Source organism: Streptomyces sp. B6B3, assembly GCF_039871525.1.
Classification (GTDB): domain Bacteria; phylum Actinomycetota; class Actinomycetes; order Streptomycetales; family Streptomycetaceae; genus Streptomyces.
Genome location: NZ_JBDPLU010000035.1, coordinates 1 through 46,075, shown reverse-complemented (window position 1 = coordinate 46,075; position 46,075 = coordinate 1). Strand labels below are relative to the sequence as shown.

The following is a 46,075-nucleotide window of genomic DNA, read 5'->3' as shown; positions in this document are numbered from 1 at the left end:
CCCGACCGGGTCGGCCCCGACCGTCCCGGCCCCCCCCCCGGCGGGGGGCCCTCGGCCCCGCCGGCGGCACCGCTTCACCCACCGTGGCCAGATAACGACGAAACGGGATCGCGCCACCCCCACGCGCGCCCCCGTGCTACGCGAGTTGCACCCCTAGAAATCAGGACATTAGCCCCGCACCACGGGCCCAGAATCACCTCGGACCCGGCCAACCAGTGGGGCTATGCTGCTCCCGAGGGGCCGTTAGCTCAATTGGCAGAGCAGAGGACTTTTAATCCTTTGGTTCCGGGTTCGAGTCCCGGACGGCCTACCGTTCCGCCCCGGTTCCGACGCCCCGTGGACCGGGGCTTTCGGCGTTCCGGCGTCCCCGTGCGACCCCCGCCGCTTGAGGGAAGCGGGCATCACGGCGGGGGCCGCCGGTGGGGGTGTATGAACGATACGCCCGGAACGGGCGAAAAGCGCCGGTCGTGCGACGACGGCGCACATGTGGTCCGGTCGCGCCGGTTCGTCTCGTCGAAGCTCTTATTCAACCGATCGGTTGACAACGCCTCTGCGGCGGTCTAGGTTCTTATTCAACCGAAGAGTTGAGGAAGGCGATGGGCGGAAGCACGGAGCAGCTCAACCGGGCGTTCGCGGCGCTGGCCGACCCGACCCGGCGGGATCTGGTGGCCCGGTTGGCCGGCGCCGACGCGACCGTGGGGGAGCTGGCGGAGCCGTACGACATGAGCCTCCAGGCGATCTCCAAGCACGTGAAGGTGCTCGAGGAGGCCGGGCTGGTGACCCGCAGCAGGGACGCCCAGCGCCGGCCGGTCCACCTGGACGCGGAGGTGCTCGACCTGATGACGACGTGGATCGAGCGGTATCGCAGGGAGGCCGAGGAGCGCTATCGACGCCTCGACGCCCTGCTGGGCCGGATGGCCGACGACAAGGATCAGCAGCAGAACAGCACGAAGGACGCATCATGAACACGACCAGCCACGAGACCGAGATCAGGGCCGACGAGAAGGTCCCGACGATCGAGATCGTCCGGGAGTTCGACGCGCCCCCCGCGCGGGTCTTCCGCGCGCACGTCGACCCCGAGCTGTACGCCCAGTGGGTCGGGCCGCGCTCGGTGACCACGCGGGTCACCAGGTGGGAGGCCCGCACGGGCGGCGCGTGGGCCTTCGCCAACGACCGGGACGGCGAGGAGATCGCCGCTTTCTACGGCAGCTTCCACGAGGTGCGGCCGGACGAGCGGATCGTCTGGACCTTCACCTACGAGGGCGTGCCCGACGGGGTCGCGCTGGAGACGCTGACGCTCACGGAGCTCGAGGGCGGGCGCACCCGGCTGACGGTGTTGAGCGTGGTGCAGGACTTCGAGACCCGCGACGGCATGCTGGCCAGCGGGATGGACGTCGGGGTCAACGAGGGCTACGAGAAGCTCGACGAGCTGCTCGCGAAGGATGCCTGAGATGACGCCCGAGCCCCTGTCCCCGGCCCGGCAGCACGCGTACGACGCGGCCCGGTTCACCGAGCTGGTCGAGTCCGCGTCGGCCGGGGACTGGGCTCGGCCCAGCCCGGTCGCGGAGTGGACGGCCCTCGACGTCGTGCGGCATCTGGTCGAGTGGTCCCGCGGCTTCCTGAAGGGCGCCGGGATCGACCTCCCGGCGTTGGACGTCGAGGCCGATCCGGTGGCCGCCTGGAAGCGGCACGTCGCCGACATCCAGGCCATCCTCGACGACCCCGCGGGCCGGATGCTCAGCAACCCGCACACCGGCGACCGGCCGGTGGACGAGGCGATCGACCAGTTCTACACGGCCGACGTCTGGATGCACTCCTGGGACCTCGCCAGGGCGCTCGGCCGCGAGCCCGACCTGGACCAGGAGCGCTGCGCCCGCGCGCTGGAGGCCATGCGGCCGATGGAGCGGCTGCTGCGTGACAGCGGCCAGTTCGGCGCCGCCGTGCCGGTGGCCGGGGAAGCCTCCGCGCAGGACCGGCTGATGGCCTTCATCGGCCGCGACCCGGCCTGGCGGCCCGCCCCACCGGCCTGATCCGGCCCAGGCCGCGGCCCTGGGCACCGGCCCGTTCGGACCGGGCGGCGAGGAGGAGCAGGCCGGCGAGGGGCAGGGCGGCGGCGGTGAGGGTGAGGACGGGGAAGCCGGCGGCGGGGAGCAGCAGTCCTCCCAGGGAGGAGCCGGCGGCGATCCCGGTGTTGAAGACGGAGATGTTGGTCGCGGCCGGGAGGTCGGCGCCCGGGGCCCGTTCGGAGACGGCGACCTGGGCGGCGGTGCTGAACGCGCTGAACGCCGCGTGCCACACCAGGATGGCCGGCCAGGCCAGCGCCGGCAGGGACATGACGGCGCTGAGGACGGCGAGCCCACCGGCCGTTCCGGCCGCCGCGCCGACGACGGCGCGGCGGGTGTCGCGGTCGGCCGCCGCGCCGCCGAGGAACGTGCCGGCCGCGCTCGCCACGCCGGTCGTGACGAGGAGGGCGGTGACCGCGGCCGGGCCGATTCCCGTCTCCTCGGTCAGCAGCGCGACGAGGTAGGTGGCGGCGGCGTAATGACCCGCGGTCACCACCGCGTTGACCGCGAACGGCACCCGCAGCCGGGACCAGGGCAGATCGGCCAGCCGGCCCGGGGCGTCGGCCGGGGCGTCGGCGGGGGCGGGCGACGCCGACCCGCGAACGGCCAGCGGCGCGCATCCCAGGACCACCGCGGTCGCCACGGTCAGCGTCCCGTACACCACCCGCCAGCCCAGCAGTTCCCCCAACGCCGTGCCCGCCGGCACGCCCACCACCGTGGCGAGGGTGATGCTGCCGAAGACCAGGGACACCGCCCGGCCCCGCCGGTCCGGGCCGACCAGTGCCGTGGCGAGGGAGATGGCGGTCACCGCGTAGAGGGCGGCGCCGGCGCCGGTGAGCGCCCGCGCCGCGAACAGCACGGGCAGGTCGGTGGCGACGGCGGTGATCCCGTTGCCGACGAGTTGCGCGCCGAGCGCCGCGAGCAGCCGGTGGCGCCGCGACACCCCGCGCAGGATCGCGGCCAGCGGCGGGCCGAGCAGCGCCACCGCGGCGGCGTAGGCGGTGACGAGGCCGCCGGCCGTGCCCGTGGTGACGCCCAGATCGGCGCTGATCCACGGCAGCAGGCCGGCGACGGCGAGTTCGCTGGTGCCGAGCACGAACGCGCCCAGCGCGAGCACCAGCAGCGGGAAGGACGAGCGGAAACGAGCGGACACGGGCACCCCTGGGCGTCGCGACGGGAGACGGGCACGTGGGATCGCGCGGGGGGAGGCTGGAGCGAACGCACGGTACGAGGGCGCGCGTGAACGGGGGAGAGCTCCCTGACCAGGGCAAACGGGAGGGAGCGGGAGGGAGAGGAACGGCGGGGACCGAGCCCGGCCCGGGACGTGGACACCGGGCGGCGCGTCGCCGTGAGGCCATCCTACGTCGGCGGTCGTGGCCACCGGTCTTCGCGGGACGGTTTCCTTTGCTCCACGCAGATGGCCGGTGTGTGGAGGGAGTTGCCGGTGCCGTGGCCGCCACGGGCGGCGCGGCGCGGCTCCGTTCCCGTGGCGAGCCAGCCGCGGCGGAAGCGGTGCCTCGGCCAGCCTGATCTTCCGGAAATTTACCGGAAACTATCGGTGATCCCGTGCCCATCCCGGCGGAAGGAGCGGGCTTCCGCTGATCCGATTGACCCGGATAACGGGTGATTCATTTCGTCGAACTGGCGCCCCGAGGTGCGCAATACCATCTCGAAATCTTCCGGAAACATCCGTTGACGATGAGCCCGAGCGCGGCGAATACTCCTCAGCGATCGTTGCCGAATCGTCACGGAAACGTGTCACGCGACAGCCGCGCGTGACGGCGCTTCCTCGAGCCGCGGCACCCATCACCTCCGGACGGGGCACCCCGCCCCGTCTGCCTCATCGGAAGCAAGGGGTAGCGATGATCAGCACGTCCCCCCACCGTCGCGGGCGCGTCCGGGCGGCCGTCGCCTGCGGTGTGACCGGCGCCGTCGCCGCCGTCGGCGTCATCACGCTGGCCGGCACCGCCTACGCCGCCGACACGCTCGGCGCGGCGGCGGCCGAGAACGGCAGGTACTTCGGCACCGCCGTCGCCGGCAGCCACCTCGGGGAGCAGGACTACACCTCCACGTTGAACCGGGAGTTCAACAGCATCACCGCCGAGAACGAGATGAAGTGGGACGCCACCGAGCCCAACCAGGGGCAGTTCAACTTCAGCGCCGGCGACCAGATCGCCCAGCACGCGGCCAGCCAGGGCATGCAACTGCGCGGCCACACCCTGGTCTGGCACTCCCAGCTGCCCGGCTGGGTGAACAGCGGCAACGCCGCGCAGGCCATGGAGAGTCACATCAACGCCGTGATGGAGCACTACGCGGGCCAGGCCGCCATCTGGGACGTGGTCAACGAGGCGTTCGAGGAGGACGGTTCGCTCCGCCAGTCGCCGTTCTACCAGGCCATGGGCGCGGACTTCATCGCGGAGGCCTTCCGCCTCGCCGACGCCGCCGACCCCAGCGCCAAGCTCTGCTACAACGACTACAACCTGGAGAACCCGGGGGCCAAGCAGGACGCCGCCTACAACCTGGTGCGGGACCTGCTGGCCGACGGGGTGCCGATCGACTGCATCGGATTCCAGGGGCACTTCAACAGCGGCAACCCGGTGCCCAGCAACTTCCACGAGACGCTGCAGCGCTTCGCCGACCTCGGCGTGGACGTGGAGATCACCGAACTGGACATCGCCGGCTCCGGATCCTCCCAGGCCCAGCAGTACCAGGGCGTCACCCAGGCCTGCCTGGCCGTGGACCGCTGCACCGGCATCACCGTGTGGGGCGTGACCGACAAGTACTCCTGGCGCTCGCAGGACACGCCGCTGCTGTTCGACGGCAACTACAACAAGAAGGAGGCGTACGACGCCGTCCTGAACATCCTCAACGGCGGTGACCCGATGGGCGCCGACGGTTCGGGCACGGCCGCGGCGGTGTACCAGGAGAGCGCCCGCCGGGAGAGCGCCTTCGGCGACCGGGCGGCGGCCAGCGCGGCGAGCACCACCGCGTACGGCGGCACCACCGTCGTCACCAGCGGCCAGACGCTCGTCTGACGCCGCCTCGTCCGGTCGTCTCCAGTGGCGCGGCGCCCTGCCCCGGGGCGCCGCGCCCACATCCGCAACCGGTGGATATCGATCGGGTGTTGATTGAGATAGCTCGGTAACAGGACGGCGCCGCTCCGGCATGTGATCGTTAACCTGCCCGAACCCAGTTCGGATCTATCTCGGGAACGAATGCATGCGTACCACACTGAAGTTGGCCCTCCCGGCGGTCGCGGCCGCCGCACTGCTGCTCGCCGGGTGCGGCGACGACGGTGACGACGACGGCGGTACCGGCTCGGGTGGCGAGCAGGAACAGCAGGAACAGGACGAGTCGACGGGGGACTCCGCCGCCTCCGGCGACCTGGAGGGCAACTGGGCCACCGGCCTCGACGGTTCGGACAGCGTGCTGACGTTCATCGGCACGAACGTCACCTTCACCGAGTCCATCGCCGGCGGCCTGGACTCCGCGATCTGCTTCGGCACCGTGGCGGACGACGCCATGACGCTGGAGTGCGACACCAGCGACGCCGCCGACTGGACCGAGGCCACCCTCGCGCGGGACGGCGAGACGCTCACCGTCGAATGGGGGTCCGGCACCTCGCAGACTTACGAGCCGATCAGCGAGGACCAGCTCTCCGACCTCTGAGCGGGCGGCCCGGCAGGCCGGAACACGGGGTTCGGGCGGCGGGCTCACGGGCCACGCCGCCGTACCCCGCGAGGTCGGAGTCCCCCAGGCCGCCGGCGGCGACGGCCCCGTCATGCCAGCGGGCATGGCTGCGCGCAGGCGCGGCTCCGACGGCCGGGTCCTCAGTCCAACGCCGTTTATAGAACCGAAAGTTGGAGTGTCCGTCAGTTCGTCGGCCAGAAGAGCGCCTCCGCCTGGGCCGACTGGATGGTGACCGGCCCGTCCCCGTGGTGCAGCACCTCGGCGCGCACCCGCCCCCGGTCGGCGCCGGGCACGTAGCCGTTCCAGGTGACGACGAACTTCCCGGAGCCGCTCTGGTGCACCGTGGATCGGGTGGGCATGCCGACCGTGCGCGCGAAGCGGCCGTCGTTCGTCTCGGCGTAGTTGGCCAGCCGGATCTGGAACTCCTGGCCGGCGGTCAGCCCGGTCAGCTCGACGCCGACCGACGCCGCGTAGTGGCACGGGCCGTAGATGAAGCTGGTGTGCGTGTCCACCTCGACCCAACCGTCGTCCTCGTAGTGGCGGTTGAACGTCACCGTGGTCCAGGTGTCCGGCTGCACGGTCCGGGTGAGCCCGCTCGTGCCGAATAAGGATCGCTTGGGCATCTCGTCCTCCTCCGCGCCGCCCTCCCCGCGTGCCCACGCCCGCATGTCCCCGCGGCTGTCGAACTGGGCGACGTTGGTGTCGATCGGATCCGAGGTGTACTGGTGGATCAGCCAGTCGTGTTCGATGTCCGGGTTGCCGGGATCGCCGTTGTACTGCGCGATCCACAGGCCGTCGCCGGCGAACGACGACGTGTCGCGGTTGAGCCAGAAGTCGACGTTGCAGTACAGCAGCACCTTGCGGCCGCCGGCCTTGGACTGCAGGTGCCGGATGGCGGTGTCCTTCTCGCTCGACGAGACGCCGGTGTCCTCCCAGTCCACGGCGAGGATCTCGTCCTCCCCGACCGCTATGTGGTCCAGGAAGTAGTCCATCTGTGCCGTCATGCCGCTGCTCGGGCTGAGGAAGTGGTAGTGGCCGACGACGCGGTCGTTGTTCCGCGCGCGCGTGACCTGCGCGGAGTGCTTGGGGTTGCGGTAGCTGGTGCCTTCGGTCGCCTTGACGATCACGAAGTCGAAGCCGTCCAGCGGGTAGTCCTCGGACTGGTAGCCCGAGACGTCGATGCCCTTGATGGTCACGAAGACTCCTTCGGGGCGGGAGCACGGGATGAGACGTGTCGAATGTCTAGCTGTATGTCTATCTGCATACTTCGTCGCCGATTCATGCCTGACGGGCGAGGGAACCAGCCGTTCGTGTACCCAGCGGGGAGCCGACCACGCGTCCCGGACGGGGCGTCATGCCTGCGTCGGCTGACCGGAGACGAGCACCGTGCCCTGCGCGACGGCGACGAGCGTGCCGTCGTCGGGCGCCGGATCCTCCGCGACGACCAGCAGGTCGCACCGGCAGACGGCCTGACGCCGGCCGGCGTGCACGACGCTGGCCCGGGCGCGGAGCAGCCGGCCCCAGGCGGGCCGCAGGTAGCTGATGGTCACGCCGCCGGTGAGCACGGCCGGGCCGAGCACCGAACCGGCGGCGAACGTCACGGCGTTGTCGGCGGCGTAGCAGAGCACGCCGCCGTGCAGGTGGCCGTGCTGCTGCCGGAAGTCGTCCCGGAGCGGGAGTTCCAGGGTGGCGCTGCCGGGCTCGAACGCGGCCAGGCGCGTGCCGAGCAGCCGGCTGAACGGCTGCGCGGCCAGGGCCTGCCGTGCGACGTCGAGGGACAACCGCGGGTCTCCCGCCGAACCGGTCATGACCGCCGTCCTCTCCTTCTCGTGCCCACTCCACCGCCGGCGCCACCGCCGGACTCGTCGCCGGCGCCTCCACCGGACTCGTTGCCGGGCTCGTCGCCGGACCTGGCCGTGGCCGGCGCGCCGGATGGTTCCGCCGCCCGCGCCGGAGGCACCGGATGCGCCGCCGGCGTCACGCGGGAGCGGGCCGCGGCGAACGCCGCCGCGCAGGCCAGCAGGCAGGCCGCGGCGGCGAGCGCGCCCTGCCCGCCGAGGGCGAGGGCCGGCGTCGACACCAGGCTGGCCGCCGCGGCCAGGCCCCAGACCGCCGCGTCCACGCTGCCCTCCATCCGGGCACGGTGACCGGCCGGCAACTCCCGGGCCAGCCGCCCGCTGCCGCCGACGAAGCAGAGGTTCCAGGCGTAGCCGAGCAGGAACAGCGCGACCGGCTGCACCAGCGCCGGGCCGTGCGCGAAGACCGCGGCGAGGCCGGACGACGCCGCGAGCAGCAGCAGCCCGGCCAGCATCACCGGGCGGGCGCCGAGCCGGTCGCACAGCCGACCGGTCAGCGGCGACAGCGCGAACATGCCGAGGGTGTGGGCGGCCAGCGTCATGCCCACCGAGCCCAGACCGTGGCCGTGTCGGTGCAGGTCCAACGGCGCCGCGGTCATGACCGCGACCATAACGACCTGGGCGGTCGCCATCACCACCAGGGCGGATCTGGCGACCGGCGAGCGGCCGAGTTCCCGGAGCGGCACCCGACCGCCGGACACCGCGCCGCCGCCCGTGCTGCCCGTGCTGCCCGTGCCGTCCGCGTCTCCCGCCCCGCCCGCGGGCGCTCCGCCCGCCGCGGCACCCGGCGACCGCCCGTCCGGCGCCCCCGCGCCGGTCGCCGTCGCGGCCAGGCAGACGACGGCGGCGAGCAGGAACGGGCCGGCCAGTTCGGGCCAGCCGAGGCCGCGCGCCAGACTTCCCGCCGGCTCCATCAGCAGCGGCCCGCCGACCGCGCCGAGGGTCGCCGCCCACACCGCGAGGCCGATGGCCCGCCCGCTCCGCTCCGCCGGGTACAGCTCCGCCGCGACATAACGCGACAGCATCGCCGCGGAGTTGCCGAGGCCGAGCAGCAGCATGCCGGCGCACAGGCCGAGCACCGAGCCGTCGGCCCCGGCCACCGACAGCAGCGCCAGGCAGGCGCCGAGCGCCGCCGCGGCATGCGAGCCCAGCAGCACCGTGCGGCGCGACCACCGGCTCATGCCCCGGCTGAGCACCAGCGACCCGAGCCCGGTGCCGACGATGCCCGCGGTGCTCGGCACGGCCGCCCAACCGGTGCCGAGTTCGTCGCCGACGACGAGGGTGGCGGACGAACTGCCCACCGCCATCGCCGCGTTGATCAGCGCGATGCTCGCGCACAGCGCCACCATCGGGCCCCTGGTCTTCGCCATGCGTCAACGCTAGAAAGGTCGGGAGCGCGGATGAAGGGGCAACGGAAGGCATCCGGCCGCACCCGCCTGCGGAACGAAAGGGCTTCGACCGGAAGGGCCTCACGGATGGGAGCACGGATGTCAGCGCGGAGGTCAGAGCCCAGGGACGGAAGGCATGACCGGGCGCTGGACCGGGCGCTGGACCGGACGGACTGGCGGATCATCGCCGAACTCCAGCGTGACGGGCGGCTGTCCTTCAACCGGCTCGCCCAACTTGTCAGCCTCTCCCCGCCGGCGGTGGCCGAGCGGGTGCGCCGACTGGAGGAGTCGGGGGTGATCGCCGGCTACCGGGCGCGGATCGACCCGGCCAGGGTGGGGCTGGAACTGACGGCGTTCGTGCAGATGCGCTGCGCGCTGAGCCGTTGCCTGCTGAAGACCACGACCGCCGAGGACCTGCCCGAGGTGACCGAGGTGCACAAGCTCAGCGGCAACTGGTGCACGATGCTGAAGGTCCGGGTCGCCTCGATGCAGCATCTGGAGGGCCTGCTGGAACGCCTCGGCGAGCACGGCGAGATGAACTCGCACGTGGTGCTGTCCAGCCCGTTCCAGGACCGCCCCGTCGAGCCGCCGGGCGACCGCGCGCGCACGGTCACCACGTCGGCGGGCTGGACCGTGCCCGATGCCGGGCGGCCCAGGACCCCATGACCTGTGACCCGTGACCCGTATCCTGCCGGGCCGGCGCCACGCGGCTCGCTCAGCCGGGCAGGTACTCCCAGCGGCGGCACATGTCCGTCAGGGTCGCCGGCACCTCGTCGGGCTCCGGCAGCGGCCGACCCGGCTGGATGGTTCCGGTGCGGATCTTGTCCCGCCAGTCGCCCTGGCCCTTGCGGTACTCGCCGTGTTCGTGCTGCCCGTAGGAGATCATCCCGGGCTCCCACGGCAGGTCGAGGAAATCGCAGATCCGGCGGGTCTCGGCCGTCGGGTCGGTGGTCAGGTCCTCGTACCTGACGGTCAGCCCGGGCAGCAGCCGCCGCATCCGCTCCACCGCCACCATGTACTTCAGGGTGTGCTGCACCGCCCGGTTCATCGGGCGCCGGGACGGGTCGGCCTCGTGCCACGAGCGGGCGACGGACAGCGGGTGGCGCAGCAGGAAGAGGAAACGGGCGTCGGGCCAGCAGGCGGCGAACCGCTCGGCCGCGAAGACGTTGCTCGGCGTCTTCTCCACGATCGTCCGCTTACCGCTGCGCAGCAGTTCGCGGTGCAGCAGCCGGTCCCACAGCAGATGGTCGATGTCGGCCAGGTTGTGCCCGAGGGTGTTCATGGCCGAGCCGGCCAGTCGGGTGGTGCACTGCACGGTCAGCCGGCGGACGTGCGTCTCGATCGGGGCGTGCAGGGCGGAGTGGCTGTCCAGCACCACCCGCAGCAGCGTGGACCCGGAGCGCGGCGCGGAGAGCACGAAGACCGGCGCGACCAGCAGCCGGTCGGCCACCCGGTCGACTGGCGGCCGGATCGAGGCGGCGGCCCGCCCGCCGGTCGCGCCGGGCCTCGGCCGCGTGCCCGTGGTCACCGCCGCGCCGATCCCGCCGGGTTCGTCCGCGGTGAGCGTGGCGCCGTGTCCGCTCCGGGCCGCCCCGCCCCGCGTCCCGAGGCCGAGGCCGGGACCGGCCGGCGTGCCCTCGACGAGCACGGGCTGCCTGGCCCGGGTGATCTTCAGCCCGGCGTGCCGCTCCACGGCCGCCGCGAGCCCGTAGACCCACGGCCGGGACATCTCCCGGAGCGCCAGCGTCGGGCGCTCGCTCAGCCTTCTGACCAGCCACAACATCGCAAGCGGCCTCCGATCACACGGTGCTGCACGGGGGTGCTCCTCAGCTTGGCGTCACCTTGGCATCACCTTGGCACGAGTCAGCCGCCCCCGCCCGTCGGGCCCTCGTCCGCCGGATCCGCGGCGGTCTCCGTCACCAGCCAGGCGAGATAGTCCGCGCTGCCGCCCACGATGGGGGTGGCGATGATCTCGGGGGTGGCGTAGCCGTGGGTCGCCTTGATGTGCTCCTCCAGCGCCGGATAGCGGGCCGCGGTCGTCTTGTACTGCACCCGCCACTCCTGCTCCGTCTCGACCACGCCCTGCCACCGGTAGACGCTGGTGATCGGGCCGTCGATCTGCGCACAGGCGGCGAGCCTGCCCGCCACCGCCGTCCGGGCGAGCCGCTCGGCAAGCTCGCGACTGTCCGCCGTGGTCAGCACGGCCAGATGTGCGACATCGGTCATGCGCGCCTCCGCTCCTCGGGACCGAGCGGACGAGCCTAGAGCACCAACGGGACGGGAACGCACCGCTGTTGAGTTGACACGTGGCGTACACCACAATGGAGGGTTCACGCGCGCCCGTCGGCGGGACGGGTGGGGAGTATCAGGGGGAGCATCGCCATGTCCGCAACGCCGGAGCCGCGCACATCCGACACGCCGATGGAGCGCACACTCAGGTTGCGTGTCCGTGGGGAGCATGTGGACGGGAGGGAACCGCACCTGGTTGCCCGCTGGTTTGAAGCGGATCCCAGGCTGCAGGAAGTGTCCGTGCGCGCGGAGGTGCGCCCCGGCGTACCCGGCGACGGGATGGGTCTGGCCGACGACCTGCTCCTCTTCTTCGGCCAGCTGATCGGCCAGAAGCTCGCCGATGCCGTCTTCGAGTCGCTCAAGTCCCTGTACAACCATCTCCGAAACCGTGGCGACGGCCCGATCGAGGTCGAACTGGTGGTCCGGGAGAGGGTTGAGGTCACGCTCACGTCGCGCCACTACAACCGCGAGGACCTCAGGAAGCTGGCAGAGAAGGTGGCGGAGGCCATCGAGCGCGAGATCGGTCCGGAGTGACGGCCCGGTGCTCTACCAGCGGTTACCGCGGGGTGCCAAGGCACTCCTGATCGGCGTCGCCGAGTACGACGACTACTTCGGACGAATCGACTCCTCACAGGCCAATCTCGACCAACTGCGCCAGCTCCTGACCGACGAACGTCTGGGTGGACTGCCCGACCAGGACGTCACCGTCCTGAGGTCGCCCACCCAGGAGCGGATGGTCGACGAGATCAACCAGGCCGCGAAGGAGCACACGGGCGTGCTGTTGTGCTACTTCGCCGGGCACGGCCACGCGCATCCGGAACGGGACGGCTTCCGGCTGCGTCTGCTGGCGAAGGACGCCACGAAGGAGGACCAGACCCTGGGGAGCGTCCGCTATGCCTGGCTGCGCGACAAACTGCTTGGCAGCAAAGCCGAACGCGTCGTGCTCATCCTGGACTGCTGCTTCTCGGGCAACGCCATTGAGGCTGACAACGTCCCGGCGAGTGCGCGGAGTGGGAAGCCCTTCGCGCTGATCACCTCCTCCCAGCCGCAGCACCGCCACGGAAAGGGCGATGGCCTGAACCCGACGCCGTTCACCGGCGCGCTGCTGACCGTGCTGCGTGGCACCGCAGGTCGGACCGACCCGATCACGGTCGGCTCCCTGGAAACGCCACTTCGCGCCTTGGCGGGCCTGGACAAGAAGAAGGCCGAAGAGGCCCCGGCGGACAGCCATCCGGGTGACTGGTGGCCCAACGTACGCGCGTTCAACGAGGTCAACGACACGATCTTGTCGCTCCCGCCGGGCCCGGCCGGTGGTCGGCTGCCGGACCGGCGCGGTCGTCAGCTTCGCCCCCGCCCCGCCGTGAGTCCGGGCCGGAAGCGCACTCGCGACGCCAGTGACTCCGACGACTCCGGGAACGTCCCTGAGAAACCGGACCGTCGGCGGGGGTGGCTGGTTATCGGTGCCGGCGTGCTGGGGCTGGTGCTGATCGGCGGGATCGTGCTGGTGAGGCAGTGGCCGTCTCCGCCGTCCGGCTGCCCCATCCCGCTCCAGCTGTCGCTCCTCACCTCGCCCGAGTACGAGCAGCCGATGACCGAGGTGATCGAGGCCTTCGAGGACTCGGACACGGCGAAGAAGCAACTCGGTGACCGTCCCGAGGACTGCCGCCAACTCGACGTACACGTGTACTCGGCGAGCGGGGAGACCGCCACGGAGGCGTTCCAGAACTCCGCCGCCTGGGCCGAGCCACAGCGCGCCTGCCGGCCGGATGAGGACGCCGAGGACTGCGAGCACCCGCTCCGTGACTACGGCCCGCGTCCCGACGTGTGGCTGGCCGCGTCCCCGATCTCCGTCGACCGGGTCAGGGAAGCGACAGAGGAGCCCGAAAGCGCCCTGTCGCTCGGGGTCGGTGTGCCGGTGGCGAGCTCGCCCGCGGTGGTGGCCGTGCCCGGTGGGCTGTCCGGAGTCGACGATGAGGATGTCAACGCGTACACGCTCGACCAGTTGCTCGGCGAGGTGACGAACGAGGGCATGGAGGCGCTTCGTTCCGCACCGGCCTCTTCGGACGCCTCGCTCGCCCACGGCCTCCGGGCCGACGACGGCCAACTCGACGACGAAGGGCTGCTCCTGCGCGACGACAGCGAGCTGCTGTGCTCCCTCGCCGACGTCGCCTCCGACACGGGCGAGCGGCTGCCGGCCCTGTTGCTGGCCGAACGCTCGATGGTGCCGCTGGTCAGGACCGAGTACGCGCCCGCGTGTCTGACTTCCTCCGACAGCGGCTTCGTCCCGGACGAGCAGGACGACCGCTACACCGCGTACTACCCGACCGACGTGGCCCCGCTCGACCTCTCCTTCGTGCCCGTTCGCTGGGAGCGGGCGTTGGGGGACACCGGCGAACGAGCGCTCGCGGTCCAGCGGCTGGAGACCTGGCTGCTGGGAGAGGCGGGCAGCGCCGCGCTCATCAGCCAGGGATTCCGCGGCCCGAAGGCGGGAAGCCTGCGGGACGACGTCGTCACACCGCTGCGGGACACGGTGTTCGGCGGTGACGACATCGAAGTGGGCGACCGGGTATCCGCCGGTGCCGCGGCCGAGTACCTGGCTCAGGAGGCCGAGGACCAACCGGCGCGCGACGTGGTCTTCGTCGTCGACGTCTCCTCCGGTTCCTACATCGGCGACCGGATGGCCACCACACAGGCGGTCCTCCGTGGTGCCCTGCGGACGCTCGACTCCGAGGACCGGTACGCCATCCTCACCACACCGGGGGACCCCGAGGGCGGGGTGAGCTACGAGTTGTCCCTCGACTTCCACGACGCCGCCGACGCCGAGGAGGTGATCGGCGACTTCGAGGGCGTCTCCACCAACGCGGACATTGACGAGGCGCTGGAGGAAGGGCTGGGCGTGCTCTCCGGCAGCGTGTCGGGAGGCAGGGCTCCGCTGCTCGTGCTCGTCACGGACGACGAGGACAGCGGGGACCTTCCGGACCGGTCGGACACCCCTGAGGTGCCCGTCGCCGTGGTGTCGTTGGACCTGGGCTGCGAGAAGTCGTTCAACCAGGAGCTGACGTCACACCAGGACCGGTGCATCGAGGTGGGGAACAGCGGCGAGGAGATGGCTCTGGTCCAGACGTTGGACAACCTGCACCTTCCGGACGCCGAATCGGAGGAGTCGGAGTGATCAGGCACTCGAGGAACTGCTTTCGGACGCTGGCCCTGGGCCTCGTGGTCCTCGCCGCCGTGTCGGGCGCGGCCTGCTCCGGGCCCGACGCGCCGGTGGAGGCCGCGTGGGACGACAACGAGCCGTTGGTGGTGGTCAGCGGAGCCGACCTCACCAGCCAGGAGGGCGTTGGCACGCGTCAGCAGCTGATCGACGACTGGAACGAGCTCCACCCCAAGCGGGAAGTCTCACTCGTGGAGCTGCCGCTGGCCGAGGACGGGCAGCTCAGCGACCTTATCGCCTCGCTCCAGTCGGGCACCGCGGACTACGACGTGCTCAACCTGGACACCACCTGGATACCGGCGTTCGCGGAGGCGGACCTGATCAGGCCGCTCGACGACGCCCTGGTGGAGGGCGTCAACTTCCTGCCCGAGGCCGTGGAGGCGGGCCGGTGGGAGGACGGGACGTACGCGGTGCCGTTCAACACCGATGTCGGGCTGCTCTACTACCGTGAGGACCTGTTGACCGCGCAGGACCACACGCGCGAGGACCTGACCGAGGCCGTCAGCATGGCCGAACTGATCGGCGGCTGGGAGACCGGACAGGACCACTCGGCCCTGGTCACCCAGTTGCGTCCCTACGAAGGGCTGGCCGTCAACATCCTGGAGACGTTCTGGAGCGCTGAGGGAGGGGGCGTCGACGTGGTGGACGACGACGGGGACTACACCGGCAGCATCGAAGAACTAACGGTCGGTCTGGACGCGTTGAGGAGCATAGCCGACTCCGGTGTCCTCAGCCCGGTGTCCTACGAGGCCGACGAGTCGACTGCGCTCGCCGAGTTCATCGACGAGGACGGTGGCACCGCGCTGATGCGTGGCTGGCCCTACGCCCTCAACCGCCTGCCCACGAACGGGGAGTACGGGGTCGCCACCCTGCCCGGGGAGGCGGTCCTGGGCGGGCAGAGCCTCGCTGTCTCCGCGGACAGTGACCGGCAGGCCGACGCCGAGGAACTGATCCGCTTCCTGACGAGGGACGTGGACAACCAGCGCAGGCTGTTCGACGGAGGCTTCGCCCCGGCGCTGCGTGACGCCTACGACCTGTCCGATCCGGATGACCCGGGGTGTGCCTCGACCGCGGTGCGCATCCCGGCACGGAACGAGGACGAGGTGGCGGCGCGGTCGGAGGGTCCCACCGAGTTCGAGCGGGACTACCACGAACTGCTGTGGTGTGCCCTGCGGGACGCCGAACCGCGCCCGGCCACGGAGTACTACCCGGTGTTCTCCGAGACGCTCCGGGACGAGGTGTCCCGCATGCTCGACGAGCCCGGGGAGCAGTCGGTGGAAGACACGGCCGAGGAACTGCACCGGCGGCTCCCCGACGCGTTGGAGGGCCGGCTCTCGCCGGACGACACCGAGTGAGAATTCACGCTGGGTGAGCGGCACGCACCACAGCGCATAACAATTGACGCACCGTCAGATGAGTCGTGGACCACATCGGCGAGAAGTTATGCCCGATTTAACAGCCTTGGTTCCCTAAAGTCCCGCGCCTCGCACGGGTTTTATTTCCCGCAGACACTTGGAATTCCGTGAGGGCGTCTATTAACGTTCGATAACGCAGCGCGGTCGTCACCGCCGTCGCAAGGACGGCGCCGTGCTTCGTCGCCGAATCCGGCGTGTGCGTCACAACTGCACCAAGGAACCGGGGAACCACCATATGGGGTGAATCGGGCAGAGGCTGGGTAACCGCCTCAACCCGTAGGAGACCTTCCTGCTCCGAACCCGTCAGCTAACCCGGTAGGCGAAGGAAGGAAAGGAGAGCGCCTCCGTGGCGTCGAACCGGTATGCCGCCCTGGCTGACACCTATGCGGATCCGCGCGACATCGCGCACGACGACCCCTACGCCCACGCCTACGGCACTCCTGCTTACTACCCACAACAGGCCCCGGAATCACCGGCGATGACCGCCGAGTTCGCGGGTCTCGGACCGAACCTGGCGGACACCTCGTTCGGCGGCGACGCCGGCCTGACGCCGCCCTTCGGCGAGCACGGCCTCCGCCACGCCGAGTACCCCGAGTACTCCCAGCCCACGTATCCGGGCGGTCCCCAGGGCGTCGCCCCGATCTCACCGATCTCGCCGATCACCCCCGTCCACCCGGCGGCGCCCGCCGAGGCGTTCGCGGCCGCCGAGGACTACGGGCCGGTCGAGGCGTTCGGCCCCGTGGGCCCCGACGGCCCGGGCGCGGGCGACACCGGCGAGTGGAACCCGAGCGAGGACAGCATCCGCCCGCTCCGCGGCCGGCACCGGGTCGCCCGCCAGCGCGGCGGCACCATGGCCCGCAGCCGGGCCGTGCTCGGCGTCGGCGTGATCGCCGCGGTCGGCGCGGGCGGCATGGCCACCGCCCACGAGGACGGCGCGGGCTCCGTGCCGGGCCTGGACGGTGCCGCCGACAAGGTCCGCTCGATACCCCAGAGCCTGCCGCTGATCGGCGACCTGGTGCCCGGCGGCGCGGAGGACGGCTCCGAGTCCGGCACCTCCGACTCCGTCACCGAGATGGTGGCCCAGGCGCCGTTCACCACGGCCGGCATCACCGAGGCCGACATGGAGGCCGGCCGGTCCGACGCCGGCGAGGCGCTGCGCGCCCGCATCCTCCAGCAGGCCGACCAGCAGGAGACCAACGCCGCCGACGAGGCCCTGCGGACCGCGCTCGCCGAGGCCGAGGCCAGCGCCGCCGACGAGGCCGCCGCCCAGGCGGAGGCCGAGCGCGAGGCCGCCGAGCAGGAGCGGAGGGAGCGCGAGGAGGCCGAGCGGCTGGCCGAGCTGCGCGCCAGCTACACCCTCCCGCTCTCCGACTACAGCCTCTCCTCCTACTTCGGCGAGAGCGGCTCGCTGTGGGCCGCCGACCACACGGGGCAGGACTTCTCGGCCCCCACCGGCACCCCCGTGAAGAACGTGCACACCGGCGTCATCGCCGAGGCCGCGTGGGCCGGTTCCTACGGGTACCGGATCATCGTGGAGCTGGAGGACGGCACCGAGGTCTGGTACTGCCACCTGTCCTCGATGAACGTCGGCGTGGGCCAGGAGGTCACCACCGGCGACACCATCGGCCTGGTCGGCTCCACCGGCAACTCCACCGGACCGCACCTGCACCTGGAGGTGCGCCCCGGCGGCGGCGACCCCGTAGACCCGCTGGCCTGGCTGCGCGACAAGGGCCTGACCGTCTGAGCCGAGCGGCTCCCCCAGACGCCGGCGGTCCTGGTGGCTCCCCCCGACGCCAGGGCCGTCGGCCTTCGCCTGCGCTCGGACCGGAGCGAGGGCGGAGCGAGGGCGGACCGAGGGCGGACCGAGGGCGGACCAGAGTGGGATCCGGCCGCCGGACGTAGACTTCCGGCCATGGTCGATGATCTCCACTCCCCTCGGCACGCTCCGCGGTCGTCCGTCGGCTCCCTCCGGGTCTCCCCGCTCTGCCTGGGCGGCAACGTCTTCGGCTGGACCGCCGACCAGTCCGAGTCGTTCGCGGTGCTCGACGCGTTCGCCGCGGCCGGCGGCACCTTCGTGGACACCGCCGACTCGTACAGCGCCTGGGTTGCCGGCAACGAGGGGGGTGAGTCCGAGACGATCATCGGCCGCTGGCTGTCCCGTCGCGGCCGGCGCCGCGAGGACGCGGTCATCGCCACCAAGGTCGGCGCCCATCCCGACTTCCGCGGCCTCGCCCCGGCCACCATCAAGCGTGCCGCCGAGGAGTCGCTGCGTCGGCTGAACACCGATCACATCGACCTGTACTACACGCACTTCGACGACGAGAGCGTGCCGGTCGAGGACATCGTCACCGCGCTCGACGAGCTGGTCCGGGCCGGCAAGGTGCGGGAGACAGGCGCCTCCAACCTCTCCGCCGCCCGGCTCGCCGCCTCCCTGGACTTCTCCGCCCGCGAGTCCAAGGCCGCCTACGTCGCCCTCCAGCCGCGCTACAACCTCGTCTCCCGCGACAGCTACGAGGGCGCGCTCGCCGACGTCGCCGCCCGCCACGACCTGGCCGTGGTGCCCTACCCCGCCCTCGCCTCCGGCTTCCTGACCGGCAAGTACCGCCCGGACACGGAGGTCAGCAGCGCGCGTTCCGGGCGGGCCGCGGAACTCCTGGCCAGCGAGCACGGCCGGCGGGTGCTCGCCGCGCTGGACGAGGTGGCCGGCACCCGCGGCGTCGAACCGGCCACCGTCGCGGTGGCCTGGGTCGCCGCCCAGCCCACCGTCGTGGCGCCCATCGCCAGCGCCCGCACCCCCGAACAGCTGCCGCCCCTGCTGGCCGCGGCCGACCTCACACTGACCCAGGCCGAGCTCGACACCCTCAACGCGGCCAGCGACCCCGCCCAGTCCGCCTGACTCCCTCCGGTCCGCGCCCCGTCCGCACTAGTGTTGCGGGACCACAGGCACGGAAGACTCGGGAAGAAGCCCGGAAGAACCCGGAAGAATCCCGGAAAGACCCGGAAGGGAGCTGACGCCGATGGCACTGCCCGCGGAGGACCGCACGGCCATCACCGAACTCGTCTACCTGCACGGTCACCTGATCGACGGCGGCGAGCTGAACCGGCTGGACGAGCTGTTCACCCCGGACGTCGTCTACGACGTCACCGACCTCGGCCAGGAGCCGCTGCGCGGAATCGACGAGCTCCGTCAGGCGGCGCTCGCGCTCGGCGACCTGAACCCGGTCGGCCACCACGTCACGAACCTCGTGCTGACCGAGGTCGGCGCGGACCGGGTTCGGGCCCGCTCCAAGGGAATCGGCATCAACGCGGACGGCACCTGCGGCAGCGTGACCTACGACGACGACATCGTGCGCACCCGCGACGGCTGGCGCATCGCCTACCGCAGGGTCGCCGCCCGCCGCACCCCCCTCGGCCGCCAGCCCTGACCGGGAGCGGGACGCGCGCGGCCCGGCCGGGTCAGCTCGGCGGCTCCGCCGGCCGGCCGCGCCGGAGCTCGTAGAACGCGGGCTCCTGGACCAGCAGCAGCGCGCCGTCCCACAGCCGGCCCGCCGCCTCGCCACGCGGCGCCGGCGCCACCACCGGGCCGAAGATGGCCGCGCGCCCTCTGCCGGGACGGCTGACCGCGAGGACCGGGGTGCCCACGTCCGTGCCGACCAGCCCGATGCCCTCCCGGTGCGAGGCGCGCACCGCCGCGTCGTACGCCGTCGAGTCGGCCGCCTCCGCCAGCCCGGCGGGCAGGCCCGCCTCCGCCAGCGCCCCGGGTATGGCATCCCACTCACCCCGCTGGTGCATCCGAACGCCCAACTCGGTGAACAGCCGCCCCAGCGCCGCCTGTCCGTGCTCCCGGGCGACGGCGGCGCACACCCGCACCGGGCGCCACAGGTAGTCGCCCCATTCGGCGTACTCGCCCTCCGGGTCCTCCGGATCGATATCCAGGCCCTCGTTCAGCACGGCCAGGCTCATCACGTGCCAGCGCACCACCACCGGTCGCACCCGTGTCACCTCGACCAGCCACCGCGAGCTCACCCAGGTGTAGGGGCAGGAGGGGTCGAACCAGAAGTCCGCGATCCGTCGCCCGTCGGTCATCGCGCTCCTCCTGTGACCCGTTGTCGGTCCTCGTGACTACACTCGCGGCGTGCTGTCCTCCTGGGAACCCACCGACCCCGGCGTGCTGCGCCTGCCCTCCGGCCGGCTGGTCCGCGGGCGCGGCCTGCGCCGGCCCATGCCCGAGGGCGGGCCGCCGACGTTCGCCCTGTACCTGCTCGGCCACCAGCCGCCGCCCGTCGACTGGGAGGCCCGATGGCTGCGCTGGCGCGACTTCTGGTTGCCGGCCGACCGTGAGGAGGCCGGGCTGGCGCTGCGCGAGGCCTGGACCCGCGCCGCCACCGAGCGCGTGGAGGTCGCCTGCGGCGGCGGCCAGGGCCGCACCGGCACGGCGCTGGCCTGCATAGCCGTGCTGGACGGCGTCCCCGCCGACCAGGCCGTCGGGTACGTCCGCCAGCACTACGCGCCCCGCGCCGTCGAGACCCCGTGGCAGCGCCGTTACGTCGCGCGGTTCCCCCACGACGTCGGCGCCGCGCCCGAGCCCGACTAGCCTCCGAAGCTCTCCCCGAAACCGGTCCCCTCGGGACTGAAACCCGTGCTGCCGTCCGACCCCTCGGTCGGCGCGCCCAGGTCGCCCGGGCCGAAGGCGGTCACCTCCAGTTCCTCCGATCCCGCCGCCGGATCGCCGAGCACCCAGACCGCGCCGGCCACGACCTGTCCGTCGCGTTGGCCGGGGGCGCCCACGGCCAGCTCCGGACGGTCGTCGCCGTTCATGTCCGCCAGCCACAGCGCCGTGCCGAAGCGGTCGCCCGGCTCGTCCTCGCCCGGCACATCAGGAAGGCCCTGCCCGAACGTCGGCGCGTCCGTGCCGGTGAGGCCGTCCTCGCCACCCATCAGCAGCGTGACCGCGCCCGCTTCCCCCTCCTCGCCCGGGGTGCCGACCGCGACGTCCGCGAAGCCGTCGCCGTTCACGTCGCCCGCGGCGAGCGCGGCGCCGAACTCGTCGCCCTCCGCGCCCTCCAGACCGACCGTCTCCTGGGTGATCGGCTCGCCGCTCTTCTTCGGCCCGGACGGCGAGCCGAGGAGCACGCGCACCTCGCCCTCCTGGGTGTCGCTCACCTCCGACACCATGGTCACGTCCCGGACCACGAGGTCCCCGCAGCCGTCCCCGTTGACGTCGGCGACGACGCCGTTCGCGCTGTACGTGTCCAGGTCGCGGTAGTCCTGGCTGAGGCCCTCCGCGCCGCCCGGGTAGAACCGGCCGTGCTCCTGCATCTCCTCGAACGCCTGGCTGGTGACCAGATCGTCCCGGCCGTCGCCGTTCAGGTCGCCGACGATCGTCTCCTGCGGCACGTAGTCCGCACCGAAGTTCATGCCGCCGCCGAACGAGTCCCGCCGGGCCGTCCCGCCGTCGCGGTCGAGCGGGCCGTAGAGGACGGTCAGGCCGTCGCCGTCCTGCGCGCCGGTGTCGTAGGCGTTGCCGAGCAGCAGGTCGGCCTGCCCGTCCCCGTCGAAGTCGCCGCCGTCCAGACCGTCGCCGCCGTTCAGCTCCGTGCCGCTCGTCAGGCCCTCCTCCGAGCCCCACAACACGACCGTCGTCGATCGGTCCTGGAACAGGGTGACGGCCAGGTCGGAGAACCCGTCGCCGTCCAGATCCCGAGCGACGGTGTCATCCCCGAAGCCCGTGCCGCGTGCCGCGAGCTCACCCAGCTCGCCCTCCGTCGCCCGGCTGATGACCTGCGGGTTCTCCGTGTCGGGCCCGTTCTCCGAGCCGTAGACCACGGACACCGCGCCGGCCCGCTCCATCCCGTCCACGGTGCTGAGCCGCGCCGGCACGGCCAGGTCCGCGTGGCCGTCCCCGTTGAAGTCGGGGAAGCGCTGGTGCGCCGCCTCCTCGGGCGACGCGCCGCGACATCCCTCCTCCGGGGCCGGAGCCGGCTCCTCGGAGGCGTCGTTCGATGCGCCTTCCGACTCAGAGCCACAGGCCGCGAGGGACCCGGTGACCATGGCCGTCACGGCGACGGAGAGCAGTGCTTTCCTGAGGGGTTCGTGCAGCATGGTGTTCACCCTAGGAGGTGAACTCCGCCCCCACACTCAGTCGTTGGCAACCCGTGACGCGAGCCGCGGAAAGAGCCGCAGCGCGTTGTCGCGGTTGACGCGTCGCCGCGCCCGGTCGTCGAGCGACGGATCGGCGTCCAACGCCTCGGTGATCGTGCCGACCTCGTCCGCGGGCCTGGCCGGCCAGTCGCTGCCGTACAGGATGTGCCCGCTACCGGCCGCGGCGAGCAGGGTGGGCGTGGCGTAGGGGGACATGGGCAGCGCGGTGTCGTAGTAGAAGCGGCGCACCGCGCGGGCGACCGCCGCCGGATCCGGGCCCTCACCCTGCCGCCCCGCGGACTCGGCGCGGCCGGCCGCGTACGGCAGGAAGCCGCCGGCGTGGGAGAGGATGATCGACAGGTCAGGGAAACGGTCCAGGGCGCCGGAGGCCACCAGGTTCAGCGCGGCCCGGGTGGTGTCGAGCGGATAGTCCCCGATGAAGTCGGGCACCTTCGGGTGCAGTTCGGTGGTGCCCTCGGGCAACGCGCCGGGGTGGACGAAGACGACGGCGCCGCGGTCGTTCAACGCGGCGAGCAGCGGGTCGAACCGCGGGTCGCCGAGGTACCAGTCGCCGGTGGTCGTCATCAGCAACACGCCGTCCGCGTGCAGCTCATCCAGTGCGTGTGTCGCCTGCTCGATCGCCAACTCGACGTGGAACGTGGCGACGTTGGCGAAGAAGCCGAACCGGGTGGGGTGGCCCGCGACGAGCGCGGCCAGCGACTCGTTGCACACGGCGACGCCCTCCTCGGCCATCGCCCGGTCCCGGAACGCCTCGGACGGCACCGGCGCCGACGCGATGCCGACGGCGATGCCGTTGTCGTCCATCGTCCGCAGCGTGCTCTCCAGGGTCCACTGCGCCCAGGTCGGCCCGCCCTCCTCGGGCAGTAAGCCCATCTCGACGGCCCACTCCCGCATCTCCTCGGGAACGGCGTGGTGATGCACGTCCACCCGCCCGCCGCGCGTTTCTCGCGAGGAAGTGGCGTACGCCGCCCCACCGGCCGCGACCACGGCTCCCACCCCGGTCGCCGCCAGAACACCCCGCCGGCTCGGCCCCGTCTGCCCCATCGGCCCTCTCCCATCCGTCGTGACGCCTTGACCTGTCAGCTACACCTAACAGGAGTCAGCGTCGACTATCACCACCCCCCACCTGGGATCGGGGATATCTCCGGGCCCGCCCCTAGGAGCCTGCGGACATGACCTCGGAGGTAATCGCGCCGCCTCGTCGCGCCCGCGAGACTGTGACCATGGAAACGCCGAAGACCACCCGCGACACCGTCATGGACCTGCTCAGCCGGATCGGCACGGGCGACACCGACCGCATCGCCGAACTGTTCGCCGAGACCGTGGACTGGCGGCTGGACTGGCCCGAGTCCGAACACGGCCGGGCCGGCAGCCCCACCCCGTGGATCCGCCACCGCACCACCCGCTCCGAGGCGGCGGCCAACTTCCGCGAGATCGCCGAGCACCACGTGCCGGAATCGGTGGACACCCAGGTCGAGCGCATCCTGGTGGACGACACCGACGCGGTCGTCCTCGGCGAGATCCGCCAGACCGCCCGCCCCACCGGCCGCGCCTACACCGCCTGGTTCGCCCTCCACGTCACGGTCGAGGACGGCCGCATCACCCGGTTCCACATCTACGAGGACAGCCTCTCCGTCGCCCAGGCCTTCACCCCGGCCGACTAGCCACCCACCCACCGGCCTTGATCGCGAACAGCAGAGCCGCCACCCGCCCCGCCCGCGTACCCAACACGACCCCGGGCTCCTCACTCTCCCGCAACAACAACCCCTCCGGGGAGGCCGCCACTTCGAGGCACCCACCATTGCCCCCCGAACCGCTGAAGCTCGACTTCTGCCACGCGGGCCGGGACATGGGCGTGCCTCTCAAAGGTCGTACAGCAGATGCTGGATCAGTCCGAGTGAGTCTCTCCGTGTGGGGATACTACTTCCGGCCTCGACATCAACGGGAGGCAGCGCGAGGGCACTCAACTTGGTGAACGCATCCGAGAACTGCGCAAGGTTGGATTGGTCCGTCACGAACGGCGACTGCGCGGGATGCTCGACGTAGATGGTGCTGAGCTCGGACACGGCGGAGTCGTAGCAGTCGAACGAACAGGTGAAGCGCACCTGGTTGACGTTCGCGCGGAACGGCAGCAACTGCACCTGGATGTTCGGCTTGCGCGTCATCTCGATGAGATGTTCGATCTGCCGCTCCATCACTCCCCGCTGCGCGAACTCCATGCGTAGCGCCGCCTCGTGAATCACCGCATGGAACTCGGGCGGCCTCGCCTCTGTGAGGACACGCTGCCGTCGCAGCCGGAAGTCGATGAACGCCTCCTGGTCCTCGGGGGACGCGTCCGGCTCACCACTCTCGAAGAGCGCCCGCATGTACTCGGCGGTCTGGAGCATGCCCGGCACCAGCACCCACTGAAAGGCGCGGTGCCTGACCGACATGCTCTCCAACTCCGCGAGGTCGCGGGCATCGTCGTTGTGAGGCGGATGGTTGTACTCGGACCACCAGCCACGTCCGTTCGACTGACTTATGGCGATAAGAGCATCGATAAGGCGTTCGTCCTTGCAACCACAGACGTCCGCCAGGGCGCGGAGCTTGACGGGTTGAATCGCCGTCCGGCCTGCCTCGATGTGGTTCAGATGAGCCGCACTGAGGCCGATCTCGCCTCCCGCCTTCGTTGCCGTGAGCCCTCTCTCGTCGCGCAGCCTGCGCAGCTCAAGACCCAAACGACGCTGTCGCTGACTTGGATTCGGGCGCAGTCCCATCCGTGTACCTCCCCTGGACGGCATCAGTGTGCCGCCACCGTCGCCCCCAATCCAGCAAAGTCACCCACAACGGTGAACTTCGCAACCAGCGTTGCATGGCACGCAAAACTTCCTCTAGCTTGAAACCTCCGGTCGCTGCGAACAGAGGGGTCCGCCATGACCACTGCCGCGCTGACGGGCCTCCCGGAGGTCCGCACCTACCGCTTCATCACGCTCAACACCCCGGACGCGCCCAAGCTCTCGCGCGAGCACGTCGCCTGGCTCGTCACCTACAACGCGTGTCCCGTCGAGCTGGACACGGCGAAGCTGCTCGTCTCCGAGGTCGTGACGAACGCGCACGAGCACACCGGCTCGGCGCTCGTCTGTCTGACCACCACCATCCGGCCCACCGGGCTCCGGGTCGCCGTCTACGACACCGACCCGCACCACCTCCCGAGCCCGCCGCACGACCCGCCCCTCCTCCCCACCGCCGAACGCGGCCGCGGCCTCCTGCTCCTCCAGACCTGCGCCTCAAGCTGGGGCTACAACCTCCATGGCGGCGCCCACCCCTCCGGCAAAACCGTCTGGTTCGCCCTGACCACCTAGGCTGCGGCGCTATGACCAACGGAGAGGACGCCCTCGTCGTCTACTGGCGCCCGGGATGCCCGTACTGCATGCTCCTTCGAGCACGCCTGCGCCGCCTCAAGCTGCGCCGCACCGAGATCAACATCTGGGAGAACCCGGACGCCGCCGCCTTCGTCCGCTCCGTGGCCGACGGCAACGAAACCGTCCCCACCGTGACCGTGGCCGGCCACCCGATGGTCAACCCCTCAAAGAAGCGTCTGCTCCAAGCCATCAACACCCACGCCCCCCACCTCCTCAAGCAGCCTCCGGGTCGTGCGTGACGAAGGACTCGTCCGTCTCCCAGACGGTGGCGATGTTGATCGCAGCGCAGAAGTCCAACAGATCCGCACGCGGTCTGTCAGGCACGAGCACGACAAGCTTGGGCCGAGGCGTGATGAAGCGGCTGTAGTCCAGAAGTTGGCCTACAGCCATGCGTATTGCCTCGCGGGTGACGTTGCTCTTGGCCTCCACCAGAACGTTCGTCGTCACGTCGAAGAGGTCGGTGCGCAGCGGGCGCCTCTCGCCGGGTGGAGTTATCTTCTGGCTCTTCACCTCGTGCCCCAAGCCCTCTAGATGAGCGCGGTAGCGAGTCCGTAGCTCCGCCTCACGCCGACGGGTCTCGTACGATCTGGCCTCTACGGTGGTGCTGGCCTCCGCGACATGTTCCTCGACGGGGCTGAATTCGACCTGCGGATCCGCGCTGGGCGCCGACACAAAGGGACCGCTGGGAGGAAGCGTTTCTGCGACTGGCTTGAGGCGGAAGACGATCATCCGACGGATGACGTCATCCCGGCCAGGGGCGTCGTCGAAGTACCACGGTTCCTCTTCATCCACCTCGAAGCGACCGACCCGCTCGACGAAGCTGCGACGAGTGGACCGGAAGAGGTGCAACTCGCGGCCGTCTTCCTTGTGACGCAGGATCGCCCGGTTGCCACTCTTCATCACCTGGTCGCCAGTCTGGCCCTCCCCGCTGTAGTGGAAGCAACCGTCCGCCCCCCAGCGATCTTGGTAGCCGTGCTGCACTCCGTTGCTGGGATTAGAGAAGAGCAGGACGGCGGGATGGTTGGCGAGAGGGCTGATGCCTCCCCGTCCGTTCCCTCCGTACTGGGAGTGAATAGCTGCCCTCTTGATCTCCTCGCCCAACGGGATGTCGATCATGCATCAGCTCCTGCGGTCGCGATCAACGGTGTGCAGGACTGTAGCCGTCAGGGCCGCCCAAGCAGGGTGAGGTCGGTGCTGGTGGCTATGGCGAGGGTCTGGCCCGTGGGGGAGAAGCCGGCGGCGCGGAGGGGGGAGTGGGTGGCGTGGTGGATGTGCCACCAGTGGGTGCCGACCGGGCCGTGGCAGAGGCCGCCGTCGTTGGAGAGCAGGACGCGGGCGTGGGGCCAGTCCGGGCTGACCACGTCGAGGGTCCAGCCGTCGTCCGTGGTGGTGTGCAGGCCGCCGCCGTGCATGCCGGCGATGCGGACCTTGTCGTCGGCGAGCGGGCCGAGGCCTGGAACGGTCAGGTACGGGCCGGCGGGCTCGGTGACGTCCGGGTCGGGGTCGCGGTCGCGGGCGAGCAGCTTGCCGGTGGCCGCGTCGAAGACGCCGTGGCCGCCCTGCGAGACGACCATGAGCAGGTCTCGTCCGGAGGCCGGGTCGGGGGCGAAGCCGATGCCGAGCAGACCCCCGATGGAGAGGGTGGTGACCGGCTGGAAGACCGGACGCCAGGGTGGCGGGGCGGGGCTGACCGGAGCCGCCTGGAAACGTTCCCGAAGCTGCTGTTGATGCTCGGTGAACATGGAACCTCGCGCTTCCTCCGACCGCCGAACCACGGCGGCGTGTGAGGAAGACGCTACGGTCAGTGGGCACGTTGCGCTAGGGGGTGGGAGGGGGCAGGTGAACGCGCCTGTGGCGCCTCCCGGCCGCTCCGGCGGCTCCCGCGGAGTCGGCTCCTCGGTCTTCTCGTTACCGTCCGCATTGTCAGATAGTGTTCACCTTGATAATGCTTTCAAGTCACGACCGGACCGCGTCGATGGGGCACAGTCTTGGGTATGACAAAGCCCTGGGCAGCGGGATTGGCCAGGCTACGGCCCGGCAGCGTGGCGCGTGCGGAGGACCTGTTGAACGCCTGCGTTCGGGAGTACGCGGCCTACCTCGCGGCATTGGACAAGCCGCAGGGGCCGAAGAGAACGAAACTCGTTGCCGCGATCGGCACGCTGATCGTCGAGCACACCGCGCCCGAGCCGGAGGCCGACCGGTGCTTCGAGGCGCTGCTCAAGGTCGGGCGCGCCGCCCTGGACGCGGAGGACCCGCAGCTGGCGCGTCGGGCCGGCGACGCCGCCGTGGCCCTGCGTAGCCGGTCGAAGGGCGCGTGGCGGCTGCGCGGGGAGGCACTGGACGCGCTGGGGCGGGATCGCGAGGCGATCGACGCGTTCGAGCGCTACCAGGCGCTCGGCGGCGGCAGCGCAGGCGGCGCAGGCCGTGCCGGGGGCAAGGGCGGCGGCAAGGCGGGCGTGGGCGGCGGGCCGGCCAAGGGCCGGCAGCAGGCCGGCCAGGCCACCCAGGCCACCGCGAACGGGCACGGCGGGGACCCGATAGCCAAGCGGCTGGTGCTGCTGCGCGACAAGTGGGGCGCGGTGGCCACGGCCGGCAAGATCGACCCGGAGGCCCGGCTGACGGAACTGCCGCCGGAGGAGCTCCAGGACGCGCTGGCCACCACCGTGGAGCGGCGGCTCGCGCGGCACGGCGCCGCCGACCCGGACAGCCAGCGCCTGGCGGCGGCGTACGGCACGTACACCCGGCTCGCGGCCGCGGGCGCCATGGACGACCCGCTGCTCGGCGGCAGCGAGCCCCTCGGCGTCGGCCCGCTGCGCTCCCAGCTCAAGGGCCGGAGCGTGTGCGTGGTGGCGAACGCCGAGGCGGTCGCGGAGAGCGACCTGGGCGAGGAGATCGACGCGTACGACGTGGTGGTGCGGCTCGACTCGTTCCCCACGGGCCACTGGCGCGGCACCGGCAAGGCGCTGCACCTGCACGCCGTCTCGCACCGCAGCGGCGGCACGGGCTGGCGCCGGAAGGCGGAGATCCGGCTGGTGTTCGGCGACAAGCCGGTGCAGTGGCGGGACGCGGTGCGGCACCGGCTGGTGCCGGGCGCGCAGACGTACGTCGGCGACCGGAGCCTCAGCCGCCCGCTGCGCGACCCGGCGCTGATCGGCGAGCCGCGCTGGGCGGCGGACGCGAGCACCGGCTTCACGGTGGCGCGGCTGCTGGACTTCCTGGACGTCAGCCCGCGTCTCGACCTCATCGGCTTCACGCTGCCGGACCAGCTGCGCGCCGAGGAGCGCCAGTGGGTCCTCTCCCACGCCCGCACCAGCAACGGACTCCGGGTGTCGCTGCGCTAGCGCTTGCCGCTTGGCCCCTCGGTGTTCGCTGCGCGGGCTCGGCGCGCCCGCGCGCGTACGCCCCAGGCGGCTGGTTCTCGCGGTCGCGCGGGTGCTGGAGGGCGGTAGCGCACGGCGCCGGTCGGTTCCGGCTGGCCCGGTCGCTTGCGCGTCGGCGTGGCGAACCCCCGGCGCCTCGGCGCGGGGGCAGCGGAACCCGGCCCGTGTCGGGGTGCGGGGTCTCAGCTGGCCGCTCAGGCCGCCGAGTCCGTGCGGTCGCCGCTCCGGTCCGGCTCCCGGGCACCCTCGTCCGTCCCGTCGGTGGCCTCGTCGGCCTCGTCCACCTCGTCCGGGTCGTCCCAGTCGTGTGCCGTGGTCGCCGTCAGGGCCGCCGCCTGCGCGGCGGCCGTGGCCAGGGCCGGGGCCGCGACGGGGCGCAGCAGCCACAGTCGGGTGAGCAGCGCGTGCTCCCGGGCCGGGAAGTCGGGATCGGCCGTGCCGTGGCGCTCGACGCGGCGGCGCAGCACCGCGAGCGACGTGGCCGCCGACTGGTAGCCGGCGACCGCCCGGACGCCCGCCCAGCCGTGGTCCTTCCGCGCCTGCCGCCGGGCCAGCGCCCGGACCCGGGTCGAGCCGAGGGCGGCCGGCTCCGCGGCGCCGAACCAGCCGGCCCGCGCGTACTGCGGCAGCGTGTCGCGCGCGGCCCGCAGCTCGCCCTGCCGCGTCCATATCGCCAGCCAGCACAGCAGCCCGAACACCGGCATCATCAGCAGCACGTAGACCGCGGCGAAGCCGAGGAACGGCAGCGAGGTGGACGCGTTCCACGCCGAGTGCAGGCCCATGGCGGCCGCCAGGCCCAGCGGCGGCAGCACCGCCCGCCACACCCGCCGACGGCGCGCCAGCGCCGCCGCCACGCCGAGGCCGACGCCGGTCAGCGCCGTGAAGACCGGGTGCGCGAACGGGGCCAGCAGCACCCGCACGAAGAACGTGCCGAGCGTCGCCGTGTCCACGCCGGCGCCGTCGCCCGGCGTGCCGGCGGCCGTCAGCCGGTCCTGGTTCACCGCGCTGCCCAGGTAGAGCACGTTCTCGGTGAAGGCGAAGCCGGTGGCCGTGATGCCCGCCGTGGCGATGCCGGCCAGCACGCCGTCGAAGGCGTGCGGCCGGTGCAGGAACAGCAGCAGCACCGCCGTCGCCTTCGCCGCCTCCTCCACCACGGGGGCGATGACCGTCAGCTCCAGGGAGCTCAACGGGGCACTGCGCGCCGGCGCGAGCAGCGCCTGCTCCCCGGTCAGCAGCTGCACCAGCAGCCCGTTGACGACGAGCGCGACCAGCGTCGCGGCGCACGCGCCCCAGGCGAAGGCGAACGTCAGCTGGCGCCACGGCTTGGGGCTCACGCCGTCCATCCAGCGGAAGACCCCGACCAGGAACGGCACGGGCAGCGCGGCGAGCGCCAGGCCGAGCCAGAAGCCGTCGCCACCCGTCTCCCGCCACACCAGCGCGAACACCAGCAGCCCGCACAGCGCTAACGGCACGCCGATGCCCGCGGTGGCGTACAGCCGGCGGCGAGCGCCGTGCGGGGGGACGTGGGGGCGCACCCTTCGACCTTACGGTGCGGTGCGCCGGGCCAACAGGGAGACCAGCGTGTCGGTTGGTCGACCTTCCGGGGACCGCGGGCGGGCAAGCCGGCATCGGCGGAGGGTCGTTGGGGCAGGTCGGACGGGCGGCCCGGGCGCCTCACGCACCGCAGGTCATCCGGGGCACGGCGCGGGCGCGCACCCGCCGCCGTAGGCAACGCGAGGCCGGCTGGGCGATGTTGGCGGCGGGATCAGCCCCGCGCGTCCGTGCCGTCGTCGGTGCCGTCGTCGGTGCCGTCGGGGCCCGCGGCGGCGGTGCGGCGGAAGAGCAGGTCGCGGACGACGTGTCCCTTGGCGAGGCCCTGCCGTTCGAACCGGGTCACCGGACGGTCCGCCGGCCGCGGCGCGAATCCACCGCCCGTTCCAGTCGTGGCATTCGCGAACGACGGGCTGGCCTCCAGCACCCGGAGCATCCACTCCGCGTACGACTCCCAGTCCGTCGCGCAGTGCAGCAGCGCGCCCGGAGCCATCCGGGAGGCGAGCAGTTCGACGAAGTCCGGCTGGATGATCCGACGCTTGTGGTGCCGCGCCTTCGGCCACGGATCCGGGAAGAACACCCGTACCCCGGCCAGCGAGGCGGGCGGTAGCATCTCCTGGAGCAGCAGCACGGCGTCGCCGTTGGCCACCCGGACGTTGTTCAGGCCGCGCTCCTCGGCGAGCCGCAGCAGGTTCCCCTGGCCCGGGGTGTGCACGTCCACGGCCAGCACGCCGGTGTCCGGGTCCGCGGCGGCCATCTGCGCCGTCGCCTCGCCCATGCCGAACCCGATCTCCAGCACCACCGGGCGGCCGTCGAACAACGCGCCCAGGTCGATCCTGGTGCGGCCGTCGACCTCGACGCCCCAGTGCGGCCACAGCCGCAGCAGCGCCCGTCGCTGGCCGGGCGTGACCCGCCCGCGCCGGGGTTGGAAGCTGCGGACCCGGGTGGGGTGCGGCTCCGGCGCCGCGGCGGGATCGGCGGCCGGACCGGCGCCGGGAGGGAACATCGCGGCGCCCGCGCGCCGGCCACGTGCTTCGTCGGACACAATGCCTCCGATATTACGTGTCCCGGCCACGGAACCGGTGCGGGCGCGGACCGCGTCGGTTCTGTTGGTGCGCCACGTCGCAACAGCAACGGGGGACTTGGGGGACAGCGTCATGGCACAGGGGGAAGATCGAATAGGACTGCTCGCCACCGTGGGGGTGCTGCTGCTCGCGCTCCTCACCGTCTGCGTGGTGTGGTTCACGCGCGCCGACGCGGCGCTGGAGACGGAGGCGACCACCGAGGAGCTGACGGCGTCTCCGTCCGCGACCGCGCCGCCGCTCGCGGAGGTGTGGCAGGCACCGGACGCCGCCGGGCGGCTGAGTGGGGAGGACACGGTGACCCGGCTGTGGCCGGGGGACTCGGTGGTGACCCGGGTCTCCGCGGCGGACGTCACGGGCTACGGAACGCTCGACGGGCAGCCGGTGTGGCAGGCCGAGGTGCCGGAGGGCGCGGAGACGCCCTGCGCGGCGAGCCAGAGCACGAATTCCGCAGGACTCGGCGCGGTGCTCTACCGGCTCCCCGCGCATCCGCCCGCCGCGGACTCGGCGGCGGCGGCCTGCTCGATGCTGGCCGTGTACGACACGGAGAGCGGCGCGTTGCTGTGGTCGGACGAGCTGCCAGCCCCGGCGAACCCGGGCGACGGCGTCCCGGTGGTGACGGTCGGGGAGCGGGCGGTCACCGTCAACCTCGACGAGGCGGGCAGCGTGGCGGGCTTCCACCGCTTCGAGGCCGAGACCGGCGAGGCACTGCCGCTGCCCGAGCCGCCGACCGACGGGTGGTGCGCGGCGGCCGAACCGCTGGCCGTCCGGCACGCGGGCTCGCGCATCGTCATGCTCAGTGAGTGTCCGGCGGAGCAGTCCGGCGAGGCGGCGAGCCGTGCGCTGAGCGTGTACGGCGCGGACACCGGGGCGCTGGAGTGGACGCACCTGTCCGATGATCCTGATTTTGGTTTCACGGGAATCCTCGCCGGCAACCCCGTCCTGATCTTCCAGGGCGAGGACCCGGACCGGCAGCTGGTGGCGTTCTCCGAGACCGGCGAGGAGCTGTGGCGCCGGTCGGTCGGCGCGGCGGGGGAACTGCCCGGGCTGCTGCCCGAGGAGTCGGCCGTGGTCGGCGACGTGCTGGTGTCCCGGTACGAGCCGGAGGACGGCACGGCGGGCTACGCGGTGGCCGGCTACGACCTGTCCACCCGGGAACGCGTGTGGGCGCGCGACCTGCCCGAGGGCTCCCGACTGCTCGGCGTGGACGTCGCCGGCGCGCCGCTGCTCAGCCGCCAGGACGGCGACCGGCTGGAACTCCTGCGCCTCGATCCGACCACCGGCGCCGAGACCCCGGTGGGATCCGTCGGACCGCTGATCCCGTCCCTGGTCGCGTTCGACGACCACCAGCTCTACGTCCTCAACGAGTCCGGCACCGCCGACTCCCCCCTCCTCCGCCTCCACGCCTTCGCCCGCTGACCCGCACCACCCGCCTGCCGCAGACCGGCACGCGGCCGGTACCGGTCCGTGCGGAGCGAGCGGCCCGGCGCCCGGCACCGCCGCGGAGGCCGGGGCCCACGGCCCCGCTCCCGCACGCCGCGGACGTCTGCCCCTGGGCCGAGCGGCCGGCAGGCCGGCGCAGAGCGCGGAGTGGGGTCGCCGCGGCATCGCCCCGTACCCCGGTTGGTGCGGCTGCCCCGCGCCCGCCCGGCGTAGGGCCGTCCGGCCGGGCACCGCGTGTGGGGCCCGCGTCGCTGTGCTGGTCCCTGCCCACCCCATGACGCCGCCGGGCGCCCGGCCCGCAGCCGGTATCCGTGCGGCGCGGTCTCCACCAGCGCGCGGGCGCCCGGCTCCGCGTTCTCCAGCGCGCGCCGCAGCAGCGCCACCTTCGACTGGAGCGCCCCGGCGGCGTTCGCGGGCGGCCACACCCTCCCGCAGATCATCGACGAGGGCGGCGGCCGGGACCGCGCGTCCGTGATGGGCAGCAGGTCGGCCAGGAGCGCACGCACCGTGGCGCCCGGGTGGCGTGCCGGGGCCGGCACGGGCTCCGGGGCCGTAGGCCCGTGCCCGCTCCTGCGGGTCGCGCCCGCCCGGCTCGGGGCCGTCCGCAAGGGCCGTGTGTCCGGGCCGGCGCGCTGAGCCCGGGATCGGTGCGCCACCACACCGCCGGGCGGCCGGCATGCCGCGGCGCTCCGCGCCCGGTGCGGCGCCGTCCTCGTGGCGGACGGCCGGCAAGGCTAGAGAGCGGCGAGGGTGCGGGTGGCGATCTCGGTGCCGATGGGGAGGCAGGCGGTGGCGGCCGGGGACGGGGCGTTGAGCACGTGGATGGTGTGCGGGCCCTCGGTGATGCGGAAGTCGTCGGCCAGGGTGCCGTCCGGCAGCACCGCCTGGGCGCGCACCCCGGCGGGAGCCGGCAGCAGGTCGTCGTCGGCGACCGCCGGCAGCAGGCGGCGCACCGCCGTGGCGAACGCCCGCCGCGACAACGAGCGGCGCAGCTCGCCGGCGCCGGCCCGCCAGTGCCGCCGGGCCAGCCGCCACATTCCGGGGTACGCCAGGGTGCCGGCCAGTTCGGCCGGGCGGACGGCCCGCCACGAGTAGCCCTCGCGGGCGAGCGCCAGCACCGCGTTCGGCCCGATGTGCACCTCGCCGTCGACGCCCGCCGTGAGGTGCACGCCGAGGAACGGGAACGCGGGGTCGGGCACCGGGTAGACCAGGCCGCGCACCAGCGCCGACCGCTCGGGCCGCAGCCGGTAGAACTCGCCGCGGAACGGCACGATGCGCAGCCCCGGCGGGTCACCGGCCAGCCGCGCCACCCGGTCGGCGTGCAGCCCGGCCGCGTTGACCAGCATCCGGGCCCGCAGCACGTCGCCGGCCGCGGGCGTCCGGCCGGTGCCGCGCAGCGCGACGGCGACGCCCAGCCCCGGGCGGCGGTCGATGGCGATCACCTCGGCATCGCACCGCACCGGCACCAGCGTGGCCAGCTGGCGGGCCACGGCCCGGAAGTCGGTCACCCCGGTGGTGGCCACCCGGAGCGCGGCGATGCCCCGCACCTCCGGCTCGTGGTCGGCGATCTGCGCGGCGCCGAGCTCGGTGACGGGCACGCCGTTGCGCCGGGCGCGCTGCGCCAGCTCGTGCAGCCGCGGCAGCTCGGCCGCCTCCGTGGCGACGATCAGCTTGCCCGGCACCGCGTGCGGGATGCCGTGCTCCGCGCAGAACTTCTTCAACGCCGCCTGCCCGCGCACCGCGTACCTGGCCTTGAGCGATCCTGGGCGGTAGTAGACCCCGCTGTGGATGACGCCGCTGTTCCGCCCCGACTGGTGGCAGGCCAGCTGCGGCTCCTTCTCCAGCACCAGCACCGAGAGCCCGGGGCGGGCGGTGCGCAGCGCGTGCGCCGTGGCCAGGCCGACGATGCCGCCGCCCACCACGAGCACGTCGCAGTCGTACCGGGCCCGCGCGGCCCGTGCCGGTGTCATGTGCGACATCATGCCGGAGCGGCGAGGAGGGAGCGGGCCTGCTCCCGCAGCTCTTTGACCAGCGGCTCGTGGTCGTAGGGCTCGAGGCGGTGGAGTAGGTCACGGACATAGTCCGTGGTACGCGCGGAGGATATCCGGCCCGCGACCTGCAGCGCCCGCTGGCCGACCGCGCAGGCCGCGTCGAGGTTCCCCGACTCCAGCTCGGCCACGGCCGCGACCACCAGGCGCAGCCCGTGCGAGCGGACGAACTCCTCGGTCGGCTCGGACAGCGCCTGTTCGGTGAACCGCCGCACCTGGCCCGGCACCTTGAGGTCGATGTAGCACTCGGCGGCGTCGGCGGCCAGCCGGTCGTAGGCGTAGAAGTCGAGCCAGCCGGGGTCGCCGTCGCCGACCCGGGACCGCTCCAGCCAGCTCTCCGCCGCGGACAGCGCGGAGGCGCAGCCGGCGGCGTCCGCGGCCTTGGCCAGGGCCCGGGCCTCCACCAGGTGGAAGAAGCTCATGGTGCGGGCGGTGGCCAGCGAGCGGTTGCGCTCCAGCGCCGCCTGGGCGAGGTCCACCGCCTCCTCGCCGAAGCCGCGGTAGGTGGCCTGCAACGACATCGACGCCAGCACGTACCCCCCGAGCGGCACGTCGGCGGCGGCCCTGGCGAGCCGCAGCGCCTGTATGTAGTAGCGCTGGGCGGCCTCCTGCTGGCCGGTGTCGAACGCCATCCAGCCGGCCAGCCGGGTCAGCTCGGCCGTGGCGCGGAACAGCGAGCGGCCGACCTCGTCGCTGTAGCTGCCCTGCAGCAGCGGGGCGGCGTCGGTGCGCAGGCACTCCGGCACCATCGAGGAACGCCAGTCGCCACCGCCGTACTTGGAGTCCCAGCGGCGCGCCTCCTCGGCGGCCTCGCGGAGCTTGGAGACGTCGGTGTGGCCGACCCGGCCCCAGCCGCCGTCGGGCGTCCGCTCCGACCTGAGCCCGTTCGGCAGCCGCACGGCGCCGCGGGTCGTCGCCGGCGGGACGCGGGCGACGGAGGCGTCGGCGGGGCTGATCAGCCAGCGCGATATCGGCGTCGCGTAGGCACTGACCGTGAACGAGCCCGCGAGCATCTGCCAGATGCCCTTGCCAGGGGCAACATCGAGTCGGTACAACTCCGTGGCGGCGTCCACGGCGGCCCGGACGTCGCGCGGGAAGGCCAGGCCCACCTCGGGCGCGGGATCCGTGTCCGCCAGGCCGATCTCGTGCAGCGGCACGGGACGACCGAGCTTGCTGCTGATGGCCGCGGCGATCAGGTGGGGGGCGGATCCCTGCGGCACCATGCCCTTGGTCACCCAGCGGGCGACCGACGTCTTGTCATATCTCAGAGTCAAGCCCCGCTGCGCGCCGAGGTCGTTCACCCGGCGCGCGAGTCCGGCGTTGCTGATGCCGGCAAGGGCGAGAATTGCCCCAAGCTTCTCATTCGGCCCGCGTGGCTCCCTGGACATGCGCGCACCCCTACACACACCAACGGCAGCCCTACGACCAGCGCAGGGCCTTCCCGTACCTCCGCCAACCCAGCGTAGTTCGGTGCCTGCTGACCGTTAAGGGGGTGAATACCGGATGGCGGATTCTGGTCCGTACGCCCGTGCGAGCGCTGCCCCGATCCGGGGCGTACGGCGGACTGTGCTCCGGGCATGTGGCCGTGCGCCCGGGTGTGCGCTCTGGGCAGCACGGGAGGCGGCGGCTTCGATGGAATCCGCGTGGGTCGGCCTGCTGTCCTGACGGATCGGCGGGCCGGGGGAAACCGCCGTCTCATTCCCCGCGGACGGTGGTCAGGTCCGGGAGGCGGCCAGCGTCTCCCGGACCGAGACGCCGCCTGCCGCGGAACGCCGCTCTCCGAGCGGCAGCCCGCTGGCCAGACTTTGGCCGAAAATCGCCGGTTTCCCGTCAGTCACGACTGATCTACGTCGGGTCTCAGCCGATCCACCGAGCAGGACGACAGATCCGGAACGAATCCGGTGCGCATCCGGGACGGTCCACGATCGACCGGCTGCGAAGACCGGCGCGCATGCGAGGTGGTTCGCCGCACGAGCGAACTACCTCCGCGCCATGCCCCGTTCCCGCCACACCCGTGGCAGCATTGCCTCAACACCTACGCGGCGGACAGCGTCCTACAGGCCGGCAGGCAATGACAGTCAGGCGGCAAGCCAGCGGGAACTTCACGTGGGGGAGGCGGTGCGATGAGGTGGTTGGTCGGGTGGTGCGGTGCCTCGGCCAGCGCTGCCCGGGACATCCAGCCCCTGGGCGCCATGCCCCTGTGGGATGGCCCTGACCCGCTGTGGGCGGTGGGCGACTGGCGTCCGGACGAGATCCGCCTCGTCTACGCCGACGGCGACACCCACCTCGCGGTCTTCGGCTACTGCGGCGCGGACGACGACCAACTGCGACGATCGTTGGTCTCCGCGCGCGCCGGCGCGTTGCGCCAACTCACCACCTGGCCGGGCAGCTACACCGCGGTCGCCCGCTTCGGCCGCCGCACCGTCATCCCCGCCGACCTGGCCGGCACCCGGCCCGTGTTCCACACCAGTTGGGCCGGCGGCACCGCCTACGCCACCGCCGCCCTGCCGCTCGCCGACCTCACCGAGGCGCAGCTCGACGTCGAGCACCTCGCCGCGCTGCTGGCCTGCCCCGAGGCGCCGGAGGCCGTCGGCACCGGTACCCCGTACCGCGGCGTGCACCGTGTGCCCCCCGGACATGCGCTGACCCTGCGGGAGGGCGGCAACCGCGGCACCGTCGACTACGAGCCCGCCACCCCGACCGTCGTGGCCGCGCCCCCGATCGAGCGGGAGGAGGCCATCGCCGGCGTCCGCGACGCGCTGGTCGAATCGGTCCGCACCCGGCTCGCCGCACCCCGCCACGCGCCCGCCCGCGATCCCGGACCCGTGCCCGGACTCGGCCCCGCCGACCGTCGCGCCGCGCGCTCCGGGCGCGAGCCGGCGCCCGGCGTCGGCGCGGACCTGTCCGGCGGCAGCGCCTCGGCCACCCTCGCGCTGCTGGCCGCGGGGCTGCCCGGCATGCCGGGCACGGTGTACGGCACCGGCGCCACCCTCGCCGGCGAGCGGCTCCTCGCCGTCACCTTCAACGACCTCACCGCCGTCGGCACGGCCGCGACCTCCGGCGGCATCGCCCGCGCCGCCGAGATGGAGCGGGCCCGCGCCATAGCCGAGAACCCCCGGCTGCACCACGTCATCGTCGCCGCCGGCGACGAGGCCCTGCCCTACGCCGAGCTGGACTCGGGTCCGCTCACCGACGAGCCGGGCCCGTCGCTGGTCATGGCCGCCCGGCACCGGCACCGGCTGGCCGCCGGCAGCGCCGACCACCTCATCGGCCACGGCGCCCGCCAGGTCCTCGACGCGCATCCCGCCCGGCTCGCCGACCTGCTGATCGACCGCCGCCGCCGGCACCTGCTGAGACCCGTCACCGCCCTGGCCAAGGCCAGCCGCGGCGCCGGACGCCCCGCGTTCGTCGTGCCGTTCACGGTGTACCGCGCCGCCCGCCGGCTGGCCCGCACCCCGTATCCCGAGGGCATCTCCAGCGCCGCTCTGATGCTGCGCGGGCCCGGGCACGACGCGCTGCTCGCCGACGGCAACGGCGCGTTGGGCGCCTCGCTCGCCGCGCTCGCCTGGTGCCGCCCGGGGCCCGCCGCCGGCTGGCTCACCGGCGAGGCGCTGGCCGAGGTGTCGATCCGGCTGGAGGCCGTGGCCGCCCGGCCCCGCGCCGCCTCCGCCACCGGCCGCCCCGGCGCGCAACGCGCCCGCGCCGCGCTGGCCAGGAACGCCGCCGACCACCGGGTGTTCGAGCAGGCCGTCGAGGTGCGCCACCAGCGGCTGCACGCCCCGTTCTACGACAACCAGGTGGTCCGCGCCTGCCAGGCGCTGCCCGAGAGCCTCCGGGTGCAGCCCGGCGCCCGCGCCGACGTGCTGCGCGCGGTGCTCCAGGGCGCCGGCGTCCGGGAACTGCCGCCCGGCTGGGGCGCCACCACCGCCGCCACCCACACCGAGTCCGTCCGCACCGGGCTGCGCGCCAACATCGGCGAGCTCGTCGACCTCTTCGACGCCCCGCTGCTCGCCGACGCGGGGCTGGTCGAGGCCCGCACCGTCCGCAAGGCGCTGCGCGGCGCCGTCGAGGGCGAGCCGCTGCCGCTCGACGGGCTCGCCGAGCTCGTCTCCACGGAGCTGTGGCTGCGCCGCCTGCTCACCCGCCGCGGCTCGTGCTGGACGGCCGAGGGCCACCACGACCCACGCGCCGTCACCAGCGGCGTGAGCCCTTAACCCGTCGGCCCTGCCGGCCGGTCAGCCCCGTACCTGCGGATCGGTCCGCACACCGGGGGATGAGTCGCTGCGGGCGGTAGGTCGGGGCGCTGGGGGCGGGCACCGCTGCTCGGCGGATTCTGGGTCCCCGCTTGGTTCCCGTCGGCTCCTGTCGCCGACGCCCGCCGGCCCCGGGGCGAAGGATCAGTCGCAGGCGATCTCGGACGCGGCCCAGTCCGCCAGGGCGACCGGGGGCAGCGGGGCCAGGAGGTGCTCCGCGAACCCCCACGCCGGCGCCGGTCCCTGGTCCGGCTCGGTGTCCAGGCGCAGCGTCTCCACGCCGGCCAGCGACACGTTGACCGGCACCGCGGCCTCGCCGCCGGTCACCTCGTCCGAGCGCCACAGCTCGACGCCGTCGCCGTGGATGCTGAAGACGACCGGGCCCAGGCCGCGGGTCAGGTCGTCGACGCCGGCCACCGCCCGGTAGCGGTGGCATGGGCGGTTCAGCTCGACCGTGACGGACGACGCGGCCTGCACGGTGATGTCCTGCGGGTACTCCTCGCCGGCGATCGACAGTCCGTCCCGCTGCCACACCGGGCTGCTGTCGGCGAGCGAGATCGTCGGCTCGTCGCCGCCGTCGAAGACGCCGAACCGCAACTCGCCCAGCTCGTACGACTCCAGCGGAGGCTCGGCCGTGGCGGTCGGCTCGGCGGCCGGCGGGGGCTCGGATGGCGGGTCAGGAGTGGGCTCGGGGCCGGTCTCCTCGGCCGGGGAAGGCTCCGGGGCCAGGTCCGGGTCCGGGTCCGGCTCGGCGGACGTCGGGGCGGGTGAGGGCTCCGGGTCCGGGTCCGGCGGCGGAGGCCGCTCCTCGTCGGCCTGGGGGCCCCTCCCAGCCTCCCAGGCTGGGGGAGGCTCGGACCCCGGCTCCCGGTCCTGCGGAGTCTCCGCCGGCCGCTCCGGGGCGGCCGCCGGCGGCTCCTCCGGATCGGAACCGCCGGCCAGGGCCAGCGCCAGCACCGCGGCCGCCGCCGACACGACGACTCCCGTGGCGATGCCCACCTTCAGCGGCGCGCCCGCCCCCTCGGCCGCCGCGCCCCCCGCGCCCCCGCCGGACGCACCACCGACGCCACCCCCGGCCCCCGCGCCCGCGAGGAACGCCAGGCCGGCGCCCGAGGAGTCGGCCGCGAACCAGCCGACCACCGCCACCGGCAGCACCAGCCGGATGTGCTGGTTCAGGTCGCGCACCTCCGAGGCCGCCACCGCGCACCGGGAGCACTCCGACAGGTGCCGGCGCAGCCCCCGCTCCGCCCGGGCCCGCAAACCGCCCCTGGCGTACGCCCCCAGCCGGTCGGCGTACCGCGCGCACTCCCCGTCCTCGGTCAACGCCCGGCTGACGTGCGCCTGGAGGTACGCCTGCTTCAGCCCCTCCCTGGCCCGGTGCGCCAGCACCGCCGTGGCGTTCGGGGTCAGGCCCAGCAGCGGCGCCACCTCGCGCGGCGAGGACTCCTCCACCGCGGTGTGCCAGAGCACCGCCTGCCAGCGCTCGGGCAGGCTGCGGAACGCCCGCATCGCCAGCGAACGCTCCGCCTCCCGCATGGCCCGCACGTCCGCGCCCGGATCGAGCGTCTCCCCGTCGCCCGGGCCCCTGGCCTCCGTCGCGGAGACCGCGAACGTCGCGAAGTCCTCCACCAACTGCTCGCGCCGCGCGGAGCTCGCCCAGTCCGCCGCGACCCGGCGCACCGCGGTCAGCAGATACGCGCGCACCGCCGAACGCGGCCCGGCGCCGCGGCGCACCGCCTGGAGGGTGGCGGCGAACACCTCGTTCGTCAGGTCGTCCGCCGTGTCCGCGTCCCGGCAACAGGTGCGGGCGTACCGGCGCACGGCGTCCGCATGGCGCCGGTATAACTCGTCGTACGCTCCCGGGTCGCCACCTCGCATCCGCTCCAACAGCACATAGTCCGAGGAGCCCTGGCGCGCCCGCTGCCGAGGGACCTTGGCGCGACCCCGATCCCTCGGCTTCCTCCGCTCGCTCGGCGCTGACTCGTCCGGCTCGGCAACGCCCATGGCGACGGCCCCCGTGGTGACTTCGGTGTGACCCGTGTGTGGCCCGCGTGCGGTCCGTGGCTGCGTGGCCCCGAACAGATCACGCAGCGTCAGCACCCGGTGTCACTCAGCGTGCCACACGGACAGCCCAGACCCACCCGGATCAGCCGAGAACCACTCTTCCGGGGGCGCTACCGCTCGTTCACCCGTCTCCCGACACCCGTCGGGCGCCCACCTCGTCGCGCGCCCGCAGTCCCTGCAGCAGGATCTCCAGGAGCCGCCGACCCGCCGCCGACCGCCGGTCCGGGTCCTCCAGCCGGGGCGGCGTGGTGGCGATCACCAGCATCAGGTCCGCCACCGTCACGTCCGCCCGCAACTCCCCGGCCGCCCGCGTCCGTTCGACCAACTGAGCGACGGCCGACAGCAGTTCACGGGTCTCCTGCGGACGCTCCTGGGTACGCTGGCCGCCGTTGCCGTTGCCGTTGCCGTTGCCGTTGCCGTTGCCGTCGGCCGAGCGGGCGGACCGCTGCCGCGGCGCCCGCGCACCCGGCGCGGCCACCGCCTCGGCCGCCTCACCGGCCGCGCCGCCCGGTCCTCCGCCGCCCGGTCCTCCGCCGGCCGGGGAGGTCGGGAGGTACCCCCGCTCCCCGGCACCGCCGGACACCGTGCTCGCCGCCAGCAGCTCGGGCGGCAACAACCGCCCGGTCCCGGCCGCCGCCGACCGCTGCACGAACCCCTCGAGCGCGCCCCACGGCTCGTCCTCCAACGCCAGCGCCTCCCGGGCACTCGCGGTCAGCCGCTGCGTCTCCTCCTCGGCGATGTACCGCACCAGGGCCTCCTTGTTGGGAAACCGCCGGTACACCGTCCCGACGCCCACCCGGGCCCGCCGCGCCACCTCCTCCATCGGCGCGCCGTACCCCTGCTCGCCGAAGACGTCGCGCGCCGCGCTCAGCACCAGTCTCAGATTGCGCTGCGCGTCCACCCGCAACGGACCCGGTCTCCCCGGCCCCTGCGCGCCACCCAGTCCGTCCGCGCGGTCGATCCCCTCGCCGCCGGCAACCCCGTCCCGCATACGGCTCTGGTCCGCCGAGGATGCCGGCTCGCGGCCGTCCTCGGTCCCCTGTATCCCCATATCTGTTTTCCCCCGGTGAGGCGGACGCCCCCCTGAGAACCGATCTCCACCGACCAGCCCCGAAACGCTCCGCCCCGTCAGTCCAAGGAGCGGCACGCGAGACCGCTCCGGTTGAGAGTACGAACATAGTTCAGGCGACTACGACTGAGAAGCTCCGAGCGCCACCACGCGCCCCCGAACGGAGCAGCATCGGGTCCGAGCTGTGGACAAACGGCCGACCCCGGGTGCCTCATGGACGGGTGACGAAGCAACCCACCCGCGTCATCGTGATCGGTGGCGGCTACGTCGGCCTCTACACCGCCCACCGACTCCAGCGCACGCTCCGGCGCGAGATCCGGCGCGGCGAGGTGCAGATCACCGTCATCAGCCCCGACCCGTACATGACCTACCAGCCGTTCCTCCCCGAGGCCGCGGCCGGCAACATCTCCCCCCGGCACGTCGTCGTCCCGCTCCGCCGGGTGCTCGACCGCTGCCGCTTCGTCCCCGGCGAGGCCACCGCCGTCGACCCGGAACGCCACACCGTCACCGTCCGCACCATCGCCGGCGCCGAGGCCGGAGCCGAACCGCTCCGGCTCCCGTACGACCACCTGGTGCTCGCCCCCGGATCGATCTCCCGCACCCTGCCCGTGCCCGGCCTCGCCGAACACGGCATCGGGTTCCGGCATGTGGAGGAGGCCATCGGGCTGCGCAACCACGTGCTGGAGCAGCTCGACATCGCCTCCGCCACCCGCGACAGCGCGGTCCGCGCCGCCGCCCTGACCTTCGTCTTCGTCGGCGGCGGCTACGCCGGCGTCGAGGCGCTCGCGGAACTGGAGGACATGGCGCGTTACGCGTGCCGCTACTACCACAACATCCGCCCGGAGGAGCTGCGATGGATCCTGGTCGAGGCGGCCGACCGGATCCTTCCCGAGGTGGGTGAGCAGATGGGCCAGTACGCCGTCCGCCAGCTGCGCGGACGCGGCATCGACGTGCGGCTGGGGACCCGGCTCGAATCCTGCGAGAGCCGCACCGCCGTGCTCGACGACGGCTCCCGCCACCCCACCCGGACCCTGGTCTGGACCGCGGGCGTCAGGGCACATCCGGTGCTCGCCGCCTACGGGGTCCCGCTCGACCGGAACGGCCGGGTGCGCTGCACGGTCGACCTGCGCGTCGAGGGCCACCAGCGGATCTGGGCCGCCGGCGACGCCGCCGCCGTCCCCGACCTCACGGCGCCGCCGCTCCCGCCCGCGAGCATCGGCGAACCCGTGCCCGAACACGTGCTCTGCGCCCCCAACGCCCAGCACGCCCTGCGGCAGGGCCGCCACATCGCCACCAACATCACGGCGACGCTGCGCGGCCGGTCGGTCACCGACTACCGTCACCGGCACGCCGGCTCCGTCGCCACCCTCGGCCTCCACAAGGGCGTCGCACGGGTCCGCGGCAGGCGCCTGACCGGCTACCCCGCCTGGTTCCTGCACCGCGCGTACCACCTCAGTCGCGTGCCGACCGCGAACCGCAAGGCACGCGTGCTGGCGGAATGGACCCTTGCGGGATTGTTCAAACGTGAGATCGTCTCCCTCGGCTCGCTGGAACAGCCACGGGCGGAGTTCGAGCTCGCCGCCGGCACCGGACGCCACCCGGAAGGGCGCTGACTCGCCCCTTCTGGCGCGGCTCCGTGTGACGATGGGTGAGCGACGACGCGGGGGACGAGTTAAGGCAGAACAGGACGAATCGGATCGGAACGCTGTGAATTTGACGCGCTGGAGTATCCGGCTGCCCGGAACGCAGCGGCGCCACGCCGCCACCGGAGGAGAATCCGGCGGCGTGCCCGCGGCCCGCGGGGAGCTGAAGGACCCCGGCGGCCGACCAGCGAGCCCCGGCCCGGCACGCGGTCCCGGCGTCGCCGCCCGCGCCGTCCACGAGCTGCTCGGCCAGGTCCCGGCTCCCGTCGCCGTCGTGCACGGCCCCGACCACCGCGTCGCGTACGTCAACGACGCCTACGCCGCGCTCTTCGGCTCCCGTCCGCCCGGCACCCCCGCCCGCGAGTCGCTCACCGAGCTCGTCGACCTCGGCCTGCTGCCGCTGATGGACCAGGTCAGACGCAGCGGCACGCCCCGCACCCTGAAGTCCCGGCGGGTTCCGGGCCAGACGCCCGACGGCCGCGACAGCTTCTTCACCTTCACCTGCACCCCCGTCCAGCTCGACACCGCGGGCGACGGCTCGCCGCGCGGGGTGCTGGTCTTCGCCTCCGACGTCACCGACCAGGTGGTCTCCGCCGAACGGCTCAGGGAGAGCGAGCGACACCAGCGCCAGGCCGCCGTCACCCTGCAACGCAGCCTGCTGCCGCAGGAGCTGGAGCAGCCGGACGACCTCCGCGTCGCCGCCATCTACCAGCCGGGCGGCATCGACGCCGCGGTCGGCGGCGACTGGTACGACGTCATCACCCTCGGTGCCGGACGGACCGCCGTCGTCATCGGCGACGTGATGGGCCGGGGCGTGCGCGCGGCCGCCGTGATGGGCCAGCTGCGCACCGCCGTGCGCGCCTACGCCCGCCTCGACCTGCCACCACACGAGGTGCTGCAACTGCTCGACGGTCTGGCCGCCGACATCGACGCCACCCAGATCGCGACCTGCCTCTACGCCGTCTACGACCCGAACGAGGGCAGCCTCACCTACGCCTCGGCCGGCCATCTGCCGATCTTCATCCGCGAGTCGAACGGCGGCGTGCACCGGGTGTCCGAGCCCACCGGGCCGCCGCTCGGCACCGGCGGCTGGGTGCACGCCTCCGGCTCGGTCCGGTTCGGCCCCGGCGCGAGCGCCGTGCTGTGCACCGACGGCCTGGTGGAGCGGCGCGACGCCGACATCGACGACGGGCTCGACGCGCTGGAACGCGCCCTGGCCTCCGGCGACGGCGAGAGCCCGCAGATCGTCTGCGACCGGCTGCTGCGCGCCCTCGGCATCACCGAGGACCACGACGACGACGTGGCGATCCTCGTCCTCACCTGCCCCGAACGGCACGGCGAGGAGGCCGACCTGTTCCGCGGCGCCGCGCTCGACCTGCTCGGGGGCGTCGAAGCCGCGCCGCGCGCCCGGGCGTTCGCGGACGGCGTGCTCGCCAGCTGGCGCTTCCCCGAGGAACTGCGCGAGCTGGGGGTGCTGGCGGCCAGCGAGCTGGTCGCCAACTCCCTGAAGCACGGCCGGGCCCCGATGGGCCTGCGGCTGCGGCGCACCGACCGCCGGCTGATCGTCGAGGTCACCGACGGGGACGAGCATCTGCCGCGCCGGCAACAGGCGGCGCCGGCGGACGAGGCCGGGCGTGGCATCGCCGTGGTGGCCACGATCGCCGCGGAATGGGGAGCACGTCGGCTGCCCGAGGGCGGCAAGGCGGTGTGGGCGGAGTTCGCCCTGCCGGGCTCAAGTTGACCTCCTCGCCACGACGGCGTAACGTTGCTGAAGCGCTCGTTACAGGGCGCAACTCCACTCCTGAACGATTCGCCCGCAAGGGCTTCTTTCTGCATGTCCGTGGTCTGTTGGCCACAGCTTGTTGGAAGACCCGGATTTTGAATCCGCAGGGAAACGCTCTAAGGTAGTGGACACACCGAGAGGGAAAACGCCGGAAGGCGTCCGTTCCTTGAGAACTCAACAGCGTGTCATGTTGTCAATGCCAGATGATTTGACTGCCAGACAGGGCCTTGGGGTTTCCTGGGGTTTGTTTGGCGCATTCAGCGAGGATGTTCTTGCTCGCG

General features: G+C 73.0%; 39 protein-coding genes, 1 tRNA gene, 2 pseudogenes and 1 riboswitch. Of the genes and pseudogenes, 22 read left to right on the top strand and 20 right to left on the bottom strand.

From position 1 onward, the window contains the following. Window positions 1-237 precede the first annotated feature (237 nt). The 4 genes from ABGB06_RS37390 (at window position 238) to ABGB06_RS37375 (ending at window position 2,030) form a co-directional block, all read left to right on the top strand. Window positions 238-310: transfer RNA gene (locus ABGB06_RS37390), tRNA-Lys, on the top strand. Window positions 311-596: 286 nt separating this feature from the next. Further along, window positions 597-965 carry a metalloregulator ArsR/SmtB family transcription factor gene (locus ABGB06_RS37385; protein ID WP_347599413.1) on the top strand — a complete coding sequence of 123 codons (369 nt, stop codon included), beginning with the start codon at window positions 597-599 and terminating at the stop codon, window positions 963-965. Beyond that, window positions 962-1,450 carry an SRPBCC family protein gene (locus ABGB06_RS37380; RefSeq protein WP_347599410.1) on the top strand — a complete coding sequence of 163 codons (489 nt, stop codon included), beginning with the start codon at window positions 962-964 and terminating at the stop codon, window positions 1,448-1,450. Before ABGB06_RS37385 ends, ABGB06_RS37380 begins: the two co-directional genes overlap by 4 nt. A 1-nt stretch (window position 1,451) precedes the next feature. Continuing rightward, window positions 1,452-2,030: a TIGR03086 family metal-binding protein gene (locus ABGB06_RS37375; RefSeq protein WP_347599407.1), complete on the top strand. Its 579-nt coding sequence runs from the start codon at window positions 1,452-1,454 to the stop codon at window positions 2,028-2,030. Here the strand turns inward: ABGB06_RS37375 and ABGB06_RS37370 are convergent. Continuing rightward, entirely contained in the window at window positions 1,987-3,216 is a 1,230-nt protein-coding gene (locus tag ABGB06_RS37370; RefSeq protein WP_347599404.1) for an MFS transporter, read from the bottom strand. The genes ABGB06_RS37375 and ABGB06_RS37370 overlap by 44 nt on opposite strands. Window positions 3,217-3,925: 709 nt before the next feature. Between ABGB06_RS37370 and ABGB06_RS37365 the strand changes: the two genes are divergently transcribed. Both ABGB06_RS37365 and ABGB06_RS37360 read left to right on the top strand, forming a co-directional pair. After that, window positions 3,926-5,098, top strand: coding sequence for an endo-1,4-beta-xylanase (locus ABGB06_RS37365; protein WP_347599401.1), 1,173 nt, complete (start codon window positions 3,926-3,928; stop codon window positions 5,096-5,098). Window positions 5,099-5,282: 184 nt separating this feature from the next. Continuing rightward, a complete protein-coding gene (locus ABGB06_RS37360; RefSeq protein WP_347599399.1) occupies window positions 5,283-5,732 on the top strand; it encodes a hypothetical protein in 450 nt (149 codons plus the stop codon). Between the two features lie 203 nt (window positions 5,733-5,935). On the opposite strand, the gene ABGB06_RS37355 is transcribed toward ABGB06_RS37360, so the two are convergent. The 3 genes from ABGB06_RS37355 to ABGB06_RS37345 all read right to left on the bottom strand — a co-directional run bounded on the left by ABGB06_RS37355 (window position 5,936) and on the right by ABGB06_RS37345 (window position 8,979). Then, the gene (locus ABGB06_RS37355) at window positions 5,936-6,949 is read right to left on the bottom strand and encodes a glycoside hydrolase family 25 protein (RefSeq protein ID WP_347599396.1); all 1,014 of its coding nucleotides are present in this window, start codon (window positions 6,947-6,949) and stop codon (window positions 5,936-5,938) included. Between the two features lie 156 nt (window positions 6,950-7,105). Further along, window positions 7,106-7,561, bottom strand: coding sequence for a PaaI family thioesterase (locus tag ABGB06_RS37350; RefSeq protein WP_347599394.1), 456 nt, complete (start codon window positions 7,559-7,561; stop codon window positions 7,106-7,108). Further along, entirely contained in the window at window positions 7,558-8,979 is a 1,422-nt protein-coding gene (locus tag ABGB06_RS37345; protein WP_347599391.1) for an MFS transporter, read from the bottom strand. Before ABGB06_RS37345 ends, ABGB06_RS37350 begins: the two co-directional genes overlap by 4 nt. A gap of 117 nt (window positions 8,980-9,096) precedes the next feature. Between ABGB06_RS37345 and ABGB06_RS37340 the strand changes: the two genes are divergently transcribed. Continuing rightward, window positions 9,097-9,663: an Lrp/AsnC family transcriptional regulator gene (locus tag ABGB06_RS37340; protein WP_347599389.1), complete on the top strand. Its 567-nt coding sequence runs from the start codon at window positions 9,097-9,099 to the stop codon at window positions 9,661-9,663. A gap of 49 nt (window positions 9,664-9,712) precedes the next feature. On the opposite strand, the gene ABGB06_RS37335 is transcribed toward ABGB06_RS37340, so the two are convergent. Together ABGB06_RS37335 and cutA are read right to left on the bottom strand one after the other, a co-directional pair. Beyond that, on the bottom strand, window positions 9,713-10,780 hold the full coding sequence (locus ABGB06_RS37335; protein WP_347599386.1) for a sulfotransferase: 1,068 nt from the start codon (window positions 10,778-10,780) through the stop codon (window positions 9,713-9,715). Window positions 10,781-10,860: 80 nt separating this feature from the next. Then, the gene (gene cutA, locus ABGB06_RS37330) at window positions 10,861-11,223 is read right to left on the bottom strand and encodes a divalent-cation tolerance protein CutA (RefSeq protein ID WP_347599384.1); all 363 of its coding nucleotides are present in this window, start codon (window positions 11,221-11,223) and stop codon (window positions 10,861-10,863) included. A 156-nt stretch (window positions 11,224-11,379) separates the two neighbouring features. Between cutA and ABGB06_RS37325 the strand changes: the two genes are divergently transcribed. The 6 genes from ABGB06_RS37325 (at window position 11,380) to ABGB06_RS37300 (ending at window position 19,340) form a co-directional block, all read left to right on the top strand. Next, on the top strand, window positions 11,380-11,820 hold the full coding sequence (locus tag ABGB06_RS37325) for a hypothetical protein (protein WP_347599381.1): 441 nt from the start codon (window positions 11,380-11,382) through the stop codon (window positions 11,818-11,820). 7 nt (window positions 11,821-11,827) lie between these two features. Then, window positions 11,828-14,458 carry a caspase family protein gene (locus ABGB06_RS37320; RefSeq protein WP_347599378.1) on the top strand — a complete coding sequence of 877 codons (2,631 nt, stop codon included), beginning with the start codon at window positions 11,828-11,830 and terminating at the stop codon, window positions 14,456-14,458. Next, the gene (locus ABGB06_RS37315; RefSeq protein ID WP_347599375.1) at window positions 14,455-15,855 is read left to right on the top strand and encodes an extracellular solute-binding protein; all 1,401 of its coding nucleotides are present in this window, start codon (window positions 14,455-14,457) and stop codon (window positions 15,853-15,855) included. The genes ABGB06_RS37320 and ABGB06_RS37315 overlap by 4 nt, the downstream gene beginning before the upstream one ends. Before the next feature lie 231 nt (window positions 15,856-16,086). Further along, a riboswitch (cyclic di-AMP (ydaO/yuaA leader) is annotated at window positions 16,087-16,254 on the top strand. Window positions 16,255-16,261: 7 nt separating this feature from the next. Then, window positions 16,262-17,659, top strand: coding sequence for a M23 family metallopeptidase (locus ABGB06_RS37310; protein WP_347599373.1), 1,398 nt, complete (start codon window positions 16,262-16,264; stop codon window positions 17,657-17,659). Window positions 17,660-17,827: 168 nt separating this feature from the next. After that, on the top strand, window positions 17,828-18,811 hold the full coding sequence (locus tag ABGB06_RS37305) for an aldo/keto reductase (RefSeq protein ID WP_347599370.1): 984 nt from the start codon (window positions 17,828-17,830) through the stop codon (window positions 18,809-18,811). Between the two features lie 121 nt (window positions 18,812-18,932). Beyond that, entirely contained in the window at window positions 18,933-19,340 is a 408-nt protein-coding gene (locus ABGB06_RS37300) for a nuclear transport factor 2 family protein (protein ID WP_347599367.1), read from the top strand. A 31-nt stretch (window positions 19,341-19,371) separates the two neighbouring features. On the opposite strand, the gene ABGB06_RS37295 is transcribed toward ABGB06_RS37300, so the two are convergent. Next, window positions 19,372-20,001: a disulfide bond formation protein DsbA gene (locus ABGB06_RS37295; protein WP_347599365.1), complete on the bottom strand. Its 630-nt coding sequence runs from the start codon at window positions 19,999-20,001 to the stop codon at window positions 19,372-19,374. Between the two features lie 49 nt (window positions 20,002-20,050). Between ABGB06_RS37295 and ABGB06_RS37290 the strand changes: the two genes are divergently transcribed. Further along, window positions 20,051-20,509, top strand: coding sequence for a protein phosphatase (locus tag ABGB06_RS37290; RefSeq protein ID WP_347599362.1), 459 nt, complete (start codon window positions 20,051-20,053; stop codon window positions 20,507-20,509). On the opposite strand, the gene ABGB06_RS37285 is transcribed toward ABGB06_RS37290, so the two are convergent. Together ABGB06_RS37285 and ABGB06_RS37280 are read right to left on the bottom strand one after the other, a co-directional pair. After that, window positions 20,506-22,017 (bottom strand): hypothetical protein, encoded by a 1,512-nt coding sequence (locus tag ABGB06_RS37285; protein WP_347599360.1) that lies wholly within the window; start codon window positions 22,015-22,017, stop codon window positions 20,506-20,508. The genes ABGB06_RS37290 and ABGB06_RS37285 overlap by 4 nt on opposite strands. Window positions 22,018-22,053: 36 nt before the next feature. Beyond that, window positions 22,054-23,004, bottom strand: a complete 951-nt coding sequence (locus ABGB06_RS37280; protein WP_347599357.1) for an amidohydrolase family protein — start codon at window positions 23,002-23,004, stop codon at window positions 22,054-22,056. Between the two features lie 296 nt (window positions 23,005-23,300). On the opposite strand from ABGB06_RS37280, the gene ABGB06_RS37275 reads away from it, so the two are divergent. Then, on the top strand, window positions 23,301-23,741 hold the full coding sequence (locus ABGB06_RS37275; RefSeq protein WP_347599354.1) for a nuclear transport factor 2 family protein: 441 nt from the start codon (window positions 23,301-23,303) through the stop codon (window positions 23,739-23,741). On the opposite strand, the gene ABGB06_RS37270 is transcribed toward ABGB06_RS37275, so the two are convergent. Further along, window positions 23,725-23,928 carry a DUF397 domain-containing protein gene (locus tag ABGB06_RS37270; RefSeq protein WP_347599351.1) on the bottom strand — a complete coding sequence of 68 codons (204 nt, stop codon included), beginning with the start codon at window positions 23,926-23,928 and terminating at the stop codon, window positions 23,725-23,727. The genes ABGB06_RS37275 and ABGB06_RS37270 overlap by 17 nt on opposite strands. Before the next feature lie 11 nt (window positions 23,929-23,939). After that, entirely contained in the window at window positions 23,940-24,833 is an 894-nt protein-coding gene (locus ABGB06_RS37265) for a helix-turn-helix transcriptional regulator (RefSeq protein ID WP_347599348.1), read from the bottom strand. A 156-nt stretch (window positions 24,834-24,989) separates the two neighbouring features. Here ABGB06_RS37265 and ABGB06_RS37260 point away from each other — a divergent pair, with 156 nt between their 5' ends. Together ABGB06_RS37260 and ABGB06_RS37255 are read left to right on the top strand one after the other, a co-directional pair. Continuing rightward, window positions 24,990-25,418: an ATP-binding protein gene (locus ABGB06_RS37260; protein WP_347599345.1), complete on the top strand. Its 429-nt coding sequence runs from the start codon at window positions 24,990-24,992 to the stop codon at window positions 25,416-25,418. Window positions 25,419-25,429: 11 nt separating this feature from the next. Next, complete coding sequence (locus ABGB06_RS37255) at window positions 25,430-25,717, top strand: glutaredoxin domain-containing protein (protein WP_347599342.1); 288 nt, start codon at window positions 25,430-25,432, stop codon at window positions 25,715-25,717. On the opposite strand, the gene ABGB06_RS37250 is transcribed toward ABGB06_RS37255, so the two are convergent. Both ABGB06_RS37250 and ABGB06_RS37245 read right to left on the bottom strand, forming a co-directional pair. Next, entirely contained in the window at window positions 25,692-26,594 is a 903-nt protein-coding gene (locus tag ABGB06_RS37250; protein ID WP_347599339.1) for a restriction endonuclease, read from the bottom strand. The two genes, ABGB06_RS37255 and ABGB06_RS37250, sit on opposite strands and share 26 nt — an antisense overlap. 47 nt (window positions 26,595-26,641) lie before the next feature. Beyond that, on the bottom strand, window positions 26,642-27,220 hold the full coding sequence (locus ABGB06_RS37245; RefSeq protein ID WP_347599336.1) for a hypothetical protein: 579 nt from the start codon (window positions 27,218-27,220) through the stop codon (window positions 26,642-26,644). Between the two features lie 300 nt (window positions 27,221-27,520). Here ABGB06_RS37245 and ABGB06_RS37240 point away from each other — a divergent pair, with 300 nt between their 5' ends. Beyond that, window positions 27,521-28,819 carry a hypothetical protein gene (locus tag ABGB06_RS37240; RefSeq protein ID WP_347599333.1) on the top strand — a complete coding sequence of 433 codons (1,299 nt, stop codon included), beginning with the start codon at window positions 27,521-27,523 and terminating at the stop codon, window positions 28,817-28,819. Between the two features lie 233 nt (window positions 28,820-29,052). Here the strand turns inward: ABGB06_RS37240 and ABGB06_RS37235 are convergent, their stop codons facing one another. Beyond that, window positions 29,053-30,393 carry a PrsW family intramembrane metalloprotease gene (locus ABGB06_RS37235; RefSeq protein WP_347599330.1) on the bottom strand — a complete coding sequence of 447 codons (1,341 nt, stop codon included), beginning with the start codon at window positions 30,391-30,393 and terminating at the stop codon, window positions 29,053-29,055. A gap of 230 nt (window positions 30,394-30,623) precedes the next feature. Beyond that, window positions 30,624-31,415 carry a tRNA (guanosine(46)-N7)-methyltransferase TrmB gene (gene trmB / locus ABGB06_RS37230; protein WP_347599419.1) on the bottom strand — a complete coding sequence of 264 codons (792 nt, stop codon included), beginning with the start codon at window positions 31,413-31,415 and terminating at the stop codon, window positions 30,624-30,626. Between the two features lie 151 nt (window positions 31,416-31,566). On the opposite strand from trmB, the gene ABGB06_RS37225 reads away from it, so the two are divergent. Beyond that, entirely contained in the window at window positions 31,567-32,910 is a 1,344-nt protein-coding gene (locus ABGB06_RS37225) for a PQQ-binding-like beta-propeller repeat protein (RefSeq protein ID WP_347599327.1), read from the top strand. A 317-nt stretch (window positions 32,911-33,227) separates the two neighbouring features. Here the strand turns inward: ABGB06_RS37225 and ABGB06_RS37220 are convergent. The 3 genes and pseudogenes from ABGB06_RS37220 to ABGB06_RS37210 form a co-directional block, all read right to left on the bottom strand. Then, window positions 33,228-33,440, bottom strand: a pseudogene (locus ABGB06_RS37220) (AfsR/SARP family transcriptional regulator); the annotation flags it as partial. Window positions 33,441-33,668: 228 nt separating this feature from the next. Then, a complete protein-coding gene (gene lhgO / locus ABGB06_RS37215; RefSeq protein ID WP_347599416.1) occupies window positions 33,669-34,913 on the bottom strand; it encodes an L-2-hydroxyglutarate oxidase in 1,245 nt (414 codons plus the stop codon). Continuing rightward, complete coding sequence (locus ABGB06_RS37210; RefSeq protein WP_347599324.1) at window positions 34,913-36,370, bottom strand: MFS transporter; 1,458 nt, start codon at window positions 36,368-36,370, stop codon at window positions 34,913-34,915. The genes lhgO and ABGB06_RS37210 overlap by 1 nt, the downstream gene beginning before the upstream one ends. Window positions 36,371-37,105: 735 nt before the next feature. Between ABGB06_RS37210 and ABGB06_RS37205 the strand changes: the two genes are divergently transcribed. Further along, a complete protein-coding gene (locus ABGB06_RS37205; RefSeq protein ID WP_347599321.1) occupies window positions 37,106-39,196 on the top strand; it encodes an asparagine synthase-related protein in 2,091 nt (696 codons plus the stop codon). A 183-nt stretch (window positions 39,197-39,379) separates the two neighbouring features. Here the strand turns inward: ABGB06_RS37205 and ABGB06_RS37200 are convergent. Further along, a pseudogene (locus tag ABGB06_RS37200) lies at window positions 39,380-41,137 on the bottom strand (sigma-70 family RNA polymerase sigma factor); the annotation flags it as partial. A gap of 283 nt (window positions 41,138-41,420) precedes the next feature. Continuing rightward, entirely contained in the window at window positions 41,421-42,350 is a 930-nt protein-coding gene (locus tag ABGB06_RS37195) for a helix-turn-helix domain-containing protein (protein ID WP_347599318.1), read from the bottom strand. A gap of 239 nt (window positions 42,351-42,589) precedes the next feature. Between ABGB06_RS37195 and ABGB06_RS37190 the strand changes: the two genes are divergently transcribed. Both ABGB06_RS37190 and ABGB06_RS37185 read left to right on the top strand, forming a co-directional pair. After that, window positions 42,590-43,981, top strand: coding sequence for an NAD(P)/FAD-dependent oxidoreductase (locus ABGB06_RS37190; protein ID WP_347599315.1), 1,392 nt, complete (start codon window positions 42,590-42,592; stop codon window positions 43,979-43,981). Between the two features lie 94 nt (window positions 43,982-44,075). Then, window positions 44,076-45,752, top strand: coding sequence for a SpoIIE family protein phosphatase (locus ABGB06_RS37185; protein ID WP_347599312.1), 1,677 nt, complete (start codon window positions 44,076-44,078; stop codon window positions 45,750-45,752). The last annotated feature ends 323 nt before the right edge of the window (window positions 45,753-46,075 follow it).

Bases quoted from the DNA above. Each gene is read 5' to 3' on its own strand.
- ABGB06_RS37385 (WP_347599413.1), top strand. From the start codon at position 597: ATGGGCGGAAGCACGGAGCAGCTCAACCGGGCGTTCGCGGCGCTGGCC.
- ABGB06_RS37380 (WP_347599410.1), top strand. From the start codon at position 962: ATGAACACGACCAGCCACGAGACCGAGATCAGGGCCGACGAGAAGGTC.
- ABGB06_RS37375 (WP_347599407.1), top strand. From the start codon at position 1,452: ATGACGCCCGAGCCCCTGTCCCCGGCCCGGCAGCACGCGTACGACGCG.
- ABGB06_RS37365 (WP_347599401.1), top strand. From the start codon at position 3,926: ATGATCAGCACGTCCCCCCACCGTCGCGGGCGCGTCCGGGCGGCCGTC.
- ABGB06_RS37360 (WP_347599399.1), top strand. From the start codon at position 5,283: ATGCGTACCACACTGAAGTTGGCCCTCCCGGCGGTCGCGGCCGCCGCA.
- ABGB06_RS37350 (WP_347599394.1), bottom strand. From the start codon at position 7,561: ATGACCGGTTCGGCGGGAGACCCGCGGTTGTCCCTCGACGTCGCACGG.
- ABGB06_RS37345 (WP_347599391.1), bottom strand. From the start codon at position 8,979: ATGGCGAAGACCAGGGGCCCGATGGTGGCGCTGTGCGCGAGCATCGCG.
- ABGB06_RS37340 (WP_347599389.1), top strand. From the start codon at position 9,097: ATGTCAGCGCGGAGGTCAGAGCCCAGGGACGGAAGGCATGACCGGGCG.
- ABGB06_RS37335 (WP_347599386.1), bottom strand. From the start codon at position 10,780: ATGTTGTGGCTGGTCAGAAGGCTGAGCGAGCGCCCGACGCTGGCGCTC.
- cutA (WP_347599384.1), bottom strand. From the start codon at position 11,223: ATGACCGATGTCGCACATCTGGCCGTGCTGACCACGGCGGACAGTCGC.
- ABGB06_RS37325 (WP_347599381.1), top strand. From the start codon at position 11,380: ATGTCCGCAACGCCGGAGCCGCGCACATCCGACACGCCGATGGAGCGC.
- ABGB06_RS37305 (WP_347599370.1), top strand. From the start codon at position 17,828: ATGGTCGATGATCTCCACTCCCCTCGGCACGCTCCGCGGTCGTCCGTC.
- ABGB06_RS37300 (WP_347599367.1), top strand. From the start codon at position 18,933: ATGGCACTGCCCGCGGAGGACCGCACGGCCATCACCGAACTCGTCTAC.
- ABGB06_RS37295 (WP_347599365.1), bottom strand. From the start codon at position 20,001: ATGACCGACGGGCGACGGATCGCGGACTTCTGGTTCGACCCCTCCTGC.
- ABGB06_RS37285 (WP_347599360.1), bottom strand. From the start codon at position 22,017: ATGCTGCACGAACCCCTCAGGAAAGCACTGCTCTCCGTCGCCGTGACG.
- ABGB06_RS37275 (WP_347599354.1), top strand. From the start codon at position 23,301: ATGGAAACGCCGAAGACCACCCGCGACACCGTCATGGACCTGCTCAGC.
- ABGB06_RS37270 (WP_347599351.1), bottom strand. From the start codon at position 23,928: ATGTCCCGGCCCGCGTGGCAGAAGTCGAGCTTCAGCGGTTCGGGGGGC.
- ABGB06_RS37265 (WP_347599348.1), bottom strand. From the start codon at position 24,833: ATGGGACTGCGCCCGAATCCAAGTCAGCGACAGCGTCGTTTGGGTCTT.
- ABGB06_RS37260 (WP_347599345.1), top strand. From the start codon at position 24,990: ATGACCACTGCCGCGCTGACGGGCCTCCCGGAGGTCCGCACCTACCGC.
- ABGB06_RS37255 (WP_347599342.1), top strand. From the start codon at position 25,430: ATGACCAACGGAGAGGACGCCCTCGTCGTCTACTGGCGCCCGGGATGC.
- ABGB06_RS37250 (WP_347599339.1), bottom strand. From the start codon at position 26,594: ATGATCGACATCCCGTTGGGCGAGGAGATCAAGAGGGCAGCTATTCAC.
- ABGB06_RS37245 (WP_347599336.1), bottom strand. From the start codon at position 27,220: ATGTTCACCGAGCATCAACAGCAGCTTCGGGAACGTTTCCAGGCGGCT.
- trmB (WP_347599419.1), bottom strand. From the start codon at position 31,415: ATGTTCCCTCCCGGCGCCGGTCCGGCCGCCGATCCCGCCGCGGCGCCG.
- ABGB06_RS37225 (WP_347599327.1), top strand. From the start codon at position 31,567: ATGGCACAGGGGGAAGATCGAATAGGACTGCTCGCCACCGTGGGGGTG.
- lhgO (WP_347599416.1), bottom strand. From the start codon at position 34,913: ATGTCGCACATGACACCGGCACGGGCCGCGCGGGCCCGGTACGACTGC.
- ABGB06_RS37210 (WP_347599324.1), bottom strand. From the start codon at position 36,370: ATGTCCAGGGAGCCACGCGGGCCGAATGAGAAGCTTGGGGCAATTCTC.
- ABGB06_RS37205 (WP_347599321.1), top strand. From the start codon at position 37,106: ATGAGGTGGTTGGTCGGGTGGTGCGGTGCCTCGGCCAGCGCTGCCCGG.
- ABGB06_RS37195 (WP_347599318.1), bottom strand. From the start codon at position 42,350: ATGGGGATACAGGGGACCGAGGACGGCCGCGAGCCGGCATCCTCGGCG.